The sequence below is a fragment of the Pseudomonas sp. T1.Ur genome (assembly GCF_023516725.1).
Classification (GTDB): Bacteria; Pseudomonadota; Gammaproteobacteria; order Pseudomonadales; family Pseudomonadaceae; genus Aquipseudomonas; species Aquipseudomonas alvandae.
This window is the reverse complement of sequence record NZ_JAMGSN010000001.1, coordinates 3,822,367-3,878,871: the sequence shown is the minus strand read 5'-3', so window position 1 is coordinate 3,878,871 and position 56,505 is coordinate 3,822,367. Positions and strand designations below refer to the sequence as shown.

52 protein-coding genes (1 of these 52 only partly in view) are annotated in these 56,505 nt (G+C 60.5%); 33 read left to right on the top strand and 19 right to left on the bottom strand.

Translation table 11 applies throughout. The features are described 5' to 3' along the window. Nucleotides 1-126 precede the first annotated feature (126 nt). Nucleotides 127-915, bottom strand: coding sequence for a hypothetical protein (locus tag M8Q45_RS17260; RefSeq protein ID WP_249875724.1), 789 nt, complete (start codon nucleotides 913-915; stop codon nucleotides 127-129). Between the two features lie 109 nt (nucleotides 916-1,024). Next, nucleotides 1,025-1,990 carry an alpha/beta hydrolase gene (locus M8Q45_RS17255; protein ID WP_249875723.1) on the bottom strand — a complete coding sequence of 322 codons (966 nt, stop codon included), beginning with the start codon at nucleotides 1,988-1,990 and terminating at the stop codon, nucleotides 1,025-1,027. A gap of 128 nt (nucleotides 1,991-2,118) precedes the next feature. On the opposite strand from M8Q45_RS17255, the gene aroC reads away from it, so the two are divergent. The 5 genes from aroC to mtnC are packed head-to-tail and all read left to right on the top strand — an operon-like array spanning nucleotide 2,119 to nucleotide 6,264. Then, nucleotides 2,119-3,210: a chorismate synthase gene (gene aroC / locus M8Q45_RS17250; RefSeq protein ID WP_249875722.1), complete on the top strand. Its 1,092-nt coding sequence runs from the start codon at nucleotides 2,119-2,121 to the stop codon at nucleotides 3,208-3,210. Between the two features lie 34 nt (nucleotides 3,211-3,244). Continuing rightward, a complete protein-coding gene (locus M8Q45_RS17245) occupies nucleotides 3,245-4,390 on the top strand; it encodes an MFS transporter (protein ID WP_249877342.1) in 1,146 nt (381 codons plus the stop codon). Continuing rightward, nucleotides 4,387-5,007, top strand: coding sequence for a methylthioribulose 1-phosphate dehydratase (locus M8Q45_RS17240; protein WP_249875721.1), 621 nt, complete (start codon nucleotides 4,387-4,389; stop codon nucleotides 5,005-5,007). Before M8Q45_RS17245 ends, M8Q45_RS17240 begins: the two co-directional genes overlap by 4 nt. Before the next feature lie 17 nt (nucleotides 5,008-5,024). Continuing rightward, the gene (locus tag M8Q45_RS17235; RefSeq protein WP_198726793.1) at nucleotides 5,025-5,570 is read left to right on the top strand and encodes a 1,2-dihydroxy-3-keto-5-methylthiopentene dioxygenase; all 546 of its coding nucleotides are present in this window, start codon (nucleotides 5,025-5,027) and stop codon (nucleotides 5,568-5,570) included. A 4-nt stretch (nucleotides 5,571-5,574) separates the two neighbouring features. Beyond that, nucleotides 5,575-6,264 (top strand): acireductone synthase, encoded by a 690-nt coding sequence (gene mtnC / locus M8Q45_RS17230; RefSeq protein ID WP_349654629.1) that lies wholly within the window; start codon nucleotides 5,575-5,577, stop codon nucleotides 6,262-6,264. A 65-nt stretch (nucleotides 6,265-6,329) separates the two neighbouring features. Here the strand turns inward: mtnC and M8Q45_RS17225 are convergent, their stop codons facing one another. Further along, on the bottom strand, nucleotides 6,330-6,608 hold the full coding sequence (locus tag M8Q45_RS17225) for a DUF3509 domain-containing protein (protein ID WP_030142324.1): 279 nt from the start codon (nucleotides 6,606-6,608) through the stop codon (nucleotides 6,330-6,332). A gap of 356 nt (nucleotides 6,609-6,964) precedes the next feature. Between M8Q45_RS17225 and M8Q45_RS17220 the strand changes: the two genes are divergently transcribed. From M8Q45_RS17220 to M8Q45_RS17205, 4 genes are all read left to right on the top strand, one after another. Further along, nucleotides 6,965-8,791: a long-chain-acyl-CoA synthetase gene (locus M8Q45_RS17220; RefSeq protein ID WP_249875720.1), complete on the top strand. Its 1,827-nt coding sequence runs from the start codon at nucleotides 6,965-6,967 to the stop codon at nucleotides 8,789-8,791. A 92-nt stretch (nucleotides 8,792-8,883) separates the two neighbouring features. Further along, nucleotides 8,884-9,405 (top strand): ankyrin repeat domain-containing protein, encoded by a 522-nt coding sequence (locus M8Q45_RS17215; RefSeq protein ID WP_249875719.1) that lies wholly within the window; start codon nucleotides 8,884-8,886, stop codon nucleotides 9,403-9,405. 163 nt (nucleotides 9,406-9,568) lie between these two features. Continuing rightward, nucleotides 9,569-10,099: a hypothetical protein gene (locus M8Q45_RS17210; protein ID WP_249875718.1), complete on the top strand. Its 531-nt coding sequence runs from the start codon at nucleotides 9,569-9,571 to the stop codon at nucleotides 10,097-10,099. 71 nt (nucleotides 10,100-10,170) lie between these two features. After that, a complete protein-coding gene (locus tag M8Q45_RS17205) occupies nucleotides 10,171-10,362 on the top strand; it encodes a PLDc N-terminal domain-containing protein (protein ID WP_030142320.1) in 192 nt (63 codons plus the stop codon). Nucleotides 10,363-10,439: 77 nt separating this feature from the next. Here M8Q45_RS17205 and M8Q45_RS17200 read toward each other — a convergent pair whose 3' ends face one another. The 9 genes from M8Q45_RS17200 to gcl all read right to left on the bottom strand — a co-directional run bounded on the left by M8Q45_RS17200 (nucleotide 10,440) and on the right by gcl (nucleotide 21,449). Beyond that, entirely contained in the window at nucleotides 10,440-11,642 is a 1,203-nt protein-coding gene (locus M8Q45_RS17200) for an MFS transporter (protein WP_249875717.1), read from the bottom strand. Nucleotides 11,643-11,882: 240 nt separating this feature from the next. Further along, the gene (locus M8Q45_RS17195) at nucleotides 11,883-12,881 is read right to left on the bottom strand and encodes a sulfate ABC transporter substrate-binding protein (protein ID WP_181289818.1); all 999 of its coding nucleotides are present in this window, start codon (nucleotides 12,879-12,881) and stop codon (nucleotides 11,883-11,885) included. Between the two features lie 92 nt (nucleotides 12,882-12,973). Then, on the bottom strand, nucleotides 12,974-13,798 hold the full coding sequence (locus M8Q45_RS17190; RefSeq protein WP_249875716.1) for an ion transporter: 825 nt from the start codon (nucleotides 13,796-13,798) through the stop codon (nucleotides 12,974-12,976). A 21-nt stretch (nucleotides 13,799-13,819) separates the two neighbouring features. After that, the gene (locus tag M8Q45_RS17185) at nucleotides 13,820-14,734 is read right to left on the bottom strand and encodes an urea transporter (RefSeq protein ID WP_249875715.1); all 915 of its coding nucleotides are present in this window, start codon (nucleotides 14,732-14,734) and stop codon (nucleotides 13,820-13,822) included. A 134-nt stretch (nucleotides 14,735-14,868) separates the two neighbouring features. Further along, the gene (gene pyk, locus M8Q45_RS17180) at nucleotides 14,869-16,284 is read right to left on the bottom strand and encodes a pyruvate kinase (protein WP_249875714.1); all 1,416 of its coding nucleotides are present in this window, start codon (nucleotides 16,282-16,284) and stop codon (nucleotides 14,869-14,871) included. Beyond that, complete coding sequence (locus M8Q45_RS17175) at nucleotides 16,274-17,554, bottom strand: glycerate kinase type-2 family protein (RefSeq protein ID WP_249875713.1); 1,281 nt, start codon at nucleotides 17,552-17,554, stop codon at nucleotides 16,274-16,276. The genes pyk and M8Q45_RS17175 overlap by 11 nt, the downstream gene beginning before the upstream one ends. Before the next feature lie 148 nt (nucleotides 17,555-17,702). Next, entirely contained in the window at nucleotides 17,703-18,593 is an 891-nt protein-coding gene (locus M8Q45_RS17170) for a 2-hydroxy-3-oxopropionate reductase (protein ID WP_249875712.1), read from the bottom strand. A gap of 144 nt (nucleotides 18,594-18,737) precedes the next feature. Next, nucleotides 18,738-19,520, bottom strand: coding sequence for a hydroxypyruvate isomerase (gene hyi / locus M8Q45_RS17165; RefSeq protein WP_249875711.1), 783 nt, complete (start codon nucleotides 19,518-19,520; stop codon nucleotides 18,738-18,740). A gap of 153 nt (nucleotides 19,521-19,673) precedes the next feature. After that, complete coding sequence (gcl, locus tag M8Q45_RS17160; RefSeq protein WP_249875710.1) at nucleotides 19,674-21,449, bottom strand: glyoxylate carboligase; 1,776 nt, start codon at nucleotides 21,447-21,449, stop codon at nucleotides 19,674-19,676. A 268-nt stretch (nucleotides 21,450-21,717) separates the two neighbouring features. Here gcl and M8Q45_RS17155 point away from each other — a divergent pair, with 268 nt between their 5' ends. Both M8Q45_RS17155 and M8Q45_RS17150 read left to right on the top strand, forming a co-directional pair. After that, complete coding sequence (locus M8Q45_RS17155; protein ID WP_249875709.1) at nucleotides 21,718-22,158, top strand: GlcG/HbpS family heme-binding protein; 441 nt, start codon at nucleotides 21,718-21,720, stop codon at nucleotides 22,156-22,158. Nucleotides 22,159-22,370: 212 nt separating this feature from the next. Further along, entirely contained in the window at nucleotides 22,371-22,829 is a 459-nt protein-coding gene (locus tag M8Q45_RS17150; protein ID WP_249875708.1) for an REP-associated tyrosine transposase, read from the top strand. A 130-nt stretch (nucleotides 22,830-22,959) separates the two neighbouring features. Here M8Q45_RS17150 and M8Q45_RS17145 read toward each other — a convergent pair whose 3' ends face one another. Further along, nucleotides 22,960-23,565: a TetR/AcrR family transcriptional regulator gene (locus M8Q45_RS17145; RefSeq protein WP_249875707.1), complete on the bottom strand. Its 606-nt coding sequence runs from the start codon at nucleotides 23,563-23,565 to the stop codon at nucleotides 22,960-22,962. 291 nt (nucleotides 23,566-23,856) lie between these two features. On the opposite strand from M8Q45_RS17145, the gene M8Q45_RS17140 reads away from it, so the two are divergent. Next, nucleotides 23,857-24,771 carry a DUF808 domain-containing protein gene (locus M8Q45_RS17140; protein ID WP_249875706.1) on the top strand — a complete coding sequence of 305 codons (915 nt, stop codon included), beginning with the start codon at nucleotides 23,857-23,859 and terminating at the stop codon, nucleotides 24,769-24,771. 133 nt (nucleotides 24,772-24,904) lie between these two features. Here M8Q45_RS17140 and M8Q45_RS17135 read toward each other — a convergent pair whose 3' ends face one another. Both M8Q45_RS17135 and mlaY read right to left on the bottom strand, forming a co-directional pair. Next, complete coding sequence (locus M8Q45_RS17135) at nucleotides 24,905-25,693, bottom strand: MlaA family lipoprotein (protein WP_249875705.1); 789 nt, start codon at nucleotides 25,691-25,693, stop codon at nucleotides 24,905-24,907. Then, on the bottom strand, nucleotides 25,686-26,984 hold the full coding sequence (mlaY, locus tag M8Q45_RS17130) for a lipid asymmetry maintenance lipase MlaY (RefSeq protein ID WP_249875704.1): 1,299 nt from the start codon (nucleotides 26,982-26,984) through the stop codon (nucleotides 25,686-25,688). The genes M8Q45_RS17135 and mlaY overlap by 8 nt, the downstream gene beginning before the upstream one ends. Before the next feature lie 425 nt (nucleotides 26,985-27,409). On the opposite strand from mlaY, the gene M8Q45_RS17125 reads away from it, so the two are divergent. From M8Q45_RS17125 to M8Q45_RS17110, 4 genes are all read left to right on the top strand, one after another. Next, nucleotides 27,410-28,264, top strand: a complete 855-nt coding sequence (locus M8Q45_RS17125) for a glycine betaine ABC transporter substrate-binding protein (protein ID WP_249875703.1) — start codon at nucleotides 27,410-27,412, stop codon at nucleotides 28,262-28,264. Nucleotides 28,265-28,582: 318 nt separating this feature from the next. Beyond that, on the top strand, nucleotides 28,583-28,894 hold the full coding sequence (locus tag M8Q45_RS17120) for a DUF485 domain-containing protein (protein WP_249875702.1): 312 nt from the start codon (nucleotides 28,583-28,585) through the stop codon (nucleotides 28,892-28,894). Continuing rightward, entirely contained in the window at nucleotides 28,891-30,549 is a 1,659-nt protein-coding gene (locus M8Q45_RS17115) for a cation acetate symporter (protein ID WP_249875701.1), read from the top strand. Before M8Q45_RS17120 ends, M8Q45_RS17115 begins: the two co-directional genes overlap by 4 nt. A 184-nt stretch (nucleotides 30,550-30,733) precedes the next feature. Beyond that, nucleotides 30,734-31,930, top strand: a complete 1,197-nt coding sequence (locus M8Q45_RS17110) for an ISL3 family transposase (RefSeq protein ID WP_249875509.1) — start codon at nucleotides 30,734-30,736, stop codon at nucleotides 31,928-31,930. 263 nt (nucleotides 31,931-32,193) lie between these two features. Here M8Q45_RS17110 and gltA read toward each other — a convergent pair whose 3' ends face one another. Continuing rightward, a complete protein-coding gene (gene gltA, locus M8Q45_RS17105) occupies nucleotides 32,194-33,483 on the bottom strand; it encodes a citrate synthase (RefSeq protein WP_003172803.1) in 1,290 nt (429 codons plus the stop codon). Between the two features lie 365 nt (nucleotides 33,484-33,848). Here gltA and sdhC point away from each other — a divergent pair, with 365 nt between their 5' ends. The 11 genes from sdhC to M8Q45_RS17050 all read left to right on the top strand — a co-directional run bounded on the left by sdhC (nucleotide 33,849) and on the right by M8Q45_RS17050 (nucleotide 48,120). Then, a complete protein-coding gene (sdhC, locus tag M8Q45_RS17100) occupies nucleotides 33,849-34,223 on the top strand; it encodes a succinate dehydrogenase, cytochrome b556 subunit (protein ID WP_024780620.1) in 375 nt (124 codons plus the stop codon). Then, on the top strand, nucleotides 34,217-34,585 hold the full coding sequence (sdhD, locus tag M8Q45_RS17095; protein ID WP_003179222.1) for a succinate dehydrogenase, hydrophobic membrane anchor protein: 369 nt from the start codon (nucleotides 34,217-34,219) through the stop codon (nucleotides 34,583-34,585). The genes sdhC and sdhD overlap by 7 nt, the downstream gene beginning before the upstream one ends. Before the next feature lie 3 nt (nucleotides 34,586-34,588). Further along, a complete protein-coding gene (gene sdhA / locus M8Q45_RS17090; protein WP_249875700.1) occupies nucleotides 34,589-36,361 on the top strand; it encodes a succinate dehydrogenase flavoprotein subunit in 1,773 nt (590 codons plus the stop codon). A gap of 11 nt (nucleotides 36,362-36,372) precedes the next feature. Continuing rightward, on the top strand, nucleotides 36,373-37,077 hold the full coding sequence (locus M8Q45_RS17085; RefSeq protein WP_039594133.1) for a succinate dehydrogenase iron-sulfur subunit: 705 nt from the start codon (nucleotides 36,373-36,375) through the stop codon (nucleotides 37,075-37,077). A gap of 262 nt (nucleotides 37,078-37,339) precedes the next feature. Next, nucleotides 37,340-40,171, top strand: coding sequence for a 2-oxoglutarate dehydrogenase E1 component (locus M8Q45_RS17080; RefSeq protein ID WP_039594134.1), 2,832 nt, complete (start codon nucleotides 37,340-37,342; stop codon nucleotides 40,169-40,171). 44 nt (nucleotides 40,172-40,215) lie between these two features. Further along, complete coding sequence (gene odhB, locus M8Q45_RS17075; RefSeq protein ID WP_030138331.1) at nucleotides 40,216-41,439, top strand: 2-oxoglutarate dehydrogenase complex dihydrolipoyllysine-residue succinyltransferase; 1,224 nt, start codon at nucleotides 40,216-40,218, stop codon at nucleotides 41,437-41,439. A gap of 107 nt (nucleotides 41,440-41,546) precedes the next feature. Continuing rightward, nucleotides 41,547-42,983, top strand: coding sequence for a dihydrolipoyl dehydrogenase (gene lpdA / locus M8Q45_RS17070; RefSeq protein WP_030138332.1), 1,437 nt, complete (start codon nucleotides 41,547-41,549; stop codon nucleotides 42,981-42,983). Nucleotides 42,984-43,179: 196 nt separating this feature from the next. Beyond that, nucleotides 43,180-44,346 (top strand): ADP-forming succinate--CoA ligase subunit beta, encoded by a 1,167-nt coding sequence (gene sucC, locus M8Q45_RS17065; RefSeq protein ID WP_003179235.1) that lies wholly within the window; start codon nucleotides 43,180-43,182, stop codon nucleotides 44,344-44,346. Beyond that, nucleotides 44,346-45,230 (top strand): succinate--CoA ligase subunit alpha, encoded by an 885-nt coding sequence (gene sucD / locus M8Q45_RS17060; protein ID WP_003179236.1) that lies wholly within the window; start codon nucleotides 44,346-44,348, stop codon nucleotides 45,228-45,230. Before sucC ends, sucD begins: the two co-directional genes overlap by 1 nt. A gap of 552 nt (nucleotides 45,231-45,782) precedes the next feature. Next, nucleotides 45,783-47,096, top strand: a complete 1,314-nt coding sequence (gene brnQ, locus M8Q45_RS17055) for a branched-chain amino acid transport system II carrier protein (RefSeq protein WP_030138333.1) — start codon at nucleotides 45,783-45,785, stop codon at nucleotides 47,094-47,096. Between the two features lie 286 nt (nucleotides 47,097-47,382). Next, nucleotides 47,383-48,120 carry a DUF599 domain-containing protein gene (locus tag M8Q45_RS17050; RefSeq protein ID WP_249875699.1) on the top strand — a complete coding sequence of 246 codons (738 nt, stop codon included), beginning with the start codon at nucleotides 47,383-47,385 and terminating at the stop codon, nucleotides 48,118-48,120. A 77-nt stretch (nucleotides 48,121-48,197) separates the two neighbouring features. Here the strand turns inward: M8Q45_RS17050 and M8Q45_RS17045 are convergent, their stop codons facing one another. Continuing rightward, complete coding sequence (locus M8Q45_RS17045; protein WP_030138335.1) at nucleotides 48,198-48,449, bottom strand: hypothetical protein; 252 nt, start codon at nucleotides 48,447-48,449, stop codon at nucleotides 48,198-48,200. Nucleotides 48,450-48,584: 135 nt separating this feature from the next. Between M8Q45_RS17045 and M8Q45_RS17040 the strand changes: the two genes are divergently transcribed. From M8Q45_RS17040 to M8Q45_RS17025, 4 genes are all read left to right on the top strand, one after another. After that, complete coding sequence (locus tag M8Q45_RS17040; RefSeq protein ID WP_249875698.1) at nucleotides 48,585-49,061, top strand: PaaI family thioesterase; 477 nt, start codon at nucleotides 48,585-48,587, stop codon at nucleotides 49,059-49,061. Next, a complete protein-coding gene (locus tag M8Q45_RS17035; protein ID WP_249875697.1) occupies nucleotides 49,058-49,519 on the top strand; it encodes a PaaI family thioesterase in 462 nt (153 codons plus the stop codon). The genes M8Q45_RS17040 and M8Q45_RS17035 overlap by 4 nt, the downstream gene beginning before the upstream one ends. 87 nt (nucleotides 49,520-49,606) lie before the next feature. Continuing rightward, a complete protein-coding gene (gene htpG / locus M8Q45_RS17030; protein ID WP_030138338.1) occupies nucleotides 49,607-51,511 on the top strand; it encodes a molecular chaperone HtpG in 1,905 nt (634 codons plus the stop codon). 70 nt (nucleotides 51,512-51,581) lie between these two features. Continuing rightward, complete coding sequence (locus tag M8Q45_RS17025; RefSeq protein WP_249875696.1) at nucleotides 51,582-52,310, top strand: dienelactone hydrolase family protein; 729 nt, start codon at nucleotides 51,582-51,584, stop codon at nucleotides 52,308-52,310. Nucleotides 52,311-52,504: 194 nt separating this feature from the next. Here the strand turns inward: M8Q45_RS17025 and M8Q45_RS17020 are convergent, their stop codons facing one another. Further along, entirely contained in the window at nucleotides 52,505-53,365 is an 861-nt protein-coding gene (locus tag M8Q45_RS17020) for a pirin family protein (protein WP_249875695.1), read from the bottom strand. Between the two features lie 144 nt (nucleotides 53,366-53,509). Here M8Q45_RS17020 and M8Q45_RS17015 point away from each other — a divergent pair, with 144 nt between their 5' ends. Together M8Q45_RS17015 and M8Q45_RS17010 are read left to right on the top strand one after the other, a co-directional pair. After that, nucleotides 53,510-54,502 (top strand): amidohydrolase family protein, encoded by a 993-nt coding sequence (locus M8Q45_RS17015; protein ID WP_249877341.1) that lies wholly within the window; start codon nucleotides 53,510-53,512, stop codon nucleotides 54,500-54,502. A 285-nt stretch (nucleotides 54,503-54,787) separates the two neighbouring features. Then, nucleotides 54,788-55,252, top strand: coding sequence for a DUF3859 domain-containing protein (locus M8Q45_RS17010; protein WP_030138342.1), 465 nt, complete (start codon nucleotides 54,788-54,790; stop codon nucleotides 55,250-55,252). Nucleotides 55,253-55,484: 232 nt separating this feature from the next. On the opposite strand, the gene fabB is transcribed toward M8Q45_RS17010, so the two are convergent. Further along, nucleotides 55,485-56,505, bottom strand: partial view of a beta-ketoacyl-ACP synthase I gene (fabB, locus tag M8Q45_RS17005; RefSeq protein WP_030138343.1) — the 3' portion only. Its footprint extends 200 nt past the window's final position; only the last 1,021 of its 1,221 coding nucleotides appear in the window; the start codon falls outside the window, past its right edge; it ends in the stop codon at nucleotides 55,485-55,487.

Sequence of the window (56,505 nt, the reverse complement as noted above, 5' to 3'; positions counted from 1 at the left end):
TTTTGATCTTTTGATCTTTCGCTTGAGATTCAAGTGTCAGGGGAAAAGATCGCAGCCTCGCTTCGCTCGGCAGCTCCTACAGAACCCAGCGGGAGCAAGCTCCCTCGCCACGGAATTGCGTCAGCATCAATGCCGCGTCGCAATCCAGATCAACAGCCCCGCCTGGAACATCGCAAACGCCACCAGGCAAGTAATGGTGAAGCGCAACCCGGTGTCTTCGCGCTTGAATTTGTTGACCTTCTCTTCCTGCTGCTTGAGCTTGACCTCCTGTTCCGCCAGGTTCTGCTCGGCTTGCTGGAGCATCTGTGCGGCTTCGAGGATTTCGACGAATTGCAGCTTTTCGGTGTTCCAGTCGCCCGATAGATCGCCGACCTGGGCTTGTTTCACGCTGCCCTTGAGGTGCTGGGCGTCGGCGTAGACCACTTCGAAACCGTGGGCCTTGAGGAAGTGATCACGGCGCAGGCGCGTGTCTTCGTTCAGTGCGTCCTTATTGTTCAAATCGGTGCCGTCAACCCGATAGGTCGACCAACGCTTCTTGGCCCATGTAAGGCCCTGGGCGGCGAGGAAGCGGCCGATGCCTCGGTTCAGGGGCTCGACTTGCAAACTGTCGGGCGAGAAAAACAGGCGTTTCTCGACGTGGTCGGCCCAGACGTCGAGGTGGTTCTGTTCCTTGCGCACCCGCTGGCCCGGCAACTTGATGCTCATGCGCAGCAAGCTGCGTTCCTTGCTATGGCGTTCGGCATAGCTGAACTCGACAAACCGCAGGGGCCGCACGCCAGTGGCGCGATCGGTCTTGAGCGGGGCCAGCCGGAGCATTTTGTGATGCTCGGCCTGCACGTCCGCCCAAGGCAGTTCCGCCGCGGCTGGGGTGGCCGTTTCGGCGGTGGTGTCGGGTGAAGTTTCAGTCTCAGTCATAACGGCAAAATCCTGTCCGGGCCGGCTTGTCGGCAGCCGTTGCGCTGTCCGACACCGGTGTATCGGCCGGATTTGCCGAGACTGGAGGGCTATGGGCCACTAAACCCGCTTAACGGGCGGCCAACGTGCCAATAAAACTCAGGATGTGGGTGCTGAGTTCGGCTGCCAACGGCAGGTTGGGATCCTTATACGAGGCCAGTTGCCGCTTCACATCGTTGGGCACGATGCGCATCACGTGGTTCATGCCGTCGATGAGCGCGAGGTCGGCGTCGGGCTTGGCGGCTTTCAACTGTCTGGCGTCGTCGACGCTGACCTGGATATCGTGGCTGCCCTGGATGATCAAGGCCGGCATCTTCAATGCCGCGAACGCCTGGGCCGGGTCCTGGCGGAACAGCGAAATCAGATACGGCTGCACGCTTGGCCGGAAAATGACCTGCAGTTGCGGCGGAACGTTGGGATCGGGGCGACCGGCCTTGAGGCTGTCGAGCAACTCGTTGCTGCGCAGCATCAGCGGCGGTGGCAAGCGGTTACCGAGCTGTTGACGCAGTACCTGGTCAATCGGACGGGCGCTGCCGGCCACCGAGATGACCGCCGCCGCGTTGACCTGGGGCGCGGCGAGGCTGGCGATCAGGGCACCTTCGCTGTGGCCCAGCAGAATCAACGGGCCCAGTCGCGGATCGGCGGCCAGCTTGTGGCTCCAGGCCACGGCATCGGCAACGTAGGCTTCGACGCTCAGGTTGCGCTCGTCCGGTGTGGCCGCAAGGCTGGCGGCCACGCCGCGCTTGTCGTAGCGCACGCTGGCGATGTTGTGCTTGGCCAGCACCCAGGCCAGGCGCTTGAGACTGTCATTGCGCCCGCCCTCGGGGTTGTTTCCGTCACGATCCGTAGGACCTGACCCTGAAATGATCAGGACAACGGGCACCGGTGTGTCGGACTTGGGCAACAACAGCGAGCCGAAAAGTTCACCGTTGCCGGTGTCGAGGCTGATGGGGCGTTGCAGCACGGTGGCCTGGGCGAAGCCCGAAAGCAGGCCGGTCAACAGGGTAAGGCTCAAGGCAAACGCTCTTAACATCATGACGCCATTAGTTACGAAGGTGCCGGTTGGACTGGCGGGCACCGATAAGGTTCGAGGATGAACTACTCGGGGAGCCTGCGTATACTGGCGCCCATCTCGACTCTCAGCGATTTCACGGAGCGCCCTGCATGTCCGGCAATACCTACGGCAAGCTGTTCACCGTCACCACCGCGGGCGAAAGCCATGGCCCGGCGTTGGTCGCCATTGTCGACGGCTGCCCGCCGGGCCTGGAGATTTCCCTGGAAGATCTGCAGCGTGACCTGGACCGCCGCAAGCCCGGCACCAGCCGCCACACCACCCAGCGCCAGGAAGCCGATGAAGTCGAAATCCTTTCCGGCGTGTTCGAAGGGCGCACCACCGGCTGCGCCATCGGGCTGCTGATCCGCAATACCGACCAGAAGTCCAAGGACTACTCGGCCATCAAGGATCTGTTCCGTCCTGCCCACGCCGACTACACCTACCACCATAAATATGGCGAGCGCGACTATCGCGGCGGCGGGCGCAGTTCGGCCCGGGAAACCGCGATGCGCGTGGCGGCCGGGGCGATTGCCAAGAAATACCTGGCCAGCCAGGGCATCGTCATCCGTGGCTACATGAGCCAGCTGGGCCCGATCGAAATCCCGTTCAAGACCTGGGATTCAGTGGAGCAGAACGCCTTCTTCAGCCCCGACCCGGACAAAGTGCCTGAGCTGGAAGCCTATATGGACCAGTTGCGTCGGGACCAGGATTCGGTCGGCGCGAAGATCACCGTGGTCGCCGAAGGCGTGATGCCTGGCCTGGGCGAGCCGATTTTCGACCGCCTCGACGCCGAACTGGCCCACGCGCTGATGAGCATCAACGCCGTGAAGGGCGTGGAGATCGGCGCCGGTTTCGCCTGTGTGGCCCAGCGCGGCACCGAGCACCGCGACGAACTGACCCCGCAAGGTTTCCTCAGCAACAATGCCGGCGGCATCCTCGGCGGCATCTCCTCGGGCCAGCCGATCGTCGCGCACCTGGCGTTGAAGCCGACATCCAGCATCACCACGCCGGGGCGCTCCATCGACATTGACGGCAACCCGGTGGACGTCATCACCAAGGGCCGCCATGACCCGTGCGTGGGCATCCGCGCCACGCCGATTGCCGAAGCGATGATGGCCATCGTGCTGATGGATCATCTGTTGCGCCACCGTGGCCAGAACGCCGACGTTCGAGTCGGTACACCGGTGCTGGGGCAGCTTTGATGGCTGGCCTGCCGACCGCCGTGGCCTGACGACCATGGCGGCGTTGCCGTACTGGCGGCTTTCCAGTTTCTACCTGTTCTATTTCGCGTTGCTCGGTTCGACCGCGCCGTTCCTGGCGCTGTATTTCGATCACCTGGGGTTCAACGCGGCACGCATTGGCGAGCTGGTGGCGATCCCCATGCTGATGCGCTGCGTGGCGCCTAACCTCTGGGGCTGGCTGGGGGACTACACCGGCCGGCGCCTGGCGATCGTGCGGTTCGGCGCGATCTGTACGCTGCTGAGCTTCTCGCTGATCTTCATCGACAAGAGCTACGCCTGGCTGGCGATGGTCATGGCACTGCATGCGTTCTTCTGGCACGCGGTGCTGCCGCAGTTCGAAGTCATCACCCTGGCCCACTTGAGCGGGCAAGCCTCGCGCTACAGCCAGATTCGCCTGTGGGGCTCCATCGGTTTCATCATCACCGTGGTTGTCCTTGGCCGCCTGTTCCAATGGCTGAGCCTGGACATTTATCCGGTGGCCCTGGCCTTGATCATGGCCGGCATCGTACTGAGCAGCTTTTGGGTACCCAACGCCCAGCCCATGCAGGGGCCACGCGTGGCCGGGGACGGTTTCCTGCGGCAATTGCGCAACCCGGGGGTGCTGGCGTTCTATGCCAGCGTCGGCCTGATGCAGATGAGCCATGGGCCGTATTACACCTTCCTGACGTTGCACTTGGAGCGCCTGGGTTACAGCCGTGGATTGATCGGCGTGCTCTGGGCCGTCGGCGTGGTGGCCGAAGTGTTGGTGTTCCTGTTCATGAGCCGGATCCTGGCGCGGTTTTCCGTGCGCCGGGTGCTGATGGCGAGTTTCCTGCTGGCGGCGCTGCGCTGGTTGCTACTGGGGTCGCTGGCCGAGTTTCTCTGGGTACTGTTGTTTGCCCAGGTGCTGCACGCGGCGACGTTCGGCAGCTTTCACGCCGCTGCCATCCATTTCGTGCAACGTAGTTTCGGCCCGCGCCAGCAAGGCCAGGGCCAGGCGCTGTACGCCGCGCTGGCCGGAACCGGCGGGGCGTTGGGCGCGTTGTATTCCGGCTACAGCTGGAATGCCTTGGGCGCCGGTTGGACATTCAGCATCGCCAGCCTCGCAGCCTTCGCTGCAGCCGTTATCATTGCCACACGCATGCAAGAGGACAGGCCATGAGCCTTACCCGTGAACAGCTCGCCCAGCAGATCATCGACGCCGGGCGTTTTTTATACGGTCGCGGTTGGTCACCGGCCACCAGCAGCAATTATTCGACCCGGTTATCCGCTGGCCAGGCCTTGCTCACCGTGTCGGGCAAGCACAAGGGACAGTTGGGCATCGACGATGTGCTCGCCACCGACCTGGACGGCAACAGCCTGGAGCCGGGCAAGAAACCGTCGGCCGAAACCCTGCTGCACACCCAGCTGTATCGCTGGCGTCCGCAGATCGGTGCGGTGTTGCACACCCATTCGGTGAACGCCACGGTGCTGTCGCGCCTGACCGGCGAAGCGTTCATTGACTTTGAAGACTATGAACTGCAAAAAGCCTTCAGCGGCGTCACCACCCATGAATCCCGGGTCCGCGTGCCGATTTTCGACAACGACCAGGACATCGCGCGCCTGGCCGCCAAGGTCCAACCCTGGCTGGAAGCGCATCCCGATTGCGTCGGCTACCTGATCCGCGGCCATGGCCTGTACACCTGGGGGCCAGGGATGAACGACGCGTTGCGCCAGATCGAAGCGTTTGAATTCCTGTTCGAGTGCGAGCTCAAGACCCGCGCACTCCTGAACCGATAATTGCTGGAGCCATTGCCATGAGCAGCCTGTCCGTCTACCACGTCTCGAGTCCCGAGATTCCGAACAAGGTCCTGACCCACTTCGAAGACATCGCTTCGACCCTGGCCGAAAAAGGCGTGCGGTTCGACCGTTGGGAAGCCGCGACGAAAATCCAGCCCGGTGCCAGCCAGGATGAAGTGATCGCCGCCTACAAGACCCAGATCGACAAGCTGATGACCGAGCGCGGCTACGTCACGGTCGATGTCATCAGCCTCAACAGCGACCATCCGCAGAAAGCCGAACTGCGGGCCAAGTTCCTCGATGAACATCGGCATGGCGAGGACGAGGTGCGATTTTTCGTCGCCGGTCGTGGCCTGTTTACCTTGCACATCGACGATTACGTCTACGCGGTCCTGTGTGAAAAGAACGACCTGATCTCGGTGCCCGCCGGTACGCCGCACTGGTTCGACATGGGCGAACACCCGCATTTCGTTGCCATTCGCCTGTTCAACAACCCGGAAGGCTGGGTCGCCAAGTTCACCGGCGACGACATTGCCAGCCGCTTCCCGCGCCTGGAGGACTGACTTCGTGACCATCAAAGCCATCCTCACCGACATCGAAGGCACCACCAGCGCGGTGAGTTTTGTCTTCGACGTGCTGTTCCCCTATGCCGCCCAGCACCTGCCGGACTTTGTCCGGCAGAACGCCGGTCGCGCCGACGTGGCCGAACAACTGGCCGCTGTGCGTCGCGACAGCCATGAGCCGGACGCCGATGCCGAGCGGATCATCGCAATCCTGTTGGGCTGGATTGCCGAGGACCGCAAGGCCACGCCGCTCAAGGCATTGCAGGGCATGGTCTGGGAGCAGGGCTACCAGGCTGGGCAGTTGAAAGGTCATGTTTACCCGGACGCGGTGCAGGCACTGAAAGATTGGCACCAGCAAGGCTATCGGCTGTTTGTGTATTCCTCGGGCTCGATCCAGGCGCAAAAGCTGATTTTTGGCTGTTCCGAGGCGGGCGACCTGTCGCCGTTGTTCAGCGGTTATTTCGACACCACGTCCGGGCCCAAGCGGGAGACGCAGTCCTACCAGCGGATCAGCGAGGCGATGGGGATCGCGCCGGGGGAGGTCCTTTTCCTGTCGGACATCGTCCAGGAGCTGGATGCGGCCCGTGACGCCGGGATGATCACCTGTGGTCTGGCGCGTGAAGGTGGCGAACTGGCCGGTCATGAAACCGTGGCAAGTTTTGCCGACATCGAGCCGTCCCGGTTCGGCGCCTGAACGGCAGGCAAAAAAAATCAGGCCATGGAACCGTAGGGTTCCAGGCCTGATCCCGGCACAGCGTGTCAGGCGCTGTGATAGGTCGGTAGCGCGAAGCGGTGCTGGCTTTGCAGCATCGCCACGGGTGGCAATTCGCTGGCTTGCTCAGCCAGATCGCGGCGAATCGCACTGATGGCCCAGGACAATTGGTCCCCAGCGTGCAATTGCGCGTAGGAAATCGTGCGCTTGAACAGTTTGCCGTCGCTGTTGCGCAAGGTCAGCAGGATGCCGCCATCCGGGCGTGCCTGGGTGGTGACTTCGTAGTTGGAAAACAGCGATGCAAACTTCTCTTGAATCATATTCATCGTTCATTGCTCCATGGTGTGGCAAACCGTGGAGGGGTAGTTGCAGTGTCTGTGCCAGCATTTGATTAATTTAAAAATCCTTAAAAAACAACGATATACAGATTTCTTGTATTTTTGCTTTCGTGCAACTTGCATGAACGGCCATCGTGCATCCTGCATTTTGCGTGGTCGGGCGATTATTTATGGAACCAAACCGTGTCCTCGCGCTCACGCCTCGCCTGTGCCGGGCGGCGGATACAAAACATTGCAAAAACCGCATGTACAGCCGTGAAACGGCTGGGTACTTTCGAGCCGAAATCCGCACACGCCCATGACAAGAACCACGGCCCACGAGGTCGAGCGGGGAAGGATCACCCATGAGTCGTACACCCAGCGACGCCATTACCTGGGGCATGATGCTGCGCAAGCTGCCCACCATTGCCAGGGCGGTTCCCCGCATTGTCAAAGGCATGAAACTCGCCAACGTCCAAGACCCGACGCAGCCCTGCGGCCTGGGCTGGTGCTTCGAGCAGGCCACGCAACGCAATCCCCAAGGCCCGGCGCTGCTGTGCGGTGACGCGGTGCTGAGTTATGCACAGGTCAACGAGCAGGCCAATCGCATCGCCCATTACCTGTCGGCGCAAGGCGTGGGCAAGGGCGATTGTGTAGCGATCTTTATCGAGAACCGTCCACAGTTGCTGATCACCGTGCTGGCCGTGGCGAAGGTGGGTGCGGTCAGCGCGATGATCAATACCGCGCAGACGGGCGATGCCCTGGTCCATAGCCTCGCGTTGGTCACGCCGGTGGCCGTGGTGGTCGGGGACGAACGGGTTGCGGCGTTCGACGACGTGCGTGGCCGGATCGGACTATCGCACGGGCGAACCTGGTGGGTGGCGGATCGGGAAAACGTCCCTGCGCCGCCCGGATTCGTCGACTTGATGCGTGCAAGCGAGCAATACCCGGGCGAGAACCCGGTCAGCAGCCAGCACGTATTCTTCGATGATCCCTGTTTCTATCTGTACACCTCCGGCACCACCGGGCTGCCCAAGGCCGGGGTCTTTCGCCATGGCCGCTGGATGCGCACGTCCACCAGTTTTGGCCTGATCGCCTTGGACATGCAGCCTGAGGACATCGTCTATTGCACGCTTCCGCTGTATCACGCCACCGGCCTGTGCGTGTGCTGGGGCGCGGCGGTATGCGGTGCTTCGGGTTTCGCCATGCGCCGCAAATTCAGCGCCAGCCAGTTCTGGAGCGACGTGCGACGGTATCAGGCAACCACGCTGGGTTACGTCGGTGAGTTGTGCCGTTATCTCGTTGATCAGCCCGCCAGCACCACGGACCGGGAGCACAGCGTGACGAAAATGATCGGCAACGGCCTGCGCCCCGGCGCGTGGGCGGCGTTCAAGACACGTTTCGGCGTAGATCACATCTGTGAACTCTATGCGGCCAGCGACGGCAATATCGGTTTCACCAACATCCTCAACTTTGAAAACACGGTCGGGTTTTCCCTGATGGCCTGGGCGCTGGTGCGCTACGACCACGACAGCGGTGCGCCATTGCGCAACTTGCAGGGCCGCATGCAGAAAGTCCCCAAGGGCGAGCCGGGCCTGCTCTTGGCCCGCATTGATGACAAGGCACCGCTGGACGGCTACACCGATCCGACCAAGACCGAGAAAATCATCTACCGGGACGTGTTCGTCCCGGGCGATCGCTACTTCAATACCGGTGATCTGCTGCGCAACATCGGTTTCGGCCATGGGCAGTTCGTCGATCGCCTTGGCGACACCTACCGCTGGAAAGGCGAGAACGTTTCCACCACCGAAGTCGAGAACGTGCTGCTGCAACATCCGCAGATTGCCGAGGCGGTGGCCTATGGCGTCGAGATCAACGGCACCAATGGCCGTGCCGGCATGGCCGCGATTACGCCGGCCGAATCCCTGGCGACCCTGGACTTCAACGAGCTGCTGCGGTTTCTGCAATGCAAGTTGCCTGCTTACGCGGTGCCACTGTTCTTGCGCATCAAGGTGAAGATGGACACCACCGGCACCTTCAAATACCAGAAGACCCGTCTCAAGGCCGAAGCCTTTGACCCGTGCCTCACGGGTGATGAGCCGATCTACGCCTGGCTGCCTGACAGCTCGACCTATGTGCGTGTGGACCGGCAATTGTCGACAGGGATCCAGGGCGGACAGTACCGCTATTGATTCTGGCTATGACCGCTGCAGATAAAAAAGGGATGACAGGCCCCGGGTCCCTCGGGAAACTAGCGGCTTTGCAACGAACCGATGGAGTTTCCATGTCCGATACAAGCCGCCAGATGACCCCGGAAGAGGCTGCGGAGTTTGCCGAGCAGGTCTTCAATGTTGCGCGCCAGGGCGACGCCGCGATGATGGCCGCGCTGCTGAGCAAGGGCCTGCCGCCAAACCTGCGCAACCACAAGGGCGATACCTTGCTGATGCTGGCCGCGTACCACGGGCATGTGGAGACGGTAAGGGTCCTGCTGGAGCACAAGGCTGATCCGGAGATCCGCAACGACAATGGCCAGAGCCCGATTGCCGGCGCGGCGTTCAAGGGGGACCTGGCGGTGGTTTCAGCCTTGGTGGACGGCGGCGCGCAAGTGGAAGGTTCCTCGTTCGATGGCCGCACGGCATTGATGATGGCGGCGATGTTCAACCGCGTCGAAATCGTCGACTACCTGATCAGCAAAGGCGCCGATCCCAAGGCCAAGGATGCCAACGGCGTCTCGGCACTGGATGCGGCCAGGACCATGGGCGCGGTGGACACCACGGCGCAGTTGGAGAAGTTGCTGGCGCTGTAGGAGCTGCCGAGCGAAGCGAGGCTGCGATCTTTTCCCAGGCAGTTGAATCTCAAGCGAAAGAACAAGATCAAAAGATCGCAGCCTCGCTTCGCTCGGCAGCTCCTACGGACCGGTGTGATGCGCTATTCTGCGCGCCTGAAAATTCAGCCACAGGATCCGCCCCATGAAACCCGCACTCGTCGAACTCATCAGCAAAATCAGCTCCGGCTGCCTGGGCGAGGCGGACATCGAGAAGATCGCCGATGAAGCGGCCCAGGCCTACGCCGACCCGGTGGCCTTCCTGGCGGCCAACCCGGACATCAATTACGACGACACCTTCCCGATCCCGCTGGGCGAATGGGTGGTGGTGGGCAGCTTGCCGGATACTGTGTTGTTCCAGGCGGATACCTACGTCGAATTGTTCGAACAGATCGTCGCCTCGTTCGGCCCCGGCGTCGCGTTCAATCTCAAGCCCAAGCAACTGGCAAAGACTGAAGCCCTGACCGCGCTCAACCGCATCCAGATCCAGATGAGCAGCCTGAACAAGGAAAACGGCGGCTATGTGCTGATGAACTTCAGCCAGTTGCTCGACGATGAATTGCAGATGGTGCTGGTGTACGGCAATGACCTGCCACGCGTGCTGGCGTTGTGTGCCGAGGTGGGCATCGCCGCCGCCCCGTCCCTCGAAGCCCTCAAGGTTGCGGTCCACGTCTGAAGCAATAAAACGGAACCCTTGCCCAGGCCCCGCTATCCTAAGTGGGCATGTCACCATTTGGGAGCGACACCATGGGTTCCACCTTCAACGGCCTGATCGGCCTGATTATCCTGGCGCTCGATATCTGGGCGATCATCAACGTACTCAAGAGTGGCGCGGAAACCGGGATGAAAATCCTCTGGGTGCTGCTGATCCTGCTGTTGCCGGTGTTGGGCCTGATCATCTGGGCGATTGCCGGGCCGCGTGGCAACGTGCGGGTCTGACCGCTCGCCAATGACTCCCTGATAAAAAGAATGCCCGACAGGTCGTGACCTGTCGGGCATTTTTTTGCGCGACGGTTTCAGGCAGTCGCCAGCGAGGCCTTCTGCGAAGCGCTCAAGAACCGCAGCAATGCCAGCAGCGGGAAGGCGCTGCCGACGATGACCACCCACAGCCAGCCGCCGTGTTCATAGACAGCACTGGCAATCGACGAACCGAATGCGCCACCGACGAAAATGCTGGTCATGTACAGGGCATTCAGTCGGCTGCGGCTTTTCGCGTCGAGGGCGTAGAGGGTGCGCTGGCCCAGGACCATGTTCATCTGTACACAGAAATCCAGGACCACGCCGGTCACTGCCAGGCCAATCACGCTGTAGATCGGGTGGATGAACGCCGGCAGGAAACTCAGGCTGGCGAACAACATGGCCAGCAGCGAAGCGATCCGGGTGTGACCGGCGTCCGCCAGGCGGCCGGCAATGGGCGCGGCGATGGCACCGATCGCACCGACCAGGGCGAACAGCGCGATTTCGGTCTGGGACAGGCCATGGTTGCGCGCCAGTTCCAGCGGCACGGCGGTCCAGAACAGACTGAATGTGGCGAACATGCAGGCCTGGTAGAAGGCCCGTTGCCGCAGCGGCGGCTGCTGGCGCAACAAGGTGCCGAGCGAACCCAGCAGTTGGCCGTAGGACGCGCTGTGGTCGGGCTGGCGCTTGGGCACGGTCAGCGCCAGGACGACACTGATTGCAGCCATCAACGCCGCGGCGATGATGAACATCGCCCGCCAGCCGAAATGATCGGCCACCACGCTGGACACCGGCCGCGCCAACAGGATTCCCAGCAACAGGCCGCCCATGATCCCTCCGACGACCCGTCCCCGGGACTCTTCCGGCGCCAGGTGCGCGGCCAGCGGAATCAGGACTTGTACCGAGACGGAACTGAAACCCACCAGCAGCGAGACCAGCAGGAACACATTCGGCTGATCGGTGAAAGCCGCCCCCAGCAGGCTGGCAATCGCGACCACGGTGGTGAGGATCATCAAGCGCCGGTTTTCCAGCAGGTCGCCCAGCGGCACCAGGAAAAACAGGCCCAGGGCATAACCGATCTGGGTCAGCGAGACGATCAGGCTGGCCATGGTGCTGCTCAGGCCGACGTCGGGTGCGATCAGTTCGATAATGGGTTGGGCGTAGTAGATGTTGGCGACGATGGCGCCGCAGCAGAAAGCAAACAACAGGACCATGCCGCGGGTCAGGGCGCTGCCGGGCGAGGTGGGTGGATGAGCACTCATGGCAATCTCGTCGATCAATTGAAAGGATGGCGTGAGGCTAAAGACTTGCAGGGCTCTGGAACAGGGCTTTGTGGCTGATATCAGTCATGCCTGTTGTTAATGGTAGGCAGCACGGTAGGAGCTGCCGAGTGCAACGAGGCTGCGATCTTGCTTCTGACAATTGAGTCGCAAGCGGAAGATCAAAATCAAAAGATCGCAGCCTTCGGCAGCTCCTACGGAGGTCCGTGGAGGATGCCTTCTTTATTGCCCGCTATAGATCTGGTCGAAAACCCCACCGTCATTGAAGTGAGTCTTCTGCACGGTGCGCCAGTCGCCGAAGGTCTTCTCCACCGACAGGAAGTCGACTTTCGGGAAGCGGTCCGTGTACTTGGCCAGCACCGCGGGATCCCGTGGACGCAGGTAGTTGGCGGCGGCGATTTCCTGGCCTTCAGGCGACCACAGGTATTTGAGGTACGCCTCGGCGGCTTCGCGGGAGCCTTTCTTCTCGACTACTTTATCCACAACGCTCACCGGCGGCTCGGCTTCGGCGGACACGCTTGGGTAGACCACTTCGAACTGGTCGCGGCCAAACTCCCGGGCAATCATTTCCGCTTCGTTTTCAAAGGTCACCAGCACGTCGCCAATCTGGTTGGTCATGAACGTCGTCGTCGCGGCACGGCCACCGGTGTCCAGCACGGGGGCTTGCTTGAACAGCTTGCCGACGAAATCCTTGGCCTTGTTCTCGTCGCCGCCATTCTTGAGCACGTAGCCCCACGCCGACAGGTAGGTGTAGCGGCCATTACCGGAGGTTTTCGGGTTGGGCACGATCACCTGCACGCCGTCCTTGAGCAGGTCGGGCCAATCCTTCAGCGCTTTCGGATTGCCCTTGCGCACGATGAACACGGTGGCCGAGGTGAACGGCGCGCTGTTGTTCGGCAGGCGGGTGACCCAGTTTTCCGGAACCAGCTTGCCGTTGTCCGCCAAGGCGTTGATGTCGGTGGCCATGTTCATGGTAATGACGTCCGCTGGCAGGCCGTCGATCACCGAACGCGCCTGCTTGCTGGAACCGCCGAACGACATTTGCACGGTGATATTTTCGTTGTGTTCGGCTTGCCAGTGTTTCTGGAACGCGGCGTTGTAGTCCTTGTAGAAGTCGCGCATCACGTCATAGGAAACGTTCAGCAGGGTCGGGGCGGCGTGGGCCAGGCTGCCGAAGGTCAGGCCAGCGGCAAGAAGAGAGGCGCCAAAGAATTTCTTCACAGCGAATTCCTTTTTATTGGAAAGGGGGCGGGCGATAAGCCAGCACACTAGCGATAAGCTTATAAGCCTTCAAGCACTAAAAAGTGCTGTGCTTATTCCATTTTCTTGAACAGCGCATTGCCACAACGGGAGCAGAAAGCGGCGCCGTGTTCATGGTTGTTTTTGCTGCACACCGGGCAGTCATGCTGGAGTTGGTCACCGCGCATGGCCGTGGCGAGTTCCGCGGTAAAGATACCCGTCGGCACGGCGATGATCGAATAGCCGGTGATCATCACCAGCGACGAAATCACCTGGCCCAGCGGCGTCTTCGGCACGATGTCGCCGAAGCCCACCGTAGTGAGTGTCACGATAGCCCAATAGATCCCCTTGGGGATGCTGGTAAAGCCATGTTCGGGCCCTTCGATGACGTACATCAGCGTGCCGAACACGGTCACCAGGGTCGATACGCTGACCAGGAACACAATGATCTTCTGCTTGCTGCCCCGTAGCGCGGCCAGTAGATAGTTGGCCTGCTTGAGGTACGGGCTGAGCTTCAGCACCCGGAAGATCCGCAACATACGGATGATCCGCACGATCAGCAGGTACTGGGCATCGCTGTAGTACAGCGCCAGGATGCCCGGCACGATCGCCAACAGATCCACCAATCCATAAAAACTGAACGCGTAGCGCAGCGGCTTCGGCGAGCAGTACAGGCGCAGGCCGTACTCGACCAGGAAGATGAAAGTGAAGCCCCACTCGATGTAAGCCAGTAGGGCCGCGTAGTTCTTGTGAACGCTGTCGATGCTGTCCAGCATCACGATCACCAGGCTGGCGAGAATGATCAGCAACAAGGTGCTGTCGAAGCGTCGGCCCGCCACGGTATCGGTCTGGAAAATGATGACGTAGAGCCGTTCACGCCAGTTGGTGCTGTTATCCATGACCTTCGCCTGAATCGATAATCAGCGAAGCCTAGGGCGATTGCCCTGCGCAGTGCAAGGCGCGGTATCGAGGATTACCTGATGCCAGAGCCGCCCAGTCGCGTGAACCAGCCAGCAGGCGAGGATGAACGGCGCTGTCAGCGGTGCCATGCCCAGCGTTGCGAAACCTGGTGTGAGGAAGACTGCCAGAGCAATGCCCGCCAGCGGCAGCCATGGTTTGCGGGTGTGCTGGCCGAGGGCCAGGGCCACCAACGCCGGGTTATAGCCGCCCAGTCCCGACAGGGCCACGTTGCCGTCGTGATGCAGCCAGGCGAATGCAACGCCGACGATGGACCCGAACAGCGCCCAGCCAGCGGCGCGGCGATTGGCGACCAGCACGCCGATCGCGATCAGCGCACCGGCCAGTGGGTGGTCGAGAAACATCACTTGGCCCAGGCCGTTCAAAGGGGCGAGCAGCAGATTGGGCAAACTGATCTCCACCGACGCGGGCGGTGGGGAGGGCGGGGCGAAACCCAGCAGCAACCAACCCAGCCCCACGAATGGCGCGGTGTAGGCGGGGAGGCAGCGAGGGCCAGGGGTTCGCTTGAGCCATTGCTGGGTCAGCATCGCGCTGAAGCCGCTGCCGGCAATGATCAACGGTGGTAACAGAACCGACCAGGGCAGCGTCAGGCTCAGCAGCAATCCCAGCAGGATCCCGTTGTAGCTGAAGAGACCGGCTTGTCGATGCTCCTTGGCATAACCGCGTCGCTGCGCGGTCAGCAATCCCGCCAAGCCGCCCAGCAGTGCGCCGCCGAGCAAGGCCGGCGCAGTAAGCAGGATTGCCAACAGGCACAGCAAGCCGCACAGCGGATGGCGCTGGAGGAAAATCTGGCTGAAGCCATTGAGCAGGGCGGTGGCCCAGTCGGGGCAGTGGGGGTTGGAGGAATGGTTGGGCATGATGGGTCAGGAATAAGGGTGCACTGTCGGAGCTGTGTAGGAGCTGCCGAGTGAAACGAGGCTGCGATCTTTTCGAAAAATCAAAAGATCGCAGGCTTCGCCAGCGCCTACAGAATCAACTCCGGCCACAGAAATCAGATCAGCGTCTCGATGCGCAGCGAATTGGTCGACCCCGGTTGCCCGAACGGCACGCCTGCGGTAATCAGCAAGGTGTCGCCACGCTGGGCCATGCCTTGGGCCTGGGCGATTTCCAGCGCCGTGGAGCACACCTCATCGACCTGCTTCAAACGGTCATTGACCACCGAATGCACCCCCCAGGCTACGGTCAGGCGGCGGGCCGCTTGCAGGTTCGGCGTCAGGTTGAGGATCGGCACCGTCGGCCGTTCCCGCGCCGCCCGCAGGCTGGAACTGCCCGACTCGCTGTAGTTCACCAGCACCGCCACCGGCAGGACGTTGCTGATCCGGCGGATCGCGCAGCTGATGGCATCCGACGCCGTGGCCTCGGCTTTCGGCCGGCTGACGTCCAGTTGCGCTTGGTAGTCCGGGCCGTTTTCCACCTGGCGGATGATCTTGCTCATCATCTGGACGGCTTCGAGGGGGTAGTCGCCGGAAGCGGTTTCCGCCGACAGCATCACCGCATCGGCACCTTCGGCCACGGCGTTGGCGACGTCGGTGACTTCGGCGCGGGTTGGCGCGGGGGAGAAGCGCATCGATTCGAGCATCTGCGTGGCCACCACCACCGGTTTACCGAGGGCACGGCAGGTGCCGATGATGGTCTTCTGGATCTGCGGCACGCTCTCGGCCGGTACTTCGACGCCGAGGTCACCACGGGCAACCATGATCGCGTCGCTCAGTTCAGCGATCTCGCGCAGTTGGGTGACGGCCGATGGTTTTTCGATCTTGGCCATCAGGAATGCCTTGTCGCCGATCAGCGCGCGGGCTTCGCGGATGTCCTCGGGACGCTGCACGAACGACAGCGCCACCCAATCCACGCCCAGCGCCAGGCCGAAGCTCAAGTCGCGACGATCCTTGACGGTGAGTGGGCTCAGGTCGAGCACGGCCTGGGGCACGTTCACACCCTTGCGGTCCGACAGCTCGCCGCCATTGAGCACCTCGGTGTCGATGGCGTCGCTGTGCCTGGCGGTCACGCGCAAGCGCAACTTGCCGTCGTCCAGCAGCAAATCCATGCCCGGCTCCAACGCCGCGATGATTTCCGGGTGAGGCAGGTTGACCCGGCGCTGGTCGCCGGGCGTCGGGTCCAGGTCCAACCGCAGGGCCTGGCCGCGCTGCAGGAGGACCTTGCCGTCGGTGAATTTGCCCACCCGCAGTTTCGGACCCTGCAAGTCCATCAGGATGCCCAGCGGGTAATTGAGCTGCTGTTCGACTTCGCGGATCCACTGGTAGCGCTGGGCGTGGTCGGCATGGTCGCCGTGGCTGAAGTTCAGGCGAAAGATGTTCACACCGGCCTGCACCAACTCGCGGATGCCATCGATACCACGGGTGGCGGGGCCGAGGGTCGCGAGGATCTTGACCTTTTTATCAGGCGTCATTTTTCGGGTTCTCGAGGATCAGGATGGCGCGGAAGTCGTTGACGTTGGTGCGGGTCGGCTCGGTGACGATCAACGCATCCAGCGCGGCGAAGTAGCCGTAGCCATTGTTGTTGTCCAGCTCGTCGCTGGCGCACAGGCCCAGCTCGGCGGCGCGGCGATAGCTGTCTGGGGTCATGAGGGCGCCGGCGTTGTCTTCGGAACCGTCGATGCCATCGGTGTCGCCGGCCAGCGCATGGATGCCGGGGTGGCCCTTGAGGCTGTCGGTCAGGCTCAGCAGGAATTCGGCGTTGCGTCCGCCACGGCCATTGCCGCGCACGGTGACGGTGGTTTCGCCGCCGGAGAGAATCACGCACGGCGCCGCCAATGGCTGGCCGTGAAGGGCGATTTGCCGGGCGATGCCGGCATGGACTTTCGCCACCTCCCGGGATTCGCCTTCCAGGTCACCGAGGATCAGCGGGCTGAAACCGGCTTGGCGCGCCTTCACCGCTGCGGCTTCCAGGGATTGCTGGGGACGGGCGATCAGTTGGAAATGACTGCGGGCCAGGCTCGGGTCGCCGGGCTTGACGGTTTCCGATTCCGGGCTTTGCAGCCAGGTGCGCACCGTGGCCGGGATCTCAATGTCATAGCGCTTGAGAATCGCCAGGGCCTCGGCTGAGGTGCTGGGGTCGGCGACGGTGGGGCCGGACGCGATGACCGTGGCCAAGTCGCCGGGCACGTCGGAAATCGCATAGGTGTACACCGTCGCCGGCCAGCAGGCCTTGCCCAGGCGTCCGCCCTTGATCGCCGAGAGGTGCTTGCGCACGCAATTCATCTCGCCAATGGTGGCGCCGGACTTGAGCAGGGCTTTGTTGATCGATTGCTTGTCGGCCAGGGTGATGCCCGCCGCCGGCAAGGCCAGCAACGCCGAGCCCCCGCCGGACAGCAGGAAGATCACCCGGTCGTCTTCATTCAGGTTGCTGACGAGTTGGAGCACCCGTCCAGCCACTTCCAGGCCGGCGGCGTCCGGCACCGGGTGAGCGGCTTCCACCACTTCGATTTTCTGGCAGGGCGCGCCATGGCCGTAGCGGGTCACCACCAGGCCGCTGACCTCGCCCTGCCAGCAACGCTCGACCACTTGCGCCATCGCGGCTGCCGCCTTGCCGGCACCGATGACGATCACCCGGCCGCTGCGGTCGCTGGGCAGGTATTGTTCGAGGACGTGCTGCGGATGCGCCGCGTCGATGGCTGTGGCAAACAGCTCGCGCAGCAGTTGTTGCGGATCGACCGACATGGCGGGCTCCCGATTTTTATTATGAGTGTCGATGCGCCCCCCTGTGGGAGCGAGCTTGCTCGCGATAGCGGTTTTACATTCAAAAACGATGTTGGCTGGGCTACCGTTATCGCGAGCAAGCTCGCTCCCACAGGGGAAGTTGCAGGGCCTATTTGTCGCGGATCGAGAAATTGGCCATGTGCTCCAGCCCCTTGATCAGCGCCGAGTGATCCCAGTTGCTGCCGCCGATGGCCGCGCAGGTGCTGAACACCTGCTGGGCGTTGGCGGTGTTGGGCAGGTTGATGTTCAGTTCCTTGGCGCCTTGCAGGGCCAGGTTCAGGTCCTTCTGGTGCAGGCTGATGCGGAAGCCGGGGTCGAAGGTGCCCTTGATCATGCGCTCGCCATGGACTTCGAGGATCTTCGACGAGGCGAAACCGCCCATCAGCGCCTCGCGAACCTTCGCCGGGTCGGCGCCATTTTTCGCGGCGAACAGCAGCGCTTCGGCCACCGCCTGGATGTTCAGCGCGACGATGATCTGGTTCGCCACCTTGGCGGTCTGGCCGTCGCCGTTGCCACCGACCAGGGTGATGTTCTTGCCCATGGCCTGGAACAACGGCAAGGCGCGCTCGAAGGCGGCGCTGTCGCCACCGACCATGATGCTCAGGGTCGCGGCCTTGGCCCCGACTTCACCGCCGGAAACCGGGGCATCGAGGTACTGCGCGCCTTTTTCGTTGATCTTCGCCGCGAACGCCTTGGTGGCGGTGGGGGAGATCGAGCTCATGTCGATCACCACCTTGCCCTTGCCGACACCGGCTGCGACGCCGTCGGCGCGGAACAGCACGTCGTCGACCTGAGGGGTATCCGGAACCATGACGATGATGAATTCGGCTTCCTGGGCGACTTCCTTCGGGTTGGCCAACGCCACCGCGCCGCCGGCCACGAGATCGGCCGGGGCCGGGTCGTGATGCTGGGACAGGAACAGGCTATGCCCGGCCTTTTGCAGGTTCAGTGCCATGGGGTGGCCCATGATGCCGGTGCCGATGAATCCGATTTTAGCCATGAGAAAATCCTCTTGTTTTATCGCTGCTCGTAGGAGCTGTCGAGCGAAGCGAGGCTGCGATCTTTTGATCTTTCGCCCGGGGCTCAAGTGCCAGAGGAAAGATCGCAGCCTCGTTGCTCTCGGCAGCTCCTACAGGAAAGGTGGTCAGATCGCGTTATGGGTTTTCAGCCAGCTCAATCCGGCTTCGGTGGTGGTCAGCGGCTTGTATTCGCAGCCGATCCAACCCGGGTAGCCGATGCGGTCCAGGTGTTCGAACAGGAAGCGGTAGTTGATCTCGCCCGTGCCCGGCTCGTTGCGGCCCGGGTTGTCCGCCAGTTGCACATGGTTGATCTCGCCCAGGTGCGCCGACAGGGTCCGGGCCAGGTCGCCTTCCATGATTTGCATGTGATAGATGTCGTATTGCAGGAACAGGTTGGCGCTGCCCACCTGCTCGCGGATCGACAGGGCCTGGGCGGTGTTGTTCAGGTAGAAGCCCGGGATGTCGCGGGTATTGATCGCTTCCATCACAAGCTTGATGCCTTCGCCTTGCAGCTTTTCGGCAGCATATTTCAGGTTGGCGACGAACGTTTTTTCCGCCAGGGCCTCGTCGCACTTCTGCGGACGAATCCCGGCCAGGCAATTGACCTGGGTATTGCCCAGCACTTTTGCGTAAGCAATCGCCAGGTCGACCCCGGCCCGGAATTCCTCGACCCGGTCCGGCAGGCAGGCGATGCCGCGCTCACCCTTGGCCCAGTCGCCGGCCGGCAGGTTGAATAGCACCTGGGTCAGGCCATTGGCGTCGAGCAGGGCCTTGATTTCTGCGGAGCTGTAGTCGTAGGGGAACAGGTATTCAACGCCACTGAAACCGGCCTTGGCGGCCGCTTCGAAACGGGCGAGGAAATCCAGCTCAGTGAACAGCATGGACAGGTTGGCGGCGAAACGCGGCATGGTGGTCTCCTGCTACAAATTAAATGGCGTCCTGACCCGTAGGAGCTGTCGAGCGAAGCGAGGCTGCGATCTTTCTATCGACACTTGAGATTTAAGCGAAAGATCAAAAGATCGCAGCCTTCGGCAGCTCCTACAGGTAAAGTAACCGTCAGGTCAGTCGAGTAGCGAAATGGCGGTCGGTGCATCGTTGCCCACCAGCGCCAGGTCTTCAAATTCATTGACGGCGTTGATCTCGGTGCCCATGGAAATATTGGTCACCCGTTCCAGGATGATCTCGACGATCACCGGCACCTTGAACTCTTCGATCATTGCCTGGGCCTTGCGCAGCGCCGGTTGGATGCCGGACGGTTCGAACACCCGCAGCGCCTTGCAACCCAGGCCCTCGGCCACGGCGATGTGGTCCACGCCGTAACCGTTGAGCTCCGGGGCGTTGAGGTTGTCGAACGACAACTGCACACAGTAATCCATGTCGAAGCCACGCTGGGCCTGGCGGATCAGGCCCAGGTAGGAGTTGTTCACCACGACATGGATGTACGGCAGCTTGAACTGCGCGCCCACCGCCAACTCCTCGATCATGAACTGGAAATCATAGTCGCCCGACAGCGCCACGACCTTGCGGCTCGGATCGGCCTTGACCACCCCGAGCGCGGCCGGAATGGTCCAGCCCAGGGGGCCGGCCTGGCCGCAGTTGATCCAATGGCGTGGCTTGTAGACGTGGAGAAACTGCGCGCCGGCGATCTGCGACAGGCCGATCGTGCTGACGTAGCAGGTGTCCTTGCCGAACACCTGGTTCATTTCCTCATAAACGCGCTGCGGCTTGACCGGCACGTTGTCGAAGTGGGTCTTGCGCTGCAGGCTGGCCTTGCGTTGCTGGCAATCCTGGAGCCAGGCGCTGCGGTCCTTCAGCTTGCCGGCGGCTTGCCATTCCCGGGCCACTTCGATGAACACGGTCAAGGCCGAAGCCGCGTCGGAAACGATGCCCAGGTCTGGCGTGAACACCCGGCCGATTTGCGTCGGCTCGATGTCCACGTGAATGAACGTGCGGCCTTCGGTGTAGACATCCACCGAACCGGTGTGACGGTTGGCCCAGCGGTTGCCGACGCCCAGCACCACGTCCGATTTGAGCAGTGTTGCGTTGCCATAGCGGTGGGAGGTTTGCAGGCCGACCATGCCGACCATCAACGGGTGATCGTCGGGGATCGTGCCCCAGCCCATCAAGGTGGGGATGACCGGGATACCCGTCAGCTCGGCGAACTCCACCAGCAGGTCGCTGGCATCCGCGTTGATGATGCCGCCGCCGGCCACCAGCAGTGGACGTTCAGCCTGGTTGAGCATTGCCAGGGCTTTCTCGATCTGCACGCGGTTGGCCGCGGGTTTGGCCAGGGGCAGCGGCTGGTACGCGTCGATGTCGAATTCGATCTCGGCCATCTGCACGTCGAACGGCAAGTCGATCAGCACCGGACCGGGGCGGCCGGAGCGCATTTCGTAAAAGGCTTTTTGAAAGGCATACGGCACCTGGCCCGGCTCCAGGACGGTGGTGGCCCACTTGGTCACTGGCTTGACGATGCTGGTGATATCCACAGCCTGGAAATCTTCCTTGTGCATACGGGCGCGGGGCGCTTGCCCGGTGATGCAGAGGATCGGGATCGAATCGGCCGATGCGCTGTAGAGCCCGGTGACCATGTCCGTGCCGGCCGGCCCGGAGGTGCCGATGCACACGCCGATATTGCCGGCCTTGGTGCGGGTGTAGCCCTCGGCCATGTGCGAGGCGCCTTCAACGTGCCGAGCGAGGACATGATCGATGCCGCCAACTTTTTGCAGGGCGGCGTACAGCGGGTTGATCGCGGCGCCCGGAATGCCGAAGGCAGTGTCCACGCCTTCACGGCGCATCACCAGGACGGCGGCTTCGATTGCTCTCATTTTGCTCATTACTTTGTGCCTCTTACGTTTTGTAATTGTATACAAGTGGCTGTGCGACAGAGTGTATTCATGGCGAATGGCGCAGGTCAATCCCTTTCCTCAAGCACGCGTTTAATTCGTTTGGAACCTGATTCTGCTGCGGCCTTTTGTCGTTAAAGGTGGTTTGCGTAAATTATTGTATACAAAAAATTGTGTTGTTGTGTTCTATTTGCGATGTTGGGTTTTTCTGAAAGTGAAGCCGCCAAGGCTTTCCCATAACAAAAGAAGGACAGCATCCATGAGCGTTCTAACCTTGAAAGTCGCCGTCAACCTGGCGGGGCAAGCCCTCGCCGCAGGTCGCGAGATCAGTGCAGCAGCTCTGACCGTCGCGGTCCTGGACAGCGGCGGGCACCTGGTGGCCTTGCAGCGCGAAGACGGCGCCAGCCTGCTGCGCCCACCAATCGCCATCGGCAAGGCCTGGGGCGCCATCGCCCTGGGCAAAGGCTCCCGCCTGCTCGCCCATGACGCCCAACAGCGCCCTGCGTTCTTTGCGGCTTTGAATGGTCTGGGGCAAGGCAGCGTCGTGCCGGCGCCGGGCGGGGTGTTGATCAGGGATCAGGAGGGCAGGGTAATGGGGGCGATCGGGGTCAGTGGGGATGTTTCGGATGTGGATGAGCAGGTGGCGGTGAGGGCGGTGGAGGCGGTGGAGTTGAGGGCGGATGCAGGGGTTGCTGTTTGATTTTGTGGTGAGTTGACTGGCGTCATCGCGAGCAAGCTCGCTCCCACAGGGTCTGATGTAGGACACATCATGTCCGAACACCGCAAACCCAGTGTGGGAGCGAGCTTGCTCGCGATGACGATCTACCAGACACATCCAGCCAAGAGTCTGTCCGGCCTTCAAAAATCTACAGGCCTAGCCTTTGATGATCTGATCATTGGAGAGGCGAAGGAATGCCTGGTCTACCTGCTTCACATCGCTTGCGCACCGGTCGTTATGGTGAGTTGAATCGAACCTACTTATTGACCACTAACACCGCTGAGCGAAAGCCGATTTTCAAGGATTTCGCTTTAGGTCGATTGGTCGTTGAGCAATTTAGGTATGCCCAGGATGAGAGATGGGCGAAGTCATTGGCTTGGGTGATCATGCCTGACCATTTCCATTGGTTGATTGAACTGCAGCAAGGCTCGCTGAATGAGTTGATGCAGAAACCCAAGTCCTTGAGTGCTCGCGCGGTAAACATGTCCACAGGACACAGAGGCAGCCTTTGGCAACCGGGTTACCACGATCGAGCACTACGGCGGGAAGAAGATTTGGTAAAGCTGGCTCGCTATGTTGTGGCAAATCCACTGCGGGCAGGCCTGGTAGAGCGACTTGGCGACTATCCGCTGTGGGATGCCATTTGGCTTTGACTTGAAATCGAGTTGCCTTCAATCGCGAGCAAGCTCGCTCCCACAGGGTTCTGCGGTGAATTTAGATTCTGCGAACAACCCAAATCCCTTGTGGGAGCGAGCTTGCTCGCGATGAAGGCCACTCGGTCTGTCAGCCGGGCTCACACCCCTTCAAAACCAACCGAATAATCGTCTGCGCCGCCGCTTCGTAGTCCGCTTCATCCAGCTTGGCCTTGCCGGTCACGGCGCTGATCTGCCAGTCGAAATCGGCGTAGGTCTGGGTGGCGGCCCAGATGCTGAACATCAGGTGGTTGGGGTCGATGGGGGCGATCTGGCCGCGGTCGATCCAGGTCTGGATGCAGTCGATGTTGTGCCGGGCCTGGGCATTGAGCTGTTCGACGAGGTCGGCGCTGAGGTGCGGGGCGCCGTGCATGATTTCGCTGGCGAAAACTTTCGAGGCGAAGGGCAAGTCGCGGGAAATGCGGATCTTGGAGCGGATGTAGTGGCTCAGCACTTCGCCCGGCTCGCCGTCGGCGTTGAAGGGGGTGGAGGCCTGGAGAATCGGCTCGATGATGCTTTCCAGCACCTCGCGATAGAGGTTTTCCTTCGACTTGAAGTAGTAGTAGACGTTGGGTTTGGGCAAGCCCGCCTTGGCCGCGATGTCGCTGGTTTTGGTCGCGGCGAAGCCCTTGTCGGCAAATTCTTCGCTGGCGGCACGCAGGATCAGTTCTTTGTTGCGCTCGCGGATAGTGCTCATAAACCCTGGGGTTCCTTGCCGATTATGGCGGTGGCGCATGGTAGCACCGGCCTCGCGCGGCGCTCAAGAATGCCCCTGGTGGCCTGTGTGGCTAATTCGTGCACTCAACTTCGGCGCCAGTGCTTGCCATGCTGCGTTACCATTCCTCGCCGTAGCGGGCTACGACTCGTCATGGCGCCTTGCCTGGCAATCACTGGCACTCGAATTTGAGTACTCGAATTAACCGTACAGGCCACAAGGCGGCGCGGCTCGCGGTATGCTGCGCAGCATTATTGTTCAAGGAGCCCCTCCATGGCTGGAAGCAGTTTGCTGGTTCTGATCGACGACATTGCCACGGTACTCGACGATGTGGCGTTGATGACCAAGATGGCCGCCAAGAAAACCGCCGGTGTGCTCGGTGACGACCTGGCGCTCAATGCCCAGCAAGTCTCGGGCGTGCGTGCCGAGCGGGAATTGCCAGTGGTCTGGGCAGTCGCCAAGGGCTCGTTCATCAACAAGTTGATCCTGGTGCCATCGGCGCTGGCCATCAGCGCGTTCGTCCCTTGGCTGGTGACGCCGTTGTTGATGGTCGGCGGCGCCTACCTGTGTTTCGAAGGGTTCGAAAAACTCGCCCACAAATTCCTTCACAGCAAAGCTGAAGACCAGGCCGAACACGCGCAACTGGTCGAGGCGGTGGCCGATCCGGCGGTCGATCTGGTGGCCTTCGAGAAGGACAAGATCAAGGGCGCGGTGCGCACCGACTTTATCCTTTCGGCGGAAATCATCGCCATCACCCTCGGCACCGTCGCCGATGCACCACTGACCCAGCAGGTGATCGTGCTGTCGGGTATTGCCATTGTCATGACCGTCGGTGTGTACGGCCTGGTGGCGGGGATCGTCAAGCTTGATGACCTGGGCTTGTGGCTGACCCAGAAGCCAGGACAAGCGGCCAAGAGCATTGGCGGAGCGATCTTGAGCGCGGCGCCCTACATGATGAAAGGCCTGTCGGTGATCGGTACGGCGGCCATGTTCCTGGTGGGCGGCGGCATCCTCACTCATGGCGTGCCGGTGGTTCACCATTGGATTGAAGGTGTCGCGGCGAGTGCCGGCGGTGCAGGGTTCATCGTGCCGATGCTGCTCAATGCGGTGGCGGGGATCGTGGCGGGGGCGGTGGTGTTGGCGGGTGTGATGGCGGTGGGTAAGGTCTGGAAAGCGCTGAAAGGCTGAAACTGACAACACACAACCCCTGTGGGAGCGAGCTTGCTCGCGATGACGGCCTGACTCCAACATTAATGTTGCCTGACAGACTGCCATCGCGAGCAAGCTCGCTCCCACAGCAGGTTTTGCGGTGGCCGAAAAGTTACTCGGCGATCTGCAACTTGCGCGACTCGGTGTACACGTAGCGCACCTTTTCATACTCGAACGGCGAGTTCAGCTGGCCATAGCGGAAGCTGGTCTGGTAGCGCTTGTCCACGCCGCGCAGGAGCAGCAGTTCCGGGTGGTTGGCGCTGACTTCGGAGACATTCAGGAAGTTGATCGCCGACTCGGCGGTGTAGTCCACCAGCAGGCCCGAGGTGTCGCGCAGGTTCGACGGGCCGAAGACCGGCAGCACGAAATACGCGCCGGCAGGGACGCCATAGAAGCCCAGGGTCTGGCCGAAGTCTTCGCTCTGGCGCGGCAGGCCCATGGCGGTGGCCGGGTCCCACAGGCCGGCGATGCCGACGGTGGTGTTGAGCAACAGTCGAGCGGTGGTTTCCATCGAACGCTTGCCCTTGAATTGCAGCAGGCTGTTCATCAGGTTTGGCACGTCGCCCAGGTTGTTGAAGAAGTTGCTCACACCCGTACGCACGAAACTCGGGGTGACGTAACGATAGCCATCGACCACGGGCAGGAATACCCATTGGTCGAAGCGGTAGTTGAAGTGATAGACGCGGCGGTTCCACGACTCCAGCGGGTCGTAGACGTTCAGGGCGTTGAGCGTCGAACGTTCGAATTCGCGTTGGTCCAGGCCCGGGTTGAACTTGAGCTTGGTCAGCGGTTCCTTGAACCCATCAGCATCCACCACCACGGGCGCATCGGCCTTGCTGTTATCGGCGTGGACCATGCCCGCGCTCATTAACGCGGCGATCAGCAGGAGGTATTTAGCCACGGAAGAACTCCAGCATGGCGTCGCTGTTGACGCGGTAGTTAAGGTTGCCGCAGTGGCCGCCCAGCGGATAGATCGTCAGGCGATCGCCAAACGTCTTGCGCAGGAAGCCGAGGTCACCGGGGCCGAGGATCACGTCGTCGGCGTTGTGCATTACCGCAATCTTCGGGCTGGCCTGCAGATAATCCTTCAGCGCGTACAGACTGACCTGGTCGACCAGTTGCAACAGGCTGCCGCCGTCGGTGCGCGCCCGCCACATCGGGATGACCTGCTCGGTGAGGTAGCAATCGAAATCGCATTGCAGCGCACGCTTGAGGAACGGCGTCAGGCTGGTGCTCTCGGTGATCGGGAATTTGGGCGGGATGATCAGGCCGCGACGGTTGATCAGGTCCGACGTGAAGGCGATGTCGGCCGCCGAGAAGCGGAACGAGGTGCCGATCAGCATCGCCATCTGCTCGTTGCTCAGGTGTTGCTTGGACTGCTGGAAGTCATAGAGCAGGGCATCGTTGAGGTCGATGTAGCCTTTTTGCTGGAAGTAGCGGGTCAGCTTGTTCAGCACCAGCTCATAAAAGGTGGTGGTGCTGTTGATGCCCTTGACCTCGGTCTGGACCAGTTTGTCCAGGTTGGTAATCGAGGTGTAGAGGTTCACCGGCGGGTTCAGCAGCAGGACTTTCTTGAAGTTGAAGCTGCGTCGGGTTTCGTCCAGGTGCGCGACGAAGGCCGCGTCCAGGGCGCCGAGGCTGTAGCCGGTCAGGTAGTACTCGGTGACGGGGACTTTCGGATTCTGCGCGCGCACGGCCTGCATCACCCGGTACATGTCTTCCGCGTCTTCCTTGGTGATGCCTGGGGTGGCGAAGCGCGAGGCGGCACTCATGAAGTCGAAACTGGTGGGTGAAGACAGCTGCACCACGTGATAACCGGCCTTGTAGTAGAGGCGCTTGAGGTACTCGTTGAGCGTGCTGTCGTAGCGGGCGCCGGTGCCGGCGATCAGGAAGATCAGCGGCGCGGGCTTGTCCTGGGTGGCCATGCGATAGGTGAGGCTTTTCACCGGCCAGAAATTGTCCGGCAGGATGAACTCGCGTTCCGGACGCAGGGTCAGGCTGTGGTCCGATTGATTGATGTCTTCGATCAGCGGTAGCTCCGGACGCAGGTCCGGCGGCGTGGTGGCGATGGTCGCCTCGAACGGGTTGGTCAAGGGATAGCCATAGCTGGCGGCGTCGATGTCCACCGCCAGCGCGGACGCACTCAAGATAAGGCCGCCAATGAGGGCAGCGAAGCGCAAGGAACGGAGCATGACTAAATCCCTTAGGAAGGTGCCGAATGAGGTTCGCAGCCTATGACCACCGAAGCCAAGCCAAGTGCCATGACGGCTGCAAAACAAGCGCGAGCGGGGCGCAAGAGTAGCGGGACAATACACGTTGGGGCGTGGTGGCGGCTAGTGGAGCTGCCGGCTTCTTGGTACGGGCATGCAAGGTTTGGGCGGAATTGGCCCGGCAAAACCGCTTAAATGGTTTGCTGGCTTTCTGATGTCGTTTCTCGTTGCTTCGGCGTCGCAGACAGAGCAGGTTCCAGATCGGCGCAGGTTGATGATCAGTCGGTCAGTACTCCACTGGCGTTCCGACCGGTTTGAGGGCGAGCGTGATGGGGGCGCTGTGCACCATAACAATACGTTGAAGCCGCTCGGCATCCGTCGGGCGCAGCACTTTCGGGGAAGTAACGATGAAGATGCGACGAATCTTGGGCGCAGGTGCCGCACTGGTACTGGCGATCAGCTCCACCCTGGCAAGCGCCGAGACCAAAACCCTGAGCATTGGCTACGTTGACGGTTGGTCCGACAGCGTCGCGACCACCCACGTGGCCGCCGAAGTGATCAAGCAAAAACTCGGCTATGACGTGAAGCTGCAAGCCGTCGCGACCGGGATCATGTGGCAGGGCGTTGCCACCGGCAAGCTCGACGCGATGCTGTCGGCCTGGCTGCCGGTGACCCACGGTGACTACTGGGCGAAGAACAAGGACCAGGTGGTCGACTATGGCCCTAACTTCAAGGACGCGAAAATCGGCCTGATCGTGCCGGAGTACGTCAAGGCCAAGTCCCTCGAAGACCTGAAGACCGACGACTCCTTCAAGAAACGTATCGTCGGCATCGACGCCGGTTCAGGCGTGATGCTCAAGACCGAACAGGCCATCAAGGACTACGACCTGACCGGCTATCAACTCAAGGCCAGTTCCGGCGCCGGCATGATTGCCGAGCTGACCCGGGCCGAGAAAAAGAACGAGTCCATCGCCGTCACCGGTTGGGTGCCGCATTGGATGTTCGCCAAGTGGAAACTGCGCTTCCTGGAAGACCCGAAAGGCGTCTATGGCGCGGCTGAGACTGTAAACAGCATCGGCAGCAAGGAACTGGGCACCAAGGCGCCAGAAGTGGCTGAATTCCTGAAGAAGTTCCAGTGGGCTTCGAAGGACGAAATCGGTGAAGTCATGCTGGCAATCCAGGAAGGTGCCAAGCCGGAAGCCGCTGCCAAGGATTGGGTGGCCAAGCACCCGGACCGCGTGAAGGAGTGGACCGGCAAGTAATCGGCCCGGTCTGGCTGTTCCGAAAGCCGCATGACGTTGTGTCATGCGGTTTTTTTGTGCCTGCGATTCCTGACTCCTCCACGATTCCCTTGTGGGAGCGAGCTTGCTCGCGATGACGGCGCAACATTCAACAGAGATGCAAGCAGGCACACCGCTATCGCGAGCAAGCTCGCTCCCACAAGAGGGGCGATTGCGAAAATGTGCGGGAAACTGGCAAAACCGTCATGTCGTTCTAATACTAAGGTCGTCTGGAACCTGGCCTTGAGCCGCATAGAGTAGGGTCGTTCCAATTAAATCTGTGCTGCGAGGATAAAAACAATGAACGACAGCATTTACCTCTCGATTCAAAACAGCCCGCGCTTCAAGGAGCTGGTGAGAAAAAGGGAAAGGTTCGCCTGGATTCTCTCGGCGATCATGCTAGGGCTGTACTCCGGCTTCATCCTTCTGATTGCTTATGGACCGCACATTCTCGGGGCAAAGATCACGCCCGAGTCCACCATTACCTGGGGTATTCCCATCGGCGTCGGCCTGATTATCTCGGCCTTCATCCTGACCGGTATCTATGTGCGACGTGCCAATGGCGAGTTCGACGACCTGAACAATGCGATTCTCAAGGAGGCTCAGCAATGATCCGGCGTCTAATGGCTCTATTGAGCATCGCAGCGTTTGCCCCGGGCGCCTGGGCGGCTGAAGCCCTGACCGGTGCCGTGCAGAAGCAACCCCTCAACGTTTCCGCGATTGTCATGTTCGTGGCCTTCGTCGGCGCGACCCTGTGCATCACCTACTGGGCGTCCAAGCGCAACAAGTCGGCCTCCGACTACTATGCGGCAGGCGGGCGGATCACCGGTTTCCAGAATGGCCTGGCGATTGCCGGTGACTACATGTCGGCGGCGTCCTTCCTGGGGATTTCCGCGCTGGTGTTCGCTTCCGGCTATGACGGCCTGATCTACTCCATCGGCTTCCTGGTGGGCTGGCCGATCATTCTGTTCCTGATCGCCGAACGCCTGCGTAACCTGGGCAAGTACACCTTTGCCGACGTGGCGTCCTATCGCCTCGGGCAAACCCAGATCCGCAGCCTGTCCGCTTGCGGCTCTCTGGTGGTGGTGGCGTTCTACCTGATCGCGCAAATGGTCGGTGCCGGCAAGCTGATCCAGCTGCTGTTTGGCCTGGACTACCACGTTGCGGTGATCCTGGTCGGTATCCTGATGTGCCTCTACGTGTTGTTCGGCGGCATGCTGGCGACCACTTGGGTTCAGATCATCAAGGCCGTGCTGTTGCTGTCCGGTGCTTCGTTCATGGCCTTGATGGTCATGAAGCACGTCGGCTTCGACTTCAACATGCTGTTTGCCGAGGCGGTCAAGGTTCACCCTAAAGGCGAGGCGATCATGAGTCCTGGCGGCCTGGTGAAGGATCCGATCTCGGCCTTCTCCCTGGGCTTGGCGCTGATGTTCGGTACCGCTGGCCTGCCACACATCCTGATGCGCTTCTTCACCGTGAGCGACGCCAAGGAAGCGCGCAAGAGCGTGCTGTATGCCACTGGCTTCATCGGCTACTTCTACATCCTGACCTTCATCATCGGCTTTGGCGCGATCCTGCTGGTCAGCACCAATCCGGCGTTCAAGGACGCGGCGGGTGCCTTGCTGGGTGGCAACAACATGGCGGCGGTGCACCTGGCCAACGCGGTAGGCGGGAGCATCTTCCTGGGCTTCATCTCGGCGGTGGCGTTCGCGACCATCCTGGCTGTGGTGGCGGGCCTGACCCTGGCCGGCGCCTCGGCGGTGTCCCATGACCTCTATGCCAGCGTGATCAAGAAAGGCAAGGCCAACGAGAAGGACGAGATCCGTGTCTCGAAAATCACCACCATTGCCCTGGCAGTGCTGGCGATTGGCTTGGGCATCCTGTTCGAGAAGCAGAACATCGCGTTCATGGTGGGCCTGGCGTTCTCCATCGCGGCGAGCTGCAACTTCCCGGTATTGCTGCTTTCGATGTACTGGAAGAAGCTGACCACCCGTGGCGCCATGATCGGCGGCTGGCTGGGCCTGGTCAGTGCGGTTGGCCTGATGATCCTCGGCCCGACCATCTGGGTGCAGATCATGGGTCACGAGAAGGCGATCTTCCCGTATGAATACCCGGCGCTGTTCTCGATGATGATCGCGTTCATCGGCATCTGGTTCTTCTCCATCACCGACAAGTCGGCTGAAGGCGCCAACGAGCGGGCGCTGTTCTTCCCGCAGTTCGTGCGTTCGCAGACTGGCCTTGGGGCGAGTGGGGCGGTTAATCACTGAGGCAGCGGCAAGCTGCAAGTTGAGAGCTTCAAGTTGAAGCGTTGCGTTTGAAGAGATACCCCGGTCGAGAGGCCGGGGTATTTTTTGGTTCTTCACGGATTCGTGGGGAAGAGAAGATTGACAGTCAGGGTTTAGGTAAATTGGAAGGTACCACCCAAACCAATTCCTGCCCCCTGCTGTCGACATGCATCCTATTGACCTTGCTTCGTTTTTTCCAGGCTATTACATCGCCTCTTCGATCTCTGCTCCCAAACTTTTGCAGCTGACCCTCGAACCCTGCGCCACGGTCATGCCGTTATGCGGTCGATGCCAGCAGCCCTGTCCCCTGATTCATGATCGGCGCTTGCGTCGAGTTCGAGACCGAGACCTGTTCGATCAACCGGTCCTGCTGCTGATACCTATGCGACGACTCGATTGCCTGAACTGTGGTCGGGTCAATGAGCACATTGATTGGTTGGCACCTTTCGCCCGGATGACGCAGCGCCTGGTCAACTGGATCGAGGTGTTGACGCTGATTTTACCTATTGCTCATGTGCGTCAATTAACCGGGCTCCATTGGCAGTCAATCAAGGATGTCGACAAGCGGCGCCTGGAGCGCAACGTCGCAGCCTTCGATCCCGGTAACGTGAAGCGCTTGGTCATGGATGAGTTCGCCCTGCACAAGGGGCACCGTTATGCGACGGTGATCATGGATGCTGACCGCAAGCGTGTGCTCTGGGTGGGTAAAGGCAATAGCCGAGAATCCATACGCCCGTTTTTCCAAGCCTTGGGCCAACAGTGTCAACAGATTGAAGCGGTGGCCATGGACATGAACACAGCCTTCGACTTGGAAGTGAAGCTCCATTGCCCGCAAGCCGAGGTGGTATACGACCTTTTCCACGTGGTGGCTCGTTATGGGCGTGATGTCGTGGATCGTATCCGGGTCGATCAGGCTAACGCTCTACGCCATGACAAACCCGCCCGTAAGGTGGTTAAGCAAAGTCGCTGGCTATTGTTGCGCAACAAGGAAAACCTCAAGGCTGAACAGCAAGTGCATCTCGACGAGCTGCTGGCCGCCAACCAGCCGCTGTCGACAGTCTATCTGCTCAAGGATGCCCTCAAGGATATTTGGTACGCACCCAGCGTTTGGGAAGGTTGGAGGCGCTGGCGAGCGTGGCAGAAACTGGTGACGCAAAGCGGATTACAGCCTCTGATACGCTTTGCCAAAAATCTCAGGAAATATTTGAGAGGGATCTTGGCTAGCGCTCGGTTCGCCATGCACACAAGCCTGCTGGAAGGGGTCAACAACAAGATAAAAGTCATCAAGAGGATGGCTTATGGCTTCCGGGACACGGCCTATTTCTTCTTGAAAATCAAGGCCGCCTTCCCCGGAAAACCGTGAAGAACCTATTTTTTTGGGCCGGGTTTGTGGGTGGCTGGCCTGCCGCTATCGCGAGCAAGCTCGCTCCCACAGGGGGATCCAGTGAGCACAAGTTTGGGGCTCATAACAGGCCAACTGTGGGAGCGAGCTTGCTCGCGATGGCGTCGGGTCTGCCAATGCGGCTTCTGGATCAGATAAAACAGGCATAAACAAAACAGCCCCCGCTCTTATATAAGAAGCGGGGGCTGTTTCGCTGGAGTCAGGCGCCTATTGCAAGGCAAGCCTTACTTGCGGTCTTCCAGCTTGGTGATGTCGCGCGACTCGTAGCCGGTGTACAGCTGGCGTGGACGGCCGATCTTGTACGGGCTGGAGAGCATTTCCTTCCAGTGGGAGATCCAGCCGACGGTCCGCGCCAGGGCGAAGATCACGGTGAACATGCTGGTTGGAATGCCGATCGCCTTGAGGATGATCCCCGAGTAGAAGTCGACGTTCGGGTACAGCGAGCGCTCGATGAAGTACGGATCGGTCAGGGCGATCTCTTCCAGGCGCATGGCCAGTTCGAGTTGCGGATCGTTCTTGATCCCCAGTTCCTTGAGCACTTCGTCGCAGGTCTGCTTCATGACGGTGGCGCGTGGGTCGCGGTTCTTGTAGACCCGGTGACCGAAGCCCATCAACTTGAACGGATCGTTCTTGTCCTTGGCCTTGGCGATGAACTTGTCGATGTTCGAGACATCGCCGATTTCATCGAGCATGGTCAGTACCGCTTCGTTCGCGCCACCGTGGGCAGGGCCCCAGAGCGCGGCGATACCGGCGGCGATACAGGCGAACGGGTTGGCACCCGACGAACCGGCCAGGCGCACGGTGGACGTGGACGCGTTCTGCTCGTGGTCGGCGTGGAGGATGAAGATCCGGTCCATGGCCTTGGCGAGCACCGGGCTGATCGGTTTGATCTCGCACGGGGTGTTGAACATCATATGCAGGAAGTTCTCTGCATAGGTCAGGTCGTTGCGCGGGTACATCATGGGCTGGCCCATGGAGTACTTGTAGACCATGGCTGCCAGGGTCGGCATCTTCGCCACCAGGCGGATCGCGGAGATTTCGCGATGCTGGGGGTTATTGATGTCCAGGGAGTCGTGGTAGAAGGCCGAGAGAGCGCCGACAACGCCGCACATGACGGCCATCGGATGGGCATCGCGACGGAAGCCGTTGAAGAAAGTCTTCAACTGTTCGTGAACCATGGTGTGGTTCTTCACGGTGCTGACGAACTGGGCCTTCTGCTCTGCGGTCGGCAGTTCGCCGTTGAGCAGCAGGTAGCAGGTTTCCAGGTAGTCCGATTTTTCAGCCAGTTGCTCGATCGGGTAGCCGCGGTGCAGCAGGATGCCGTTGTCGCCGTCGATATAGGTGATTTTCGACTCGCACGAGGCGGTCGACATGAAACCCGGGTCAAAGGTGAAACGGCCCGTGGCCGTCAGGCCCCGTACGTCGATTACATCGGGACCAACGGTGCCGGTTAAAATGGGCAGCTCGACGGGGGCTGCGCCCTCGATGATCAACTGCGCTTTTTTGTCAGCCATGTGGCCTCCTATTAATGCTTGGAATCATCAGACAGACCCCCCACGCAGGGCCCGCACCACTATAGTGAGATAAATCCGAATGTCAATTTGCCTAAAGTCTTGCTCCAGAAGGCTTTAACCGGACTTTTTCCGCGAAATTACCTGCCGTTTACGCCTTTTGCCGCGTATGTGCAATGCGCTATTAGGGGAAGGTGAACGCGTTGTCATTAGTAGCCTAACTGTCTATACTCGGCCACCGACCGCCAGGGGCTTTTGGGCCTGCTTTCTTGGGGGTCGTCACTCCCTGGGTGGTGAGTACCTGACCAGTGCGCGCCCCAACAACTTTGCCCTGATTGTTAGGGGCTCTTCAGTGTGAAAAAAAAGCCGTGAAAAGCCAACGACCTGTAAACCTAGACCTAAGGACCATCAAACTCCCAGTCACTGCTTACACGTCCATTCTTCACCGTATTTCCGGTGTCATCCTCTTCGTCAGCCTGGCCATCATGCTTTATGCATTGGACAAGTCGCTCGATTCGGAAGAAGGCTTCGGTCAGGTGAAAGCGTGTCTGACCAGTCCGCTAGCCAAGCTAGTGATTTGGGGCATCCTGTCCGCCTTGCTGTATCACCTGGTAGCCGGCGTGCGCCACTTGATCATGGACATGGGCATCGGTGAGACGCTGGAAGGCGGCAAGCTGGGCTCGAAAATCGTTATCGCCGTTTCCGTGGTGGTAATCGTTCTGGCAGGAGTCTGGATATGGTAACCAACGTCACGAACCTCTCGCGTTCGGGCCTCTATGACTGGATGGCGCAGCGTGTGTCTGCGGTCGTTCTCGCGGCTTATTTCATTTTCCTGATCGGATATGTCGTAGCCAACCCCGGCCTGGGCTATGCCCAATGGCATGAACTGTTTGCAAACAACTGGATGCGTATCTTCAGTCTGCTGGCGCTTGTCGCACTGGGCGCTCACGCCTGGGTCGGCATGTGGACCATCGCGACCGACTACCTGACGCAGATGGCGTTCGGCAAGTCGGCGACTGCCGTACGTTTCCTCTTCCAGGCAGTATGCGGCGTTGCGATGTTCGCTTACTTCGTCTGGGGTGTGCAGATTCTCTGGGGTATCTGATTCATGGCTAACATTCCAACGATTTCTTTCGACGCCATCATCATTGGTGGTGGCGGTGCCGGCATGCGCGCAGCGCTGCAACTGGCACAGGGCGGTCACAAGACTGCCGTGATCACCAAGGTTTTCCCGACGCGTTCGCACACTGTTTCCGCCCAGGGCGGCATCACCTGCGCCATCGCTTCGGCCGACCCGAACGATGACTGGCGCTGGCACATGTACGATACCGTCAAGGGTTCCGACTACATCGGTGACCAGGACGCTATCGAATACATGTGTCAGGAAGGCCCGGCTGCCGTTTTCGAGCTGGACCACATGGGCCTGCCGTTCTCGCGTACCGAAACCGGCCGCATCTACCAGCGTCCGTTCGGTGGCCAGTCCAAGGACTACGGCAAGGGCGGCCAGGCTGCGCGTACTTGCGCGGCGTCCGACCGTACCGGTCACGCACTGCTGCACACCCTTTATCAGGGCAACCTGAAAGCGGGCACCACGTTCCTGAACGAGTACTACGCGGTTGACCTGGTGAAGAACCAGGACGGCGCGTTCGTCGGTGTGATCGCGATCTGCATCGAAACCGGCGAAACCACCTACATCCGCGCCAAGGCCACCGTACTGGCGACTGGCGGTGCAGGCCGTATCTACGCATCCACCACCAACGCCCTGATCAACACCGGTGACGGCGTCGGCATGGCCCTGCGTGCTGGCGTGCCGGTACAAGACATCGAAATGTGGCAGTTCCACCCGACCGGCATCGCCGGCGCCGGGGTACTGGTCACCGAAGGTTGCCGTGGTGAAGGCGGTTACCTGATCAACAAGCACGGCGAGCGTTTCATGGAGCGTTATGCGCCGAACGCCAAGGACCTGGCCGGTCGTGACGTCGTGGCTCGTTCGATGGTTAAAGAGATCATCGCCGGCAACGGTTGTGGCCCGAATGGCGACCACGTGATGCTCAAGCTCGATCACCTGGGCGAGGAAGTGCTGCACAGCCGCCTGCCAGGTATCTGCGAACTGTCGAAGACTTTCGCTCACGTCGACCCAGTCGTTGCGCCGGTTCCAGTAGTTCCAACCTGCCACTATATGATGGGCGGCGTTGCCACCAACATTCATGGCCAGGCAATCACCCAGAACGCCGAAGGCGTGGACGAAATCATCCCTGGCTTGTTCGCCGTGGGTGAAGTCGCTTGCGTATCGGTACACGGTGCCAACCGCCTGGGCGGCAACTCGCTGCTCGACCTGGTGGTCTTCGGTCGCGCTGCCGGCCTGCACCTGGAAAAAGCGCTGACCGACGGTATCGAATACCGCGACGCCAGCGACACCGACATCGATGTGGCCTTGAAGCGTCTGGCTGGCCTCAACGAGCGTACCGAAGGCGAAGACGTCGCCACCCTGCGTCGCGAGCTGCAAAGCTGCATGCAGAACTACTTCGGTGTGTTCCGTACCGGCGAATACATGCAGAAGGGTATCGCCCAGCTCGCACAATTGCGTGAACGAATCGCCAACGTGAAGATCAACGATAAGTCGCAGGCGTTCAACACTGCCCGTATCGAAGCGCTGGAGCTGCAGAACCTGCTGGAAGTGGCCGAAGCCACCGCCATCGCCGCAGAAGTGCGCAAAGAGTCCCGTGGTGCCCACGCCCGCGAAGACTTCGAAGACCGTGACGACGAAAACTGGCTGTGCCACACCTTGTACTTCCCGGGTGAAAAACGCGTCGCCAAGCGTGCCGTGAACTTCTCGCCGAAGACTGTTCCGACTTTCGAACCAAAAGTCCGGACTTATTAAGGGTGACCGCTATGTTGCAAGTCAGTGTTTATCGCTACAACCCTGATCAGGACGCCGCGCCGTTCATGCAGGACTTCCAGGTCGATACCGGTGGTAAAGACCTGATGGTGCTGGACGTGCTGGCCTTGATCAAAGAGCAGGACGAAGGTTTCTCCTATCGTCGCTCGTGCCGCGAGGGCGTTTGCGGCTCCGACGGCATGAACATCAACGGCAAGAACGGCCTGGCCTGCATCACGCCGCTGTCGGCCGTGGTCAAGGGCAACAAGCTGATCGTTCGCCCGTTGCCAGGTTTGCCGGTCATCCGTGACCTGGTCGTCGATATGAGCATCTTCTACAAGCAATACGAGAAGGTGAAGCCATTCCTGCAGAACGACACGCCGGCTCCGGCCATCGAGCGTCTGCAGTCCCCTGAAGAGCGTGAAAAGCTCGACGGTCTGTACGAGTGCATCCTGTGCGCCTGCTGCTCGACCTCGTGCCCATCGTTCTGGTGGAACCCGGACAAGTTCCTGGGCCCGGCCGCCCTGCTGCAAGCGTACCGCTTCCTGGCAGACAGCCGTGACACCAAGACGTCCGAGCGTCTGGCCGCACTGGATGACCCGTTCAGCGTATTCCGCTGCCGCGGGATCATGAACTGCGTCAACGTCTGCCCGAAAGGCCTGAACCCGACTAAGGCCATCGGTCACGTACGTAACATGCTGCTGCAAAACGGCGTGTGATTCAGCTGCTGTACCCGTAGAACCGCTGTACCCGTAGAGGCGAGGGCGTGGGCTTCAACCCACGTCCTGGCTATAACCAGAACAGCCGCTCACAAAGCGGCGGTTCTTATTTTGAAGAAATGAGACAAGCAGGGGCATCCGGGCTGGTACCCGGACTATCAGCGTGATCCTAAGTGGCTTGTTTTAGTCGCTGCACTCGGACTTCTGCAAGTTTGCTCGGTGTTTTCGCCGGTGGTGTTCCCCTAATCGAGGGTGACCAAGCATGCAAGAAAGCGTGATGCAGCGCATGTGGAACAGTGCCCACCTCTCCGGTGGTAACGCTGCCTATGTGGAAGAGCTCTACGAGCTCTACCTGCACGACCCTAACGCTGTGCCAGAAGAATGGCGCACCTACTTTCAGAAGTTGCCGGCTGACGGTAACTCTGCCACCGATGTTTCGCACTCGACGATTCGCGATCATTTCGTGCTGCTGGCAAAGAACCAGCGCCGCGCCCAACCGGTGTCTGCCGGCAGCGTGAGCTCCGAGCATGAGAAGAAGCAAGTTGAAGTGCTGCGACTGATCCAGGCCTACCGGATGCGAGGCCACCAGGCAGCCCAGCTTGACCCGCTGGGGCTGTGGCAGCGTCCTGCACCTGCAGACCTGTCGATCACTCACTACGGCTTGACCAATGCCGATCTTGATACGACCTTCCGTGCCGGCGACCTGTTCATCGGCAAAGAGGAAGCGAGCCTACGCGAAATTCACGAAGCGTTGCAGCAGACATATTGCCGCACCATCGGCGCTGAATTCACGCACATCACCGATTCCGAGCAGCGCCAGTGGTTCCAGCAGCGTCTGGAAAGCGTTCGTGGCCGTCCGACGTACTCCGCCGACATCAAGAGCCACTTGCTCGAGCGCGTCACCGCCGGTGAAGGCCTGGAGAAATACCTGGGTACCAAATACCCGGGCACCAAGCGTTTCGGCCTGGAAGGCGGCGAAAGCCTGATTCCGATGCTCGACGAGCTGATCCAGCGTTCCGGTTCCTACGGCACCAAGGAAGTCGTCATCGGCATGGCCCACCGTGGTCGCCTGAACGTACTGGTCAACACCTTCGGCAAGAACCCGCGCGAGCTGTTCGACGAGTTCGAAGGCAAGAAGAAGGTCGAGCTGGGCTCCGGTGACGTGAAGTACCACCAGGGCTTCTCGTCCAACGTGATGACCACCGGCGGCGAAGTCCACCTGGCCATGGCGTTCAACCCGTCCCACCTGGAAATCGTTTCCCCGGTGGTCGAGGGCTCCGTCCGTGCCCGCCAGGATCGTCGCAACGATCCGACCGGCGAGAAGGTGCTGCCGATCTCCATCCACGGTGACGCGGCATTCGCCGGTCAAGGCGTGGTCATGGAAACCTTCCAGATGTCGCAGACCCGCGGTTTCAAGACCGGCGGTACCGTGCACATCGTGATCAACAACCAGGTCGGCTTCACCATCAGCAACCCGCTGGACTCGCGCTCCACCGAGTACGCAACCGACGTCGCGAAAATGATCCAGGCGCCGATTCTCCATGTGAATGGCGATGACCCGGAAGCCGTGCTGTTCGTGACCCAGTTGGCCATCGACTACCGCATGCAGTACAAGCGCGACGTGGTCATCGACCTGGTCTGCTACCGTCGTCGCGGCCACAACGAGGCCGACGAGCCAAGTGGCACCCAGCCGCTGATGTACCAGCAGATCGCCAAGCAGCGCACCACCCGTGAGCTGTATGCCGATCGCCTGACCCAGAGCGGTGTCCTGGATGCCGCGCGCGTCCAGGAAAAAGTCGATGAATATCGCAACGCCCTGGACAACGGCCTGCACGTTGTAAAAAGCCTGGTCAAAGAGCCGAACAAAGAGCTGTTCGTAGACTGGCGTCCGTACCTGGGCCACGCCTGGACTGCTCGTCACGACACGCGCTTCGACCTCAAGACCTTGCAGGAACTGTCCGCCAAGCTGCTGGAAATCCCGGAAGGCTTCGTGGTCCAGCGCCAGGTCGCGAAGATCTACGAAGACCGCCAGAAGATGCAAGCCGGCGGCCTGCCGATCAACTGGGGCTACGCCGAAACCATGGCGTACGCGACCCTGGCGTTCGAAGGTCACCCGATCCGCATCACCGGCCAGGACGTAGGCCGCGGCACTTTCTCGCACCGCCACGCGGCGCTGCACAACCAGAAAGACGCCAGCACCTACATCCCGCTGCAACACCTGTACAAAGGCCAGCCACGTTTCGACCTGTACGATTCGCTGCTGTCCGAGGAAGCCGTCCTGGCGTTCGAATATGGCTACTCCACCACCGAGCCGAATGCGCTGGTGATCTGGGAAGCCCAGTTCGGCGACTTCGCCAACGGTGCCCAGGTGGTTGTCGACCAGTTCATCACCAGCGGCGAGCACAAGTGGGGTCGTCTCTGCGGCCTGACTATGTTGCTGCCACACGGTTATGAAGGGCAGGGGCCGGAGCACTCGTCGGCACGTCTGGAACGCTACCTGCAGCTGTGCGCCGAGCACAACGTCCAGGTTTGCGTACCGACCACCCCGGCGCAGATCTACCACCTGCTGCGTCGCCAGGTCATCCGTCCGCTGCGCAAGCCGCTGATCGTGCTGACACCGAAGTCGCTGCTGCGTCACAAGCTGGCAATTTCCACGCTTGAAGACCTGGCCGAAGGCTCGTTCCAGACCGTCATTTCGGAAATCGATACCCTGGACGCGGCGAAGGTGACTCGCCTGATCCTGTGCAGCGGCAAGGTCTACTACGACCTGCTGGAAAAACGTCGTGCCGAAGGCCGCGAAGACATCGCCATCGTGCGTATCGAGCAGCTTTATCCGTTCCCGGAAGAGGACCTGATGGAGGCCATCGCGCCTTACACCAACCTCACCCACGTGGTGTGGTGTCAGGAAGAACCGATGAACCAAGGCGCGTGGTACAGCAGCCAGCATCACCTGCGTCGCAGCATCGGCAACCATAACAAGGCCCTGGGCCTGGAATATGCCGGCCGTGATGCTTCCGCTGCACCTGCGTGTGGTTATGCGTCGATGCACGCCGAGCAGCAGGAAAAACTGCTGCAAGATGCTTTCACTGTTTAACGCCTTCGCGCTGACTGAAACCGAATTTTAAGGACCCACAGATAATGGCTATCGAAATCAAAGCCCCGTCATTCCCGGAATCGGTTGCCGATGGCACCGTTGCCACCTGGCACAAGAAACCAGGCGAGGCCGTCAAGCGTGACGACCTGATCGTCGACATCGAGACCGACAAGGTCGTGCTGGAAGTATTGGCCGAAGCTGACGGCGTACTGGGCGCAATCGTTGCCGAAGAAGGCGCCACCGTTCTGTCGAACCAGGTCCTGGGCTCGATCGAAGAGGGCGGCGCTGCTGCCGCCGCTCCAGCCGCCGCTGCTGCTCCGGCTGCCGCTCAGGCCGCTGCGCCTGCCGCTTCGGGCGAAGACGATCCAGTCGCCGCTCCAGCTGCTCGCAAGCTGGCTGAAGAGAATGGCATCAACATCGCTTCCGTTGCCGGCACCGGCAAGGGTGGTCGTGTGACCAAGGAAGACGTGGTTGCAGCCGTTGCCGCCAAGAAAGCCGCTCCAGCCGCCGCACCGGCCAAGCCAGCCGCGCCTGCCGCTTCCGCGCCAGTGTTCGCTGCCGGTGACCGCGTTGAGAAACGCGTTCCGATGACCCGCCTGCGTGCCAAGGTTGCCGAGCGTCTGGTTGAAGCCCAGTCGAACATGGCGATGCTGACCACGTTCAACGAAGTCGACATGACCGAAGTCATGGCCCTGCGTTCGAAGTACAAGGACCTGTTCGAGAAGTCCCACAACGGCGTACGCCTGGGCTTCATGTCGTTCTTCGTCAAGGCTGCCACCGAAGCGCTGAAACGCTTCCCGGCCGTCAACGCGTCGATCGACGGTTCCGACATCGTCTACCACGGCTACGCCGACATCGGTGTCGCGGTTTCCAGCGACCGTGGCCTGGTGGTTCCGGTCCTGCGCAACGCCGAGCTGATGAGCCTGGCCGAAATCGAAGGCGGCATCGCCACCTTCGGCAAGAAGGCCCGTGACGGCAAGCTGTCCATCGAAGAGATGACCGGCGGTACGTTCACCATCACCAACGGTGGTACATTCGGTTCGATGATGTCGACCCCGATCGTCAACCCGCCACAAGCGGCTATCCTGGGCATGCACAACATCCTGCAGCGTCCGATGGCGATCAACGGTCAGGTCGTGATTCGTCCGATGATGTACCTGGCGCTGTCCTACGATCACCGCCTGATCGACGGCAAAGAAGCCGTGACGTTCCTGGTCACCATCAAGAACCTGCTGGAAGATCCGGCTCGTCTGCTCCTGGATATTTAAAAAAGCAGCTGCAAGCTGCAAGTGGCAAGCCGCGAGCTCAGAGCGAGCGAGTACGGCTTTCAACTTGCAGCTTGCGGCTTGAAGCTTGCAGCTAAAAGGAATCTTTTATGACTCAGAAATTCGACGTGGTAGTGATTGGTGCGGGCCCTGGCGGCTACGTAGCGGCCATCAAGGCTGCGCAACTGGGCCTTTCCACTGCCTGCATCGAGAAATACACCGACAAGGAAGGCAAACAGGCCTTGGGCGGTACTTGCCTGAACGTCGGTTGCATTCCATCCAAGGCGCTGCTGGACAGCTCCTGGAAGTACAAGGAAGCCAAGGAAAGCTTCAACGTTCACGGTATCTCTACCGGTGAAGTGAAGATGGACGTTGCCGCGATGGTTGGCCGCAAGGCTGGCATCGTCAAGAACCTGACCAGCGGTGTTGCCACCCTGTTCAAGGCCAACGGCGTCACCTCCATCGAAGGCCACGGCAAGTTGCTGCTGGGCAAGAAAGTCGAAGTGACCAAGCCTGATGGCTCGGTTGAAGTGATCGAGGCCGAAAACGTCATCCTGGCGCCAGGCTCGCGTCCGATCGACATCCCGCCTGCTCCAGTCGACCAGAACGTGATCGTCGATTCCACCGGTGCCCTGGAATTCCAGTCCGTGCCAAAACGCCTGGGCGTGATCGGCGCTGGCGTGATCGGTCTCGAGCTGGGTTCGGTATGGTCGCGCCTGGGTTCGCAAGTGACCGTGCTCGAAGCCCTCGACACATTCCTGATGGCCGCTGACACCGCGGTTTCCAAGGAAGCACTGAAGACCCTGACCAAGCAAGGCCTGGACATCAAGCTGGGTGCCCGTGTGACCGGTTCCAAGGTCAACGGTGAAGAAGTCGTGGTGAACTACACCGACGCCAACGGCGAACAGACCATCACCTTCGACAAGTTGATCGTTGCGGTCGGCCGTCGTCCAGTGACCACCGACCTGCTGTCCGCCGATTGCGGCGTGGAAATCGACGAGCGCGGTTTCATCGCGGTCGATGACCATTGCGCAACCGCCGTACCGGGCGTCTTCGCCATCGGTGACGTGGTTCGCGGCATGATGCTGGCCCACAAGGCTTCCGAAGAAGGCATCATGGTTGTCGAGCGCATCAAGGGCCACAAGGCCCAGATGAACTACGACCTGATCCCATCGGTTATCTACACCCACCCGGAAATCGCATGGGTCGGTAAAACCGAGCAGGCCTTGAAAGCCGAAGGCGTTGAAGTTAACGTCGGCACCTTCCCGTTCGCCGCCTCCGGCCGTGCCATGGCAGCCAACGATACCGGTGGTTTCGTGAAAGTCATCGCCGACGCCAAGACGGATCGCGTGTTGGGCGTTCACGTCATTGGCCCAAGCGCTGCCGAGCTGGTACAGCAAGGCGCGATCGGTATGGAATTCGGCACCAGCGCTGAAGACCTGGGCATGATGGTCTTCTCCCATCCGACCCTGTCCGAAGCCTTGCACGAAGCGGCCCTGGCCGTGAATGGCGGCGCCATCCACGTGGCCAACCGCAAGAAGCGTTAACAGATAATAAGAAACCACGGCGGTATGGCCCGTCGCGAGCCTTGCGAGCAAGACTCACCGCGGAATATCCGCTGGACGCAGCCTTGCGTAGTGGTACCGGTACACCGGAACGCTACGCAAGCAGCAGTCACAGGTGGTGCGGCACCACAACGGTGCAGCACCGAATGCGCAGTACCTAACGAAGACGGTAATAAGCATGAATCTTCACGAGTATCAGGGTAAGCAGCTGTTCGCTGAGTACGGCCTGCCAGTATCCACCGGCTACGCTGTAGACACCCCGGAAGCGGCAGCAGAAGCTTGCGACAAAATCGGCGGCAGCGAATGGGTTGTCAAAGCCCAGGTTCACGCCGGTGGTCGCGGTAAAGCGGGCGGCGTCAAGCTGGTTCGCAGCAAAGAAGACGCCAAAGCCTTCGCACAGCAGTGGCTGGGCAAGCGTCTGGTGACTTACCAGACCGACGCCAACGGTCAGCCAGTCACCAAGATCCTGGTTGAATCGTGCACTGATATCGCTAAAGAGCTGTACCTGGGCGCTGTCGTTGACCGTTCGAGCCGCCGTATCGTGTTCATGGCTTCCACCGAAGGTGGCGTGGACATCGAGAAAATCGCTCACGACACCCCTGAGAAAATCCTCAAGGCCACCATCGATCCACTGGTTGGCGCACAGCCATTCCAGGGTCGCGAGCTGGCATTCCAGCTGGGCCTGGAAGGCAAGCAGGTCACTCAATTCGCCAAGATCTTCGTAGGTCTGGCCAAGCTGTTCCAGGACCACGACCTGGCACTGCTGGAAGTGAACCCGCTGGTAATCAAGGCCGACGGCGACCTGCACTGCCTCGATGCCAAGATCAACATCGACGCCAACGCCATGTACCGTCAGCCTAAGCTGAAGACTTTCCACGATCCGTCGCAAGACGATCCGCGCGAAGCGCACGCTGCCAAGTTCGAACTGAACTACGTAGCCCTGGAAGGCAACATCGGTTGCATGGTCAACGGCGCTGGCCTGGCCATGGGTACCATGGACATCGTCAACCTGCACGGCGGCAAGCCAGCCAACTTCCTCGACGTGGGCGGCGGTGCTACCAAGGAACGCGTGACCGAAGCGTTCAAGATCATCCTGTCCGACACCAACGTCGCTGCAGTACTGGTCAACATCTTCGGCGGCATCGTTCGCTGCGACATGATTGCCGAAGGCATCATCGGCGCCGTGAAAGAAGTCGGCGTGAAAATCCCGGTTGTTGTTCGCCTCGAAGGCAACAACGCTGAGCTGGGCGCTAAAGTACTGGCAGAAAGCGGTTTGAACATCATCGCTGCTACCAGCCTGACCGACGCTGCTCAACAAGTCGTTAAAGCTGCGGAGGGCAAATAATGAGCGTCCTGATCAACAAAGACACCAAGGTTATCTGCCAGGGTATTACCGGTTCGCAAGGTAGTTTCCACACCCAGCAAGCCATCGAATACGGCACCAAGATGGTTGGCGGCGTAACACCGGGCAAAGGCGGCACCGAGCACCTGGGCCTGCCTGTCTTCAACACCGTGAAAGACGCTGTAGCTGCCACTGGCGCCACCGCCAGCGTGATCTACGTTCCAGCTCCTTTCTGCAAGGATTCCATCCTTGAAGCAGCGTTCGGCGGCATCAAGCTGATCGTTTGCATCACCGAAGGCATCCCGACCATCGACATGCTGGAAGCCAAGGTCAAGTGCGACGAGCTGGGTATCACCCTGATCGGCCCTAACTGCCCAGGCGTGATCACTCCAGGCGAATGCAAGATCGGCATCATGCCAGGTCACATTCACTTGCCAGGCAAGGTCGGTATCGTTTCCCGTTCCGGCACCCTGACCTACGAAGCTGTCAAGCAGACCACTGACGCCGGTTTCGGTCAGTCGACTTGCGTCGGCATCGGCGGTGACCCGATCCCGGGCTCCAACTTCATCGACATCCTGAAGCTGTTCCAGGAAGACCCGAAGACCGAAGCGATCGTCATGATCGGTGAGATCGGCGGTTCCGCTGAAGAAGAAGCCGCTGCCTACATCAAGGCAAACGTGACCAAGCCGGTTGTTTCCTACATTGCAGGTGTGACTGCTCCTCCGGGCAAGCGCATGGGCCATGCTGGCGCAATCATCTCTGGCGGCAAAGGCACTGCAGACGAGAAATTCGCTGCACTGCAAGACGCAGGCGTGAAAACCGTGCGTTCGCTGGCAGACATCGGCAAGGCCCTGGCCGAGCTGACTGGCTGGGAAATGAAGAAGTAAGCTTCGGCTGACTTTTTTGTTCCAGCAACAAAGGCCACCTTCGGGTGGCCTTTGTCGTTTCTGGCCCTATGCCTGTGCAGCTGCTCTACCTGGGTAATGTTGGACGGCTCTTGTGGCGAGGGAGCTTGCTCCCGCTCGGTGTAGGAGCTGTCGAGTGCAACGGGGCTGCGATCTTTCCACTGACAATTGAGTCCCAAGCAAAAGATCAAGATCAAAAGATCGCAGCCTTCGGCAGCTCCTACACGCAGCCCAGCGGGAGCAAGGGCATGAGTGCATTTCATGGTGGGAGCGAGCTTGCTCGCGATGACGGAATGACAGTCGCCAACCCTTTACATGCAAAAACGCGACACAGGGACGTCGCGCATCGGATAGTTTGCCCCTTTACAGTGCGTTTTATCGCCAAATTCGTTAGGCTAGCAGCCAATTTTGCGACCGCGGCCCACAAGGCAGCGACGCGCTAAACGGGTCGGTCCCATACGGATCGGACAGCATTTCCCTCACCCATAAGGGAAATCCCTCTCTAAATTCCGATTCAGTAGTGTGGTTTCCTTAATGAAAGTGTTGAAAGGCCAGGACATCCTGGCGCTTGGTTTCATGACATTTGCCCTGTTCGTCGGGGCCGGCAACATCATCTTCCCGCCTATCGTCGGTTTGCAATCCGGGCCTCATGTCTGGATGGCGGCGCTGGGCTTCTTGATCACAGCGGTAGGGTTGCCGGTGATCACGGTCGTCGCACTGGCCAAGGTCGGTGGTGCGATGGACGCCTTGAGCAGCCCGATCGGCAAGATTGCCGGTGGCTTGCTGGCCGCCGTATGCTACCTGGCGGTCGGTCCGCTGTTCGCCACGCCTCGAACCGCCACCGTATCGTTCGAAGTCGGTTTGGCGCCGTTGACCGGCGAGAGCCCGTTGGCGCTGTTCCTCTACAGCGCGGTGTACTTCCTGCTGGTGTTCTTCATATCGCTCTACCCGGGCCGCTTGCTGGATACCGTCGGACGTTTTCTCGCGCCGCTGAAAATCATCGCCCTGGCCGTGCTCGGTATTGCCGCTTTTGCCTTGCCAGCCGGCGATATCGGCGTGGCGACTCCCGAATACGTGGCGGCACCGTTCTCCCAAGGCTTCATCAATGGCTACCTGACCATGGATACCCTCGGCGCCCTGGTGTTCGGCATCGTCATCGTCAACGCCATCCGCTCCCGTGGCGTCGAGTCGCCGGCATTGATCACCCGTTACGCGATCATCGCCGGGCTGATCGCCGGGGTAGGGCTGGCCCTGGTCTACGTCAGCCTGTTCCGCCTGGGCTCGGGCAGTCATGAAGTGGCTGTGGGCGCGACCAACGGCGCCGCCGTGCTGCATGCCTACGTGCAGCACACGTTCGGCAGCCTGGGCAGCGGTTTCCTTGCGGTACTGATCTCCCTCGCATGCCTGGTAACGGCGGTCGGCCTGACCTGCGCCTGCGCGGAATACTTCAGCCGCGTCCTGCCGCTGTCCTACAAGACCCTGGTGGTGATCCTGGCGGCGTTCTCGCTGTTGGTATCCAACCTGGGCCTGACCAAGCTGATCGCGTTCTCGATTCCGGTCCTCACCGCGATCTACCCGCCGTGTATCGCCCTGGTGGCCCTGAGTTTCTGCAAGGATTTCTGGCACGAGCAAGGGCGCATCGTCGGCCCGGTGATGCTCGTTTCGTTCCTGTTCGGCCTGATCGATGCGCTCAAGGGCGCGGGGCTGGCGGACTGGATGCCGGCGCAACTCGCTCATCTGCCGCTCAGCGAGCAAGGCCTGGCGTGGCTGGTGCCTTCGGTCATGACCCTTGCGGTCGCGGTGGTGTGTGATCGGTTGCTGGGCAAGCGCAGCGAAGCGTTGGCTTAAGCGAAAACAGGCAGATCCACCGGCAAGAACCGAAATGCCCCGTATCAATCGATACGGGGCATTTTTTTTGGGCGGCAGTGTCTTTTTCCGTGGACTAACGTCGAAGCAGTGTCTTGAAAAACCTGCACAGAACCCTGTGGGAGCGAGCGTGCTCGCGATAGCGTCGGATCAGTCAGCGATGAGGTGGCTGATAGACGGCTATCGCGAGCAAGCTCGCTCCCACAGGTCTGCATTTCAAGACAAGTCTGGCTTTAGACGTCATGTTTTTAGACATACAGGAAATCGAATGTCATTCATCCAAGCCAACCTGATCCATCTGCTTGCCGCCGCCTGGTTCATCATCTGCTGGGCGGGCTATACCCGTTATGCCACTTGGAAGGCCCGCGACACGGCCTGCCTGGCCAGTGTCATGCACCTGTACCGCGAAGACTGGATGCGCCGCATGCTGCTGCGCGAAAACCGCATCGCCGATGCCAGCGTGATCGGCAACCTGGAGCGTAACGCGTCGTTTTTTGCCTCCAGTACGCTGATCATCCTGGCAGGCATCCTGACGGTACTCGGGGCGTCCGATCGGGCGGTGTCGCTGCTGGCGGACCTGCCACTGGTGCAGCAGGCCTCCCAAGGCATGGCGGAATTGAAGCTTCTGTGCCTGGCGCTGGTGTTCGTCTACGCGTTCTTCACGTTCAGTTGGTGCATGCGCCAATACAACTTCGCCGCGGTCCTGGTGGGATCGGCGCCGATGATCGGTGAGCGGCATGTGTCCGAGCAGGAGCGCAAGGCTTTTGCTTCAAGAGCCGCGCGGGTTATTTCCATGGCGGCCAACCAGTTCAACTTCGGCCTGCGTTCGTATTATTTCGGCATGACCATGTTGGCCTGGTTCGTCAGCCCCTGGTTATTCATGTTGATGAGTGCCGGTGTGGTTTTCGTGTTGTATCAGCGCGAGTTTCATTCGGATGTGCTGGATGTGATGGTCTATACGCCTACCGAAGCGCCAGCGCCCGAGGCAGGCAAGGAAGCGGCCTGACGGCGCAGCAACTTTCCTGAATGCCAGAGACAAGAAAACCCGCACCAGGCGGGTTTTCTTTTGCTGCTAAAACCGTATCAGTTGGTTTTAGGCGCGGTGGCAGGTGCTTGTTCCTGCTGGGCGGCGCTGTTCGATTCAGACTGAGCTTTGGCAGCTTCGGCGTTTTCTTTCGCCGCGTCGTTCACTTTATCCTGTGCTTTGTTCATGTCTTGCTGAGCTTGTTCAGCGTGTTGGTTGGCATCTTGAGCTTTGTCCTCGGATTTTTTATCGCAGGCGGCGAGACCGAGGGAGGCGGCCAACATCAAGGCAATAGCAAAAGTCTTACGCATGGGGTGTTTCTCCTTATGGATATAACTACTGGCCGTTTGAGCCGCGTCCCCGGGGTTAAGTTCCTCCTGAGTCATAGATATATAACTTGCCTGCGGATGGAACTTTATCGCGTACCTTGAGGGAGTATTGGATCGATGGCTGAAGATTCCGTTTTTGACCGCGCGACACGCTTTTTATCTGCGCTCAGGCACTGTCAGGTGTTGGGCTTGAAACTGCACAGCGCCAGTCGCGATGGATTAACCGTCGTGTTGCCTTACAGTCCGCAGATCATTGGCAACCCCCTGACGGGAATTGTCCATGGCGGGGCGTTGACCACCTTGATGGACACCGCCTGCGGCATGTCGACGTTGTGCGTGTTACCGCAGTTTGAAGTTTGTCCGACCCTGGACCTGCGTATCGACTACATGCACGCCGCCATGCCTGACAAAGCTATCTATGGCTTTGCCCAGTGCTATCGGATCACGCCGGACGTGATCTTCAGCCGCGGGTTTGCCTACCAGGACGATCCGGAGCACCCCATTGCCCATGTGGTCGGCACCTTCATGCGCCTGGGTGACAGCGCCCGGGGAATGAAAAAGGGCGGCCTGGCGGCTGCTGCGCAAAAACCATGACCGACATCACTGAGGCGCAACTGCGCCAGGCGTGTGAGCAGGGCGACGTCGGGCGGCTGCTGTCCTTGATTCCCTATGCGCAACTCATCGGCGTCGAATGCACGCGCCGGGGCGATGAATGGCTGTTTTGCCTGCCAGCCAATAAGGACAACATTGGTAACCCTTTACTGCCTGCTATCCATGGTGGGGTCATCGCCGGATTCATGGAGCTATCGGCCGCCGTTCATCTGCTGATCGCCACCCATGCGGCCGGTGTACCAAAGATCATCGATTTTTCCCTGGATTACCTGCGCGCCGGGCAGTTTCGCGATACTTATGCGAGGTGCCAGGTCTGGCGCCAAGGGCGGCGCGTGGCCAACGTCGCGATCACTGCCTGGCAGGAAGCTGAAGCCGAACCCATCGCCACTGCCCGGGCTCATTTCAAGATCCCGGCGCCCTCCAAGCCGGCCGGCTCTTGAAATCACCCGAGTTGCCCCCACCTTGTGGACATCCCGCCGCCAATCTCTGCGAGGCGGACACCACCATCCACTTGGAGTTTGATGACCATGAGCGTGGAAACTCAAAAGGAAACCCTGGGCTTCCAGACCGAGGTGAAGCAACTGCTGCACCTGATGATTCACTCGCTGTATTCGAATAAGGAAATTTTCCTCCGCGAGCTGATTTCGAACGCCTCCGACGCTGTCGACAAATTACGTTTCGAAGCGCTGTCCAAGCCAGAACTGCTGGAAGGCGGCGCCGAGCTGAAAATCCGTGTGAGCTTCGACAAGGACGCGAAAACCGTCACCCTCGAAGACAACGGTATCGGCATGAGCCGCGACGAGGTGATCACGCACCTGGGCACCATCGCCAAGTCCGGCACCGCTGATTTCATGAAGAACCTGTCCGGCGACCAGAAGAAAGATTCGCACCTGATCGGCCAGTTCGGCGTCGGTTTCTATTCCGCGTTCATCGTCGCCGACCACGTCGAAGTGTTCAGCCGCCGTGCCGGCCTCGCTGCGAGCGAAGGCGTGCACTGGTCGTCCAAGGGCGAGGGCGAGTTTGAAGTCGCGACCCTCGACAAGGCTGATCGCGGCACCCGCATCGTCCTGCACCTCAAGTCTGGTGAGGAAGAGTTCGCCGATGGTTGGCGGCTGCGCAACATCATCAAGAAATACTCCGACCATATCGCGCTGCCGATCGAGCTGCCGAAGGAAGTCACCGCGGCCGAAGGCGAAGAAAAGCCTGAAGTGGAATGGGAAACCGTCAACCGCGCCAGTGCCCTCTGGACTCGTCCACGCACTGAGATCAAGGACGAGGAATACCAGGAGTTCTACAAGCACATCGGTCATGACTACGAGAATCCGCTGAGCTGGAGCCATAACAAGGTCGAAGGCAAGCTGGAATACAGCTCGCTGCTGTACGTGCCGGCCCGCGCGCCGTTCGATCTGTACCAGCGCGAAGCGCCACGCGGCTTGAAGCTGTACGTGCAGCGTGTGTTCGTGATGGACCAGGCCGAATCGTTCCTGCCGCTGTACCTGCGCTTCATCAAGGGTGTGGTGGACTCCAACGACCTGTCGCTGAACGTTTCGCGGGAAATCCTGCAGAAAGATCCGATCATCGATTCCATGAAGTCAGCACTGACCAAGCGCGTGCTGGACATGCTGGAAAAACTGGCGAAGAACGAGCCTGAGCAGTACAAGGGCTTCTGGAAGAACTTCGGCCAGGTGATGAAGGAAGGCCCGGCCGAAGACTTCGCCAACAAGGAGAAGATCGCCGGCCTGCTGCGCTTTGCCTCGACCCAGGGCGACGACGGCGAGCAGATCGTTGGCCTGGCCGACTACCTGGCCCGCGCCAAGGAAGGCCAGGACAAGATCTATTACCTGACCGGCGAGACTTATGCACAGGTCAAGAACAGCCCGCACCTGGAAGTCTTCCGCAAGAAAGGCATCGAAGTGCTGCTGCTCACCGATCGCATCGACGAGTGGCTGATGAGCTACCTCAACGAATTCGACGGCAAGAGCTTCGTCGACGTGGCCCGTGGCGACCTGGACCTTGGCAACCTGGATTCGGAAGAAGACAAGAAGGCCGCCGAGGAAGTCGCCAAGAGCAAGGAAGGCCTGGTGGAGCGGATCAAGACTGCGTTGGGCGATGCCGTCAGCGAAGTACGGGTTTCCCACCGCCTGACCGATTCCCCGGCGATCCTGGCCATCGGTGAGCAGGACCTGGGGCTGCAAATGCGCCAGATCCTCGAAGCCAGCGGCCAGAAAGTCCCGGATTCCAAGCCGATCTTCGAGTTCAACCCGGCTCACCCGCTGGTGGAGAAGCTCGACAACGAGCAAAGCGAAGAGCGTTTTGGCGACCTGTCGCACATCCTCTTCGACCAGGCGGCCCTGGCGGCCGGCGACAGCCTGAAAGACCCGGCGGCCTATGTCCGTCGCCTGAACAAGCTGTTGGTTGAATTGTCAGCTTAATCACGTTGTAGGAAAAACCCGCTTCGGCGGGTTTTTTCATTTCCATTGTTTCGCCAAGGGGAAGTCAGCTATGAGTCAGATTACGGTTCGTTCGGTGGTGTATCAGCTCGATGGCCAAACCTATGAAAGCCGCCTGGCCTTCGATACCAACCAGCAGGGCCCGCGCCCGGGTTTGCTGATGGCACCCAATTGGATGGGCGTAGGGGCAGGAGCCGAGGAGATCGCAAGGTCTGTGGCGGCGAACGGTTATGTGGTGCTGATTGCCGATCTGTACGGGCAAACGGTGCGCCCGTCCAATGCCGACGAGGCCGGTGCGGCGATGATGCCGCTCAAGAATGACCGGGCGTTGTTGCGCAAGCGCATGCAGGCCGCGTTCGAGCAATTGCAAAGCCAGGGCGAAGCCCAGGTCGACGTTTCGAAATTGGCCACGTTCGGCTTCTGCTTCGGCGGTTGCTGTTCCCTGGAACTGGCTCGCACCGGGGCGCCGCTCAAGGCCGCGATATCATTCCACGGCACCCTGGATACGCCCAACCCGGCCGATGCGCAGAACATCAAGGGCGCCGTCCTGGTCATGCACGGCGCCTCCGACCCGTTGGTGCCGAAAGAACAACTGCCGGCCTTCGAGGATGAGATGAACGCGGCCGGGGTGGATTGGCAACTGCTGAGCTACGGCGGCGCGGTGCACTCGTTCACGGACCCGCAGGCCAATGTGCCGGGCAAGATGATGTACAACGCCAAGGTGGCGGGGCGGGCATTCCGCTCGATGCATAATTTGCTGGATGAAGTGTTCAAGGGCTGAGGTTGGGTTGAAGCAGAGCCCTTGTGGGAGCCGAGCTCCCGCTGGGCTTGTAGGAGCTGTCGAGTGCAACGAGGCTGCGATCTTTCCCCAGTCACTTGAATCTCAAGCGAAGGCTCAAGACCAAAAGATCGCAGGCTTCGCCAGCGCCTACAGAGTCGAGCGGGGCAAGCTCCCTCGCCACGGGATGTGTAAATCTAGGGCAGTTCGATCCGCTCGCTTTCCCCCGGCACCGTTGGCCAGTCACCCGCCGCCCAGCGTCGGCGGGCTTCGTCTATCCGGGCCGGGTCGCTGGAGACAAAGTTCCAGTTCATCCGCCGTGGCCCGTCAAGGGGCGCACCGCCGAACAGCACGGCATGGCAATCGCCGTCGGCCGAGAGCGTCATTTCTTCTCCGGCTGGCAATATGACCAGCGCATGGGGCTCCAGCGGCTCACCGTCCAATTGTGCTTCACCGTCCAGGACATACAGTGCGCGCTCTTCATGTTCCGTGGGGATCAGCAAGGTCGTCGCGGTCTGCAAGTGCAGTTCGGCATACAACGTGGGCGACAGCACCGGTACCGGCGATTCCAGGCAAAAGCCTGACCCGGCGATCATGCGGATACTGACGCCCAGGTTCTCGCTGACCGGCAGGCTGTTGGCCGGATGATGACTGTAGTGCCCAGGGCCTTCTTCGTGCGATGTGGGCGAGGCCAGCCACACTTGCAGCCCATGCATGACAAAACCTCGTTCCAGCAATGCTTGCGGAGTGCGCTCGACATGGGCGATGGCGCTGCCGGCGGTCATCCAACTGACGTCCCCGGCGTTGACCACCTGATCGGAACCGAGGCTGTCCTTGTGCTGGATCTGGCCCTCGAACAGATAGGTGAGGGTGGACAGGCCGATATGTGGGTGCTGGCGGATGTTCATGCCTTTACCCGCCGGGTAGGACGTCTGCAGCATATGGTCGAAAAACACGAAAGGTCCGACGCTGCGGCATTTGGCGGACGGCAACGGCCGAAGAATCGGCTGGCCTTCCACGTCTTCTGCACGGGGGCGAACGATCAGGGGAGCGGTCATGGTGTCTTCCAGGTTGAACGACGAGTGCGCAAAGCATAACCCGGGGTTGCAACGGACGGCAGTGATGGCTTGAACCCAGGCGGGACGGCCGGGGTCTATGCTGCTCATGGCTTGTGGAGAGTGCCCGTGTCGTCGATCCGTCTGATGTTCGCTTGTCTGCTGGCCGTTGCGAGCAGCGCCGCCGTGGCCCGCGAATATGCCTACAGTGATGCGCACCTGCATTACGTCGATTTCTTCCAGGAAACCGCCGGCATGCCCAAGCTGCTCAAGGCGATGGCGGACAATCGCATCGAGCACGTCATGATTTCCGGCGTGCCCGTGGCGAAGAAATGGCACGAAGACGAACCCAAGCGCCCGCGTTATTACGCCGGTGACGATGCGGACGCCTACTGGTACAGCGCCACCGATGTGATTGTCGCTGCGGCGGTCTCCAAGCTCCCCGCCGAACAACGCCAGCACTTCCATCCGTTCCTGTCAGGCTTCAACCCCAACGACAAGAACTCCGACGCCCATATCCAGCGCATGCTCGATCTCTATCCGGGGCTATGGCAAGGCATTGGCGAAGTATTCACGCGCCACGACGACCTGACGGCGCTGACTTCGGGCGACACGCCGCGCGCCAACAACGAGGCCATGACACGCATCTACCATCTGGCGGCAGAGAACGACCTGCCGGTGATGCTGCATTCCAATATCACTTCCAAGCGTGAGAAAAATCCGCTGTACCTGGCGGAAATCGAAGAGCCGTTGCGTAATCATCCGCACACACGGTTCATCTGGGCCCATGCCGGTACCAGCAAGGAGATTCACCGGCACCAGACTCAGCTGGATTTCCTGCTGCCCACCCTGGCACGGATGCTCGAGTCTTATCCCAATCTGTACATCGACCTGTCCTGGAGCCTGCTCACGCCATATCTGCTGGACGAGGCGGGCAAGCCTCGCGATGAATGGCTGAAGCTGGTGGAGCGCTTTCCGGAGCGCTTCATGGTGGGGTCGGACGTAGTAGGGCGATTCAATAAGTTGGGTAAGGAATTGCACAGCTTCGATCCGTTCCTCGATGCCTTGCCTGAGGATGTAGCGAGGAAGGTGGCGCGGGATAACTTCCTGGCGGTGCTGCCTCGCTCAGTGGCCCGTTAGCCCGCTCTTGTGGCGAGGGAGCTTGCTCCCGCCGGGCCTGCAGAGCTGTATAGGAGCTGTGTAGGAGCTGCCGAGTGCAACGAGGCTGCGATCTTTCCAGAAACCCGTGAATCTCAAGCGAAAGATAGAAAGATCAAAAGATCATAAGATCAAAAGATCAAAAGATCGCAGGCTTCGCCAGCTCCTACAGGGCCCGCGGGAGCAAGTCAGCGTACACACCGTGTTGTCATCAGTCTGTCACCCCCGCGTCATACCCTCGCGCTCATCTCAATCAAGGAGCGCACCATGCACCTCACCCGTTCAAGCGCACTGCTCGCGCTGTTGTTGACCTGCGGCCTGGCCCAGGCTGAAGTCCGTGTCGAAGGCCCGGTGGAATATGGGGTCTTCGAAGGGCCGAAGGCCGAGTTGCAGTCGGGCGAGCGGGTCCTGCGTCGCAGCAATGAGCAGATCCGCCAGACCGAAAGTGTTCCGGCCAAGCTGGGCACCAAATTCGGCATGCGCTATCAGTTGGCAGGCAAGATCGAGAATGACCAGCCGCTGACCTTGCTGTATTTCACGCCGGGCATCCGTACGCCCGATGGCGTGCGTCACGACAAGTTCGAAGTTATCCAGAAACTGGTGCCCGGCGCGCCCCAGGACGTCATGGCCTACGAATTCACCGAAAGCCATGAAGTGGTGCCGGGGGAGTGGCGGTTCATGGTGTTCCAGGGCGATCGGCTGCTGACGCAGCAGCGGTTTGTCGTGCGCTAAGTTGGAATTAACTGTGGGAGCGAGCTTGCTCGCGATGGCGTCGGATCAGTCAGTATCAAGGTTGGCTGATCCACCGCTATCGCGAGCAAGCTCGCTCCCACAAAGATTTCCATCGCTTTTGAACGGACCAAAAAACGCCCCGAACCAGTCGGGGCGTTTTTGTTGGCTCCTGTAGGAGCTGGCGAGGCCTGCGATCTTTTCCGCTTTAAAAGATCGCAGCCTGTGGCAGCTCCTACGCGCCCTGCCAGCGCTTCATCACCAGGGTGGCGTTGGTGCCACCGAAGCCGAAGCTGTTGCTCATCACGGTGTTGATGGTGGCGTTTTCGCGAGTCTTGGTCAGGATCGGCAGGTCGGCCACTTCCGGATCCAGTTCGTCGATGTTGGCGGAACCAGCCATGAAGTTGCCTTCCATCATCAGCATGCAGTAGATCGCTTCGTGAACGCCGGCGGCGCCCAGGGAGTGACCCGACAGGCTCTTGGTGGAGCTGATGGCCGGGGCCTTGTCGCCGAACACTTCACGCACACCTTTCATCTCCGCGACGTCGCCGACCGGGGTCGAGGTGCCGTGGGTGTTCAGGTAATCGATCGGTGTGTCGACGGTGGACATGGCCATCTGCATGCAGCGCACGGCACCTTCACCGCTCGGCGCGACCATGTCGTAGCCGTCGGAAGTGGCGCCGTAGCCGACGATTTCCGCGTAGATCTTCGCGCCACGGGCGAGGGCGTGTTCCAGCTCCTCGACCACGACCATGCCACCACCACCGGCGATGACGAAACCGTCACGGTCGGCGTCGTAGGCGCGCGAAGCGGTTTGCGGTGTGTCGTTGCGTTTGCTGGACAGGGCGCCCATGGCGTCGAACAGGAACGATTGGCTCCAATGTTCTTCTTCACCGCCACCGGCGAACACGATGTCCTGCTTGCCCATCTGGATCTGCTCGACCGCGGTGCCAATGCAGTGGGCACTGGTGGCGCAAGCGGAGGAGATCGAGTAGTTCAGGCCCTTGATCTTGAAGGGGGTGGCCAGGCAGGCGGAAACGGTGCTGCCCATGGTCCGCGTGACGCGGTAAGGGCCGACGCGCTTGACGCCTTTCTCGCGCAGGATGTCCAGCGCTTCCATCTGGTTCAGGGTCGATGCGCCGCCGGAACCGGCAATCAGGCCAGTGCGCACGTTGGACACCTGCTCGTCGGTCAGGCCGGAGTCAGCGATGGCGTCTTTCATGGCCAGGTAGGCATAAGCCGCCGCGTGGCCGACG

Bases quoted from the DNA above. Each gene is read 5' to 3' on its own strand.
- M8Q45_RS17255 (WP_249875723.1), bottom strand. From the start codon at position 1,990: ATGATGTTAAGAGCGTTTGCCTTGAGCCTTACCCTGTTGACCGGCCTG.
- M8Q45_RS17205 (WP_030142320.1), top strand. From the start codon at position 10,171: ATGGGTTCCACCTTCAACGGCCTGATCGGCCTGATTATCCTGGCGCTC.
- M8Q45_RS17245 (WP_249877342.1), top strand. From the start codon at position 3,245: ATGGCGGCGTTGCCGTACTGGCGGCTTTCCAGTTTCTACCTGTTCTAT.
- M8Q45_RS17125 (WP_249875703.1), top strand. From the start codon at position 27,410: ATGAAGATGCGACGAATCTTGGGCGCAGGTGCCGCACTGGTACTGGCG.
- M8Q45_RS17045 (WP_030138335.1), bottom strand. From the start codon at position 48,449: ATGCGTAAGACTTTTGCTATTGCCTTGATGTTGGCCGCCTCCCTCGGT.
- M8Q45_RS17145 (WP_249875707.1), bottom strand. From the start codon at position 23,565: ATGAGCACTATCCGCGAGCGCAACAAAGAACTGATCCTGCGTGCCGCC.
- M8Q45_RS17170 (WP_249875712.1), bottom strand. From the start codon at position 18,593: ATGGCTAAAATCGGATTCATCGGCACCGGCATCATGGGCCACCCCATG.
- aroC (WP_249875722.1), top strand. From the start codon at position 2,119: ATGTCCGGCAATACCTACGGCAAGCTGTTCACCGTCACCACCGCGGGC.
- M8Q45_RS17155 (WP_249875709.1), top strand. From the start codon at position 21,718: ATGAGCGTTCTAACCTTGAAAGTCGCCGTCAACCTGGCGGGGCAAGCC.
- M8Q45_RS17220 (WP_249875720.1), top strand. From the start codon at position 6,965: ATGAGTCGTACACCCAGCGACGCCATTACCTGGGGCATGATGCTGCGC.
- M8Q45_RS17020 (WP_249875695.1), bottom strand. From the start codon at position 53,365: ATGACCGCTCCCCTGATCGTTCGCCCCCGTGCAGAAGACGTGGAAGGC.
- M8Q45_RS17115 (WP_249875701.1), top strand. From the start codon at position 28,891: ATGATCCGGCGTCTAATGGCTCTATTGAGCATCGCAGCGTTTGCCCCG.
- htpG (WP_030138338.1), top strand. From the start codon at position 49,607: ATGAGCGTGGAAACTCAAAAGGAAACCCTGGGCTTCCAGACCGAGGTG.
- pyk (WP_249875714.1), bottom strand. From the start codon at position 16,284: ATGACGCCTGATAAAAAGGTCAAGATCCTCGCGACCCTCGGCCCCGCC.
- odhB (WP_030138331.1), top strand. From the start codon at position 40,216: ATGGCTATCGAAATCAAAGCCCCGTCATTCCCGGAATCGGTTGCCGAT.
- M8Q45_RS17175 (WP_249875713.1), bottom strand. From the start codon at position 17,554: ATGTCGGTCGATCCGCAACAACTGCTGCGCGAGCTGTTTGCCACAGCC.
- M8Q45_RS17080 (WP_039594134.1), top strand. From the start codon at position 37,340: ATGCAAGAAAGCGTGATGCAGCGCATGTGGAACAGTGCCCACCTCTCC.
- M8Q45_RS17110 (WP_249875509.1), top strand. From the start codon at position 30,734: ATGCATCCTATTGACCTTGCTTCGTTTTTTCCAGGCTATTACATCGCC.
- M8Q45_RS17035 (WP_249875697.1), top strand. From the start codon at position 49,058: ATGACCGACATCACTGAGGCGCAACTGCGCCAGGCGTGTGAGCAGGGC.
- sdhA (WP_249875700.1), top strand. From the start codon at position 34,589: ATGGCTAACATTCCAACGATTTCTTTCGACGCCATCATCATTGGTGGT.
- M8Q45_RS17235 (WP_198726793.1), top strand. From the start codon at position 5,025: ATGAGCAGCCTGTCCGTCTACCACGTCTCGAGTCCCGAGATTCCGAAC.
- M8Q45_RS17040 (WP_249875698.1), top strand. From the start codon at position 48,585: ATGGCTGAAGATTCCGTTTTTGACCGCGCGACACGCTTTTTATCTGCG.
- hyi (WP_249875711.1), bottom strand. From the start codon at position 19,520: ATGCCGCGTTTCGCCGCCAACCTGTCCATGCTGTTCACTGAGCTGGAT.
- sdhD (WP_003179222.1), top strand. From the start codon at position 34,217: ATGGTAACCAACGTCACGAACCTCTCGCGTTCGGGCCTCTATGACTGG.
- M8Q45_RS17215 (WP_249875719.1), top strand. From the start codon at position 8,884: ATGTCCGATACAAGCCGCCAGATGACCCCGGAAGAGGCTGCGGAGTTT.
- M8Q45_RS17140 (WP_249875706.1), top strand. From the start codon at position 23,857: ATGGCTGGAAGCAGTTTGCTGGTTCTGATCGACGACATTGCCACGGTA.
- M8Q45_RS17150 (WP_249875708.1), top strand. From the start codon at position 22,371: ATGCCTGGTCTACCTGCTTCACATCGCTTGCGCACCGGTCGTTATGGT.
- sucD (WP_003179236.1), top strand. From the start codon at position 44,346: ATGAGCGTCCTGATCAACAAAGACACCAAGGTTATCTGCCAGGGTATT.
- M8Q45_RS17200 (WP_249875717.1), bottom strand. From the start codon at position 11,642: ATGAGTGCTCATCCACCCACCTCGCCCGGCAGCGCCCTGACCCGCGGC.
- M8Q45_RS17025 (WP_249875696.1), top strand. From the start codon at position 51,582: ATGAGTCAGATTACGGTTCGTTCGGTGGTGTATCAGCTCGATGGCCAA.
- M8Q45_RS17240 (WP_249875721.1), top strand. From the start codon at position 4,387: ATGAGCCTTACCCGTGAACAGCTCGCCCAGCAGATCATCGACGCCGGG.
- lpdA (WP_030138332.1), top strand. From the start codon at position 41,547: ATGACTCAGAAATTCGACGTGGTAGTGATTGGTGCGGGCCCTGGCGGC.
- brnQ (WP_030138333.1), top strand. From the start codon at position 45,783: ATGAAAGTGTTGAAAGGCCAGGACATCCTGGCGCTTGGTTTCATGACA.
- gcl (WP_249875710.1), bottom strand. From the start codon at position 21,449: ATGAGCAAAATGAGAGCAATCGAAGCCGCCGTCCTGGTGATGCGCCGT.
- M8Q45_RS17010 (WP_030138342.1), top strand. From the start codon at position 54,788: ATGCACCTCACCCGTTCAAGCGCACTGCTCGCGCTGTTGTTGACCTGC.
- M8Q45_RS17225 (WP_030142324.1), bottom strand. From the start codon at position 6,608: ATGAATATGATTCAAGAGAAGTTTGCATCGCTGTTTTCCAACTACGAA.
- M8Q45_RS17185 (WP_249875715.1), bottom strand. From the start codon at position 14,734: ATGCCCAACCATTCCTCCAACCCCCACTGCCCCGACTGGGCCACCGCC.
- M8Q45_RS17015 (WP_249877341.1), top strand. From the start codon at position 53,510: ATGTTCGCTTGTCTGCTGGCCGTTGCGAGCAGCGCCGCCGTGGCCCGC.
- M8Q45_RS17085 (WP_039594133.1), top strand. From the start codon at position 36,373: ATGTTGCAAGTCAGTGTTTATCGCTACAACCCTGATCAGGACGCCGCG.
- M8Q45_RS17210 (WP_249875718.1), top strand. From the start codon at position 9,569: ATGAAACCCGCACTCGTCGAACTCATCAGCAAAATCAGCTCCGGCTGC.
- M8Q45_RS17120 (WP_249875702.1), top strand. From the start codon at position 28,583: ATGAACGACAGCATTTACCTCTCGATTCAAAACAGCCCGCGCTTCAAG.
- mlaY (WP_249875704.1), bottom strand. From the start codon at position 26,984: ATGCTCCGTTCCTTGCGCTTCGCTGCCCTCATTGGCGGCCTTATCTTG.
- gltA (WP_003172803.1), bottom strand. From the start codon at position 33,483: ATGGCTGACAAAAAAGCGCAGTTGATCATCGAGGGCGCAGCCCCCGTC.
- M8Q45_RS17050 (WP_249875699.1), top strand. From the start codon at position 47,383: ATGTCATTCATCCAAGCCAACCTGATCCATCTGCTTGCCGCCGCCTGG.
- M8Q45_RS17190 (WP_249875716.1), bottom strand. From the start codon at position 13,798: ATGGATAACAGCACCAACTGGCGTGAACGGCTCTACGTCATCATTTTC.
- sucC (WP_003179235.1), top strand. From the start codon at position 43,180: ATGAATCTTCACGAGTATCAGGGTAAGCAGCTGTTCGCTGAGTACGGC.
- M8Q45_RS17260 (WP_249875724.1), bottom strand. From the start codon at position 915: ATGACTGAGACTGAAACTTCACCCGACACCACCGCCGAAACGGCCACC.